Source organism: Clostridium frigidicarnis (assembly GCF_900111985.1).
GTDB classification, from domain to species: domain Bacteria; phylum Bacillota; class Clostridia; order Clostridiales; family Clostridiaceae; genus Clostridium_Z; species Clostridium_Z frigidicarnis.
This window is the reverse complement of sequence record NZ_FOKI01000010.1, coordinates 1-57,671: the sequence shown is the minus strand read 5'-3', so window position 1 is coordinate 57,671 and position 57,671 is coordinate 1. Positions and strand designations below refer to the sequence as shown.

Below are 57,671 nucleotides of genomic sequence, written 5' to 3'. Positions count from 1 at the left end.
TATGTTGGTACTTTAACTGAGGGCGACTTGCTATGGAAACTTAAATCTACTCCAGATCTTAACTTTAAAAATACCAATAAGGTAAAGGTAGAGGATATTCCAAGAAAAAGAAAGCATAAACCAGTAACCATAAATTCCGACATAGAAAACTTAATATCTTTAGCTGTAAGTCAAAATTTTGTGCCAGTTGTAGATGATAATGGGATATTTATAGGAATAATAAAAAGAAGTGACATTATAAATTATTGTTATAATGCCATACCTAAAGAAGAAAAAAGAAAGATAATATAAAATTTGAGTAGTAGAAATCTTTAAATAGAAAAGCATTGAAGTTAGATAGTTTTAATAAAATATTAAAACTTATGACTATATCAATGCTTTTCTAGTGAATTTAATTATATTTAAATGTAAGTAAAAGATTGACTTTTAAACTAATTCAAATGTATAACTAAAGAAGGATTAAAAGAATAATTGTAGTATTATAATAATATATAAAGAGAATATTAAGACATAGAATTATAAATTTTCAAATGTCAAATAGAGGTGTAAAAATGAAAATAAGAAAAGCTATAATACCAGCAGCTGGACTTGGTACTAGATTTCTTCCAGCAACAAAAGCTCAACCAAAGGAAATGCTACCAATAGTAGATAAGCCAACGATACAATATATAATAGAGGAAGCTATACAATCAGGAATAGAGGAAATATTAATAATTACGGGAAGAAATAAAAAATGTATAGAGGATCACTTTGATAGATCAATAGAGCTTGAAATGCAATTAGAAAAAAGCGGTAAAGATGAACTTTTAGAACTTGTGAGAGATATATCAGATATGGTAGATATACACTATATAAGACAAAAGGAACCTAAAGGACTAGGTCATGCTATAAATTGTGCAAAAACTTTTGTAGGAGATGAACCATTTGCAGTGCTTTTAGGTGATGATATAGTTTATAACGAAAATAAACCATGCTTAAAACAACTTATGGATTGTTATGAAGAATATCAAACATCTATACTAGGAGTTCAAACAGTTCCAGAAAAAGATGTTTCAAAGTATGGCATTGTTAATGGTCTACATATAGAAGATAGAGTGTATAAAGTAAAGGGACTTGTAGAGAAACCATCTGTGGAAGAAGCACCAACTAATGTTGCAATATTAGGAAGATATATAATAACTCCTAAGATATTCGAAATATTAGGAAACACAAGACCAGGTAAAAATGGTGAAATTCAACTTACAGATGCTTTGTTAACATTAATACAACATGAGGCTATGTATGCGTATGATTTTGAAGGAAGAAGATATGATGTTGGAGATAAGTTAGGATTTTTAGAGGCAACTGTAGAGTATGCACTTAGAAGACCAGAACTTAAAGAGGAATTTGAAGAATACTTAAAATCTATTTTAAAATAGATTTTATTTGAGTTGTAAGTTAAGAAAAACTTGCAATTCAAATAAAAATATATATAAAAAGTGAGTGGGTATAAGCAACACGAACTAGCTGGATACACATATCATTCTAAGTAATAAAAAGCATTAATGGCTAAATTCCGACAACTTGCTTCGCTTCGAACAGATTGGAATTATTAACGCCATCAATGTTTTTTATAACAAGAATGATTGATGTTCGCCAGATAGTTTGCTAATGCTTATACCCACTCATTTTTATGAATTTTTTAGTTAGCTATTTCTTTTTAGTATATTGTTCAAAAGATATTATATCCTGCTTATCAATAGAAGGTAACTTGATTTTGGAATTATTATATCCTGTTAAATGAGTTGAACTTCTAAATTTCACAGTAGTTTTATTATCTATAGTCATGTCAAAAGATATGTCCATAGCATGAATTACATCTTCTTTGTTAATATATACGTTTGTTTTTACGTCAGATAATTTAATTCCCTTTATGGCAGATTGTAAATCTTTTTCAGTTTTGTACTGATAACCTAAAAAGGATTTAGCAACATTAATTAAATTATCATGGACATCTTTGCTAGGTATAGTTTCTTCTAAAGTTTTAACATTTATATCCCTTCCATCTGCATTTATGGTGGAATCCTTAAAGTCCAATGATCTTTCGCTTAATTTAGATAACAATTTGTCAGCTAATAAGTTGTAAGGCTGATCACTAAGGGTATATATGTCACCAATCATTTCGGTAAATTTTGGAGTAGTGCTCATATCTACAAATTTATCGTTTTTTATTGGTTTTAGTAATAATGAGTTATCATTCACATATAATTCAGATGTTAATGATTTATTTTCAACAGTTTTTTTATAAAAATTGCTTCCATTATCTTTTGATACAATATCAAATTCAAGTCTTATATTTTTATCAGTAGATGAGCCTTGAGTTAATCCTGAGAATTCCATATTAATTACTCCACTTTGAGTAAAATTATCAAGTAACTTAGTTGTTTCAATAGCCTTTGAAAGTTGAGGATCAAGTTTTTTATCTTCAACAGTAGTTGTTTTTAAATCGCTGAAAGTTATATTAGAACAACCAGAAAACAACATACTAGTAGCTATTATTGGTAATATTAATTTAAAAGCTTTTTTCATTGCGTAAACCTCCTTGCCTATATAGAAATGATATTACAAAATACACATATTTTCAACATAAAGTACAAATAACATTATGTACAAATAAAGAATAGAATATGCTATTATTATAAATAATAATAGTTATTATTTGTTTGAGGGATTTTAAAAAATGATTATAGCGAATTCGCAAGCTAATAACTTAGATTACAATAATAAATTTAACATAAATTTAGACGGGCTTATAGAGGAAGATATAGGATAAAGTATATAAATGTTTAAAAAATTTTAAAAAAGTATTGTAATTTTAAATTAAGAGAACTATAATTAAATCAAATAGCACCCCTGGGGGGTGGGGAGGTAATTTTGTGAATGATGAAAGAAAAAAGGCTTTACAAGCTCTTAAGACAGCAAGGGGACAAATAGATGGAATTATAAATATGATTGATGAAGAAAGATATTGTATTGATATATCAAATCAGATTATAGCGGCATCAGCTCAATTAAAAAGAGCAAATATGATAATATTAGAAAATCACATGAATCATTGTGTAAAAGAAGCATTTTTGCATGATGGAGGAGAAGAAAAAATAAAAGAGGTTATGAGTGTTTTAAATAAACTAATAAGTAAATAATTTATGCATTAATAGAAATAGGTGGTGAGAAAGTGGTTACTAAAACTTTAAAAATAGAAGGAATGACATGCGCGGCTTGTGTTAAAGCTGTAGAAAGAATTTGTAAAAAATTGAATGGTGTTGAAAAAGCAAGTGTAAACATAGCAACAGAAAAACTTACAATAACATTTGATGAAAGTAACATATCTTTAGAAGTAATAAAAAGTGCAATAGATAAAGGCGGATATAAAGCTAATGATGAAAATATAAAGAAAGAATTTAAGATAGAGGGAATGACATGTGCAGCTTGTGCTAAAGCTGTAGAACGTATTTGTAGAAAACTAGATGGTGTTGAAGAGGCAAGTGTAAATATAGCAACAGAGAAGCTTACAATAACATTTAATCCAAGTGTCACAAGAGTATCGGATATAAAAAATGCTATAAATAAAGGTGGGTACAAAGCACTAAATATTGATGATGCTAATAGTTCGAATAATAGTGACAAAAAGTTTGATGAAATGAAAGGGCTTTGGAGAAGATTTATAATATCTCTTATATTTACAATACCTTTATTGTATGTGTCTATGGGGCATATGATTGGATTACCAATACCAACTTTTTTAAATCCATCTTACAATGCTTTAAATTTTGCATTAGCTCAGTTAATATTAACAATTCCAGTAGTATATGAAGGTAGGAATTTCTTTAAAATCGGATTTAAGGCATTAATTACTAAGAATCCTAATATGGATTCCTTAATTTCAATAGGAGCATTGGCAGCTGTATTTTATGGTATATTCGCATTAATACAAATTTCAAAAGGAAACAATCATTATACACATGAACTATATTTTGAGTCAGCAGCAACTATTCTTACATTAATAACATTAGGAAAATATTTAGAAAGTATAACAAAAGGCAAAACATCAGAAGCAATAAAAAAACTTATGAATCTTGCACCGAAAATGGCTACAGTTATTAAGGATGATAAAGAAATACTTATACAACTGGATGAGGTAATGACAAATGATATTTTAGTAGTTAAGCCAGGAGAAAAGCTTCCAGTAGATGGTGTAATTATAGAAGGAGAAACTTCTATCGATGAATCAATGCTTACAGGGGAGAGTATGCCAGTAGATAAAAGTATTGGGAGTAATGTTATCGGAGCATCAATAAATAAAAATGGATATATAAAATATAAAGCTACAAAGGTCGGTAATGATACAGCATTAGCGCAAATCATAAAATTAGTAGAGGATGCTCAGGGCTCTAAAGCTCCAATTGCAAAACTTGCAGATATTATATCAGGTTATTTTGTACCAATAGTAATTTCTTTAGCTATAATATCATCTTTAGCATGGTATATAAGCGGTAAGGATGTTGTATTTAGTTTAACAATATTTATATCTGTGTTGGTAATAGCTTGTCCCTGTGCATTAGGATTAGCTACACCAACAGCTATAATGGTTGGTACAGGAAAGGGTGCTGAAAATGGAGTTTTAATTAAAAGTGGAGAAGCTCTTGAAACTACACATAAGATAAATACAATTATTTTTGATAAAACAGGTACTATAACTGAAGGTAAGCCAAAGGTTACAGATATTATAACTATAAGTGGTGACAAGGAAACAATTTTATCTATGGCTGCTAGTTGTGAAAAGGCATCAGAACACCCTTTAGGGGAGGCCATAGTTAATTATGCAAAAGATAATAATATAGATTTTAAACCTGTAGAATACTTTAAATCTATTTCAGGTAAAGGAATAGAAGCTTTCATAGAAAATAAAAAAATATTTATAGGTAATTCTAGGCTTATGATAGAAAATAATATTCATATGAAGGATGGGGATGTTATTGGAGAAAATTTATCTAAAGAGGGTAAAACTCCAATGTTTATGTCAGTAGATGGGCAACTTAGTTGCATAATTGCAGTTGCAGATACAGTTAAATTAAGTAGTAGTAAAGCTATAGATGTGCTTCATTCAATGGGTATAAGTGTTATCATGATTACAGGTGATAATTATAATACAGCTAAGGCTATAGCAAATCAAGTTAACATTGACAATGTAATAGCAGAGGTTCTTCCAGAAAATAAGGCTGAAGAGGTAAAAAAACTTCAACAAAAAGGAAAAGTCGTTGCAATGGTTGGAGACGGAATAAATGATGCACCAGCATTAGCAGCATCAGATATAGGTATAGCAATTGGATCTGGAACAGATATAGCTATTGAATCAGCAGATATAGTTCTTATGAGAAGTGATTTAATGGATGTACCAACAGCTATAAATTTAAGTAAGAAAACAATATTAAACATAAAAGAAAATTTATTTTGGGCATTTGGTTATAATAGCTTAGGAATACCAGTAGCTATGGGAATATGGTACGCTTTTGGAGGAAAACTACTTAATCCCATGATAGCGGCATTAGCAATGAGTTTTAGTTCAGTTTCAGTTTTATTAAATGCTTTAAGACTTAAAGGATTTAAGGCTTTTAAGTATTAAGATATATTATCAAGCGATTCTTAGCTTCATATGTTAAATGACACAAGTATCTAACTTAGGCACATTCAAAAAATAACAAGTCAGTATAAAAATAGCCATGACAAGGGGAGTTGTACCTTGTACATCACATATAAAGAGGAGAGAATATTATGAAAAAGGTAATTATTAATGGTATGAGTTGTATGCACTGTGTTAAGCATGTTACAGATGGGTTAATGGAAGTAGATGGAGTAACAAGTGTAAATGTGGATTTAGCATCAAAGACAGCTAAAATAGAAGGTGTTATTTCAGAAGAACAAATAAAAGAAGTAATTGTTGATGATTTAGAATTTGAAGTTGTTTCAATAGAAGAAATATAAAAAACAAGGATCGTGATATTGAGTCATGATCCTTGTTTTTTATTAGTAATTTGAACTTTCGTATAATGATGCTATAGCGTCAAATTCTTCTCCATCTGTTATTTCACCAAAATCATCTCCAGAGATATTGGAATAGTAATGGAGTATAAATTTATCCTGAGAATTCATTATATTTTCTATGGCAATATATTTTTTATCATTCACGCAATCTTCCATAGTTGCAAGAACTTTATATCTATTAGTATTGCCACTATTATTATTAGTTAATTCTAAAGTAAAGTTTTCATGAAATGTTATATTATACTGTTCATGATCACATTTTTTTATATATGATTTAGACTTGCAACCAGCACATGATGCAAAGTTGCATTGTGCAGTGCAATTTAAACAGGCACATTTTGAACAATTTTCTAGCTGAACTAAAGATTCATTATTATCTCTCTTATATGAATCTAAAAGAGAAGTTGAGTTATCAGTTTTAAATAAAGATTTAAATCCAGTATTTTTTTTTGCTTCTAATTCTGCAGAATCAAGTAGAGAGAGATACTTTTTTATTACTGGAAATTTAACTGCATATTTTCTCTTATTTAATATAGATGAATCTAAAAATGGATATATATTGTCTATAGCATAACTTATATCTACAAATATTTTTCCATAATGATCCTTATCAGTCTTTATATAATCTTGAGATTTTGACATATAATCACCTATTAACTATTATTTATTTTATTTATACTTTTCAAGTTCATTATCTAGTGCTGATGGTGAAGATACTGAATTAGGGTTTTTATATTTTTCAAGTTCAGATTCTAAATCAAGGTCATTTAAGGCTTCAAATTCCTTTTCTAAAGAATTATCTGATTTAAGATCAGCTAAACCTTCAGCCATAGATTCTTTTCTTTGAATTTTTCTTTCTATATCATCTATATTAATTTTATTAGATGAAGTTTGAACATTTGCAAGTATCTCATTAACTTGTTTAGATGCTTCGGCATTGTTATATCTAGCAGCAGCTTCATCTCTATAAGTTCTAGTTTTTTCAATTTCTTCTTCTAAAGATCTTAAATTATTTTTTATTACTTCAGCTTTTTGTTTAGCATCAACATAGCTTTTCTCTAAATTAGAATAATTTTTATCAGCATCTAATTTTTTAGCTAAAGCTTTTTTAGCTAATTCTTCATTTCCTTTAGACAAGGCAAATTTAACTTTAGAATCAAAATCGGATGATTCTTTTTTTGCAGAGTCTATTTTTTTCTCTATTTCATGAACATTTCCTAGAATTTGAGCAGAAGATAGTTTAGCTTTACTTAAGCTATCCTCCATATCTCTAATTTTTTGATCCAAAAGTTCTACTGGATTTTCCATATTATCTAATTGGTTATTAACCTTTGCTCTAAACATATTTGACATTCTATTAAATACTCCCATGATATATCCTCCTAAAAATTAAATATATTTTATATTGTATTGTATATTGTACCTTATTTAAGTGTAAGTTTTGTGACAATTATTTATATTTTCTATCAATTATTTTTTTTATTATCTTAATTACTATAAATATAACCAAAATTAGTATTATTAAACTTAACATGCTTCCAAACATACTACCACCATTTGAAGTTCCATAATAGCTTCTACTAAATGGATTACCTCCGAAAAATGGTATTGGAATAAAGCTTCTTTTTGTTTTACTCCCATCATTAGAAGATGATTGAGAGTTTTGGGATCCATTGTTGCTTTGTCCAGTACTTGGAGAAGAAAAATCTCCTGATTTAAAATCACCTGAAGACGATTTACCTCCACTGGATGTTGATCCATTTTTATCTGATGAATTACTGAATGATCCTGATTTAAAGTCACCTGAAGATGATTTACTAGAACTAGATTTTGTACTGCTTTTTGAATTACTACCATTTGATGACTTAAAAGATCCAGACTTAAAGCTTCCAGATGATGATTTACTAGAAGTTGAAGCTTTACTGCTAGAACTAGAGGATTTACTACTAGAACTAGATTTTGCCATAGCTATTTGAGTGCTATTATTAGTTTTTAATGAAAAAAAATCAAAATCTAAATAACTAGTAAAAGTAAAAATTACTATTAAAAACAATGAAATAAAAAAGCGCTTTTTATTTTTAATTTTTCTCACCTCCTGATGATTTAAATAGTATGAAATTATTATATGGTAAAACATAACTTATAACAATGCCTATTTTAACGCTTTTTGGGTTAAAATAAACTATGAGTAGAAGTGGGATTGTAAAAGGTTTTTAAATCTTAAGTTTTCTCGTTTTATCTATCGTTTTATATAGTAATAGATACTATGTAATTAAATTAGAAGATAATATAATTATATAGTCCTCATTATAGTTTATATTAATATATGGAATAAATGAATATAAATAAGCTTAAATTATTTATTTTTTTACATGATTAAATTATTAAGTTGAAATAAGCATAGATTTTTTTGTAAAATAAGAATATTAGAACATAAGAACCTAAGGAGGTATTAACATGAATAATGAAGTTACAATGGATGAATTTTTAAAAGACTATGATCTTAAAAAGCTTTCAACTGGAGATATAATTAAGGGAATCATATTAAGTGTTAGTTCTAATGAGGTAATAGTTAATATAAATTATATGAAGGATGGGCTTCTTCCTAAAAATGAATTTGTTAACAATATGGAAGATGACTTAAATGATGTTGCAAAAGTTGGAGATGAAGTTAAGGTTATGATTGTAACTCTAAATGATGGGGAGGGTAATTTAATTCTTTCTAAAAAAAGAGTTGATATAAAAGAAGCATGGAATAATTTAAAAACTGACTATAAAAACAATAATAATATAAATATTACGATAAAAGAAGAGGTAAAAGGTGGAGTTATTGGTGTGGATGAAAATGAAATAAGAGTTTTTATGCCAGCATCTCAAAGCTCACTTAATAGAGAAAAAAGTTTGCAAAGTTTAATTGGAAAAACTTTTGGAGTGAAAATTATAGAGCTTGATAAAGAAAAAAATAAAGTTGTTGTATCAAAAAGAGTATTAGAAGAAGAAATTTTAAAAAACAAAAAAGAGAAACTTTGGAATGAGCTTACTGTTGGAGAAAAAAGAAAAGGCAAGGTTGTAAAATTAACTAATTTTGGAGCTTTTGTAGATATTGGAGGGATACAAGGGTTAGTTCACTTAAATGATTTAAGCTGGAAAAGAGTAATTAAACCAGAAGAAGTTGTTAATATAGATGATGAAGTCATGGTATATATAATTGGATTAGATAAAGAAAAAAACAGGCTATCTTTAGCTATAAAAGATGTAGATAAAAATCCTTGGAATACAGTTTCTAATGATATAAAAGTTAATAGCATAGTCAATGGAAAAGTTATAAAAATTATACAGGTAGGAGCTATAATTGAATTAAAGGATGGAATAGAGGGATTAGTTCACATATCTGAAATTTCAGAAGAAAGAATAGCAAAACCATCAGATATATTGACTGTAGGCCAAGATGTTAGAGTTAAAATTCTGGATATAAGCGAAAAAAACAAGAGAATTTCTCTAAGTATAAAAGATGCTATAGAAAGACCACAGGAAGATTTTTCAAAGTATATGGATGATGAAGAATCAACACTTGGAGATGTTTTAGGCGATAAATTGAAAGGTTTATTTAAATAAAGAAAAAATATGTCATGGATATATGTTTTTACGATCCATGGCATATTTTTTATTGTATACGATGAAGTTATAGATTTTTTTAATCTTAAACTTGCTACTTTGTTATTTAGTAAGAATCGATTGACCGTATTACTAATTCCAAGAAAGGTTTAAATTAAGTTTATATCAATTAATAAAAGTATTACAAAGCATTATACGTTATATCGATAGAATAAATATCAAAATATTTGAATAACTTAATTGAATTTTATTACATATACTTGAAAATAATGCTATAATTATGTAAAAGTATTGTATTTGAAATTATATAAAAACAATCCTAAAGAAATAGAGTATGTTATTTATGTAATACTATATACTAATAGGGGCGTTTTTGTTATAATAGTAAAGAATAAATAATAAATACTAAGCAAATATAGGGATTTATGAGGAGTGAGTAGACATGAATAATAGAATATTGGGAAAAGTAAGCAAGTATGAAGTTTTTAAGTATTTTGAAGATATATCAAAGATTCCAAGGGGATCTGGTAATGAAAAAGCTATAAGTGATTATTTAGTGTCATTTTCTAAGTCTCTTGGGTTAGAAGTTATTCAGGATGAATTTCTAAACGTTATCATAAGGAAGAATGGAACAGTAGGTTATGAGAATTCTCCAATGATTACGATACAAGGTCATATAGATATGGTTTGTGAAAAGAACGGGGAAATAGAGCATGATTTTGAGAAAGACCCTATAAAATTAAGGGTTGATGGAGATTATATATATGCAACTAACACAACGTTAGGAGCTGATAATGGTATAGCCGTTGCATATGCTATGGCATTACTTGCATCTAAGGATTTAAGTCATGCGCCTTTAGAAGTATTTTTAACTGCAGAGGAAGAAACAGGAATGGGTGGGGCGTTAGGAATAGATCCTAAAAATATTAAAGGTAAAACTTTAATAAACATAGATTCAGAAGAGGAAGGAAAACTTTTAGTTAGCTGTGCTGGAGGAGTTAGGACAGAGGTAAGTATACCAATAGAGCGTATAGATTCGCCAATAAGTGAAGCAGCAGATTGTGTAATTAAAATAAGAGGATTACAGGGTGGACACTCTGGAATGGATATAGATAAGGAAAGAGGAAATGCTAATAAAATTATGGGAAGGTTTTTAAATAAACTGAGCAGGAGATTAGATATTTATCTTATAGATATAAATGGGGGAGCTAAGGACAATGCAATTCCAAGAGAATGTGATGCAACTATAAAAATATATAGTAGTTCTTTAGAACTGTTAAAAGATAGAGTTAATATGTTTAATGATATAGTAAAGAACGAGCTAGCTTCATCTGATAAGGATATAAATATTGATCTTGAAATGTTGGACAAGAAAAAGAGCAAGTGTTTATCTAAGTCTTGTACAGAAAAAGTTATAAAATTTCTTTATTTAATGCCCAATGGTATATATTCTATGAGTAAAAATATAGAAGGGTTAGTTCAAAGTTCAAGTAACATTGGAACAATATCAACAAAAGAAGATCACATTGTTATAAGAAGTGCAGTAAGAAGTTCTGTAGAATCATTAAAGTCAGACATTGTAGACATGACTAAGGCTTTAGCAATTCTTGTTGGGGCAAATATTTCTGTTGAGTCTGATTATCCAGCATGGCAGTATGAAAAAGAATCTAGAGCAAGAGATGTTTTTTCAAATGTATATGAAAAAATGTATGGAAAGAAACCAGAGGTTACAGCTATTCACGCAGGACTTGAATGTGGATTATTTAAAAAGAAATTTGAAAATGTGGACATGATATCTTTTGGACCAGATTTACATGATGTTCATACTCCAAATGAACATATGAATATAAAATCGGTAGAGAGATGTTGGGATTACTTGGTTGAAGTGTTAAAAGAATTAAAATAATTATTTTAGTAAGCTGAATTGAAAGTGTTGCTTTTAATTCAGCTTAATTTTGTTTTACAATTGAAAGTGTATTCATTATAATAATTTTATAAGCTAAATGCTTTAGAAAGGAGCATGTAATTATGAAATGGTTAGATAAGTTAGATAGTAAGTTTGGAAAGTTTGCTATTAAGAATTTAATGCTTTATATAATAATTGCTAATGCTATTATATATTTTGTAATATTTTTCATGGGAAGAACAGATATAGTACAATTTCTTTACTTAGATACTGGAAAGGTTATGAGTGGAGAAATATGGAGGTTATTTACATTTGTATTATTGCCACCTATGACAAGTCCGTTCTTTTTAGTGTTTGCATTATACTTTTATTATTTAGCAGGAAATGGTCTAGAACATCAATGGGGATCATTTAAATTTAATTTCTATTATTTTTCAGGAATGATAGGAATAATCATTGCATCATTTATAACAGGCGGGATAAGTAATGCTACATTTCTTAATTTATCATTGTTTTTAGCATTTGCTAGATTATATCCAGATTATGAAATATTATTATTTTTCATATTACCGATACCAGTTAGATATATGGCTATATTTAATTGGTTATATATGGGATATAACTTCATATTCTCAGATAACCAATATAGAATTTTAATAGTATTTTGTTTATTAAACTATTTTGTGTTCTTTGGTAAGGAAATAGTAGTAAGTACAAAGAATAAAAAAAGGTCACATAGATATAAAGCAGCCACAGAAACTTATGTTAATAGCAAAAATTACATTCATAAATGTGAGGTTTGTGGAATAACAGATGTAGATAATCCAAACATGGAATTTAGATATTGTTCAAAATGTAATGGACACTATGAATATTGTATTGATCACTTGAAAAATCATGAACATAAGAAATAAAAATTGAAAACTTTATTTAGTTGCAAGTAATAAGAGTTGAGGTTAATTTAAAATTTTTAATTAAAAAGTAGCTTATCCATTTTAAAATCTGTAGATAACTTTATTGAGTGATGAAACATATGGAATTTTAAGTTGAAAACTTTAATGAGTGACAAGTTATGAGTTACAAGTGACAAGAGTTGAGGATAAATCTTCACAGGAAGATTTCAACATCAATTTGTCACTTTTAACTTGTCACTAAAAAAGTGCATAGCCATTTTTAGTCTAAATTAATGGTAAAAAAATTGAAAATTCAGTTCCTTCATTTAATTCACATTCAAGAGAAACAGATCCATTATGTTTCTCAATAATATCTTTTGTTATACTAAGACCAATACCACTTCCACTGTTTTTAGAATTTCTAGAAACATCAACTTTTACAAAAGGATTAAATATATTTTCTTTTAATTCTTTTGGAATTCCGATACCATTATCCTGTATTTTTATTATAAATTTTTTATCTAATGAAAATCCCTTAATTATTAATACCGTTCCTTCATGGTTGTACCTGAGGCAATTACTTATTAAATTTCCAATTGCTCGCATTAAATGATTTTCATCTATATTAACATAAAATGGATCATCTGGGATATCGAAAATATAATTAAAGTTTTTTTCTTCAATTTCTGATACGTAAGATGCAATAACCTCTCTTAAAAATTCACATATATCAGTTTCTTTAAAATTTAATTTAAATCCCTCACTTTGAAGTTTAGAAAAATTAAATAAATCTTGAATAAGAGAATTTGCCCGTACAGTGTTATTATTTATTATAACTAAATATTTATCTTTCTCTTCTTGAGAAATATTAGGATTATTTAGGATGTAATCAGAATATCCTAATATATTAGCAAGTGGATTCTTTAAGTCGTGAGATATATCTAATATAAGTTTTTTTCTTATATTTTCAGAGTTTTCTTTGAGTTTTTGTTCTTCCTGTATTTTTTTTGCCATATTGTTAAATGAATCACTTAATTGACCAAATTCATTATTAGATTTTAAATAAATCCTCGTAGAATAATCCCCGGCTGAAATTTTTTTAACACCTTCCATTAGAGCACGTAGTGGCTTTATAAATGCTTTTGAAGAACTCTTAGAATATATTATAAATGATATTAAAAATATAAAGAATGAAAGTATTGTAGATAGAATTATGAAATAACTTGGTTTCAATTTATAAGAATTCATTAAACCAGTATAATGACTTTTAGGTATTGCTATAACCAATAATAGATTATCAGTTTCATTATAAAAAGTTTTATAGCTAAATTGTGAATTTGGGTCATCATAATAATTTCCACTTAATACATCATTAAAGTCTACTAGAGAATAAGAAGTTCTGTTATTAGGTGTTTTTCCTTTAGAATATACAACATCCCCAGAATTATTTACTATTTCTACATACCCACCAGCCTCTTCTATTGGTATTGTATGTAGATTAGAATAATCGTTTTTAAGAAAAGCAGGAATATTCTCAGACAGATAGTTATCAATTATATAATAATCATCAAGATACATTGATGCACCGAAAATTACCAATACAATCAAAGTAATTGTCAATATAAATGTAGTTAAAAGATATGACAATATATAATTTCGAAAAAGTAGATTAGATACCTTGCTTTTTTTCTTTGGAAGTCTAAATTTAAAAAATTTCATATTTAAACCCTCTCTAGTTTATATCCTATTCCACGTATAGTCTTTAGATATTTTGGATTTTTTTGATCATCCTCTATCTTATCCCTTAAGTGGCTTATATGAACCATTATTGTATTATCATCCCCATAATAGGTGTCTTGCCAAACAGTTTCGTATAGCTGTTTTTTAGTATAAACTTTACCAGGAGAAGACATTAGTAGTTCTAAAATTTTATATTCCTTTGCATTTAACTCTAAATTAATATTGTTCTTACATACTGTACAACTATCTTTATCTAAGACTAAATTACCAACTATTATATTATCTTGCCTTTTTTCGTTATTACTGTATTTTAAATATCGTCTTAATTGTGCATTTACTCTAGCTATAAGTTCAACTGGAGAAAATGGTTTTACAACATAATCATCTGCACCTAATCCGAGTCCTAGTATCTTATCAGTATCTTCTCCACGAGCAGTTAAAAAGATAACTGGTATTTCAGATGTTTCTCGTATTGATTTTATAAGAGAAAATCCATCCATAACAGGCATCATGACGTCTAATATAGCTAGATTTATTTCTGTTTTATTTAAAATGTTAAGAGCATCCAAACCATTTTCAGCTTCATATACCTTAAAACCTTCTTTTAATAAATGAAGTTTTACAAGTTCTCTCAAATCCTGTTCATCTTCTGCTATTAAAATATTCATTGAAACATCACCAACCTTAAAATATTATAATATATATTCTTTATAAGTAAGTCATAAATTATTAATAATATTATAATCTAAAAAAACATTTAAATGAAGGAATAGATGTACAATAATATCAAACTATAATAATAATTCTAAGGAATAGCTTATAAAAGCATTAATATGCTTAGACATTCTTATTTTAAGTAATACTTTTAATTATTAGAAATAAATTAATTAAATTGCTAAAATTAGAATGACTAAAATCTTAGATTATGTAATATAATAGCCTATGGTTAATGAATGGGTAATACTATATCATAGTATATAAACAAGGTATATTTAGAGGAGTGATAAAATGATTAAAACAGAGAATTTTAAATTTATAGATAGAGATGGAACTAAAATAAATTGTTATAAATGGTATAGAGATCAGGGTGAGCATAAGGCAATAATACAAATATCACATGGGATGTCAGAAAATATATTTAGATATGATGAATTTGCTAGATTTCTTGCAGGCAATGGGTATATTGTTTATGGACATGATCATAGAGGTCATGGAGAAACAGCAAATACATTAGAAGATATAGGATATATGAGTGATGATAATAATTTTACAGCAATGGTAGATAATTTAAGGGATTTAAATCAGAATATATTAAAAGAAAATAAGAGTTTGCCAATAATATTATTTGGTCATAGTATGGGATCATTCATATCTCAAAGATACATACAAATGTATGGAAATGAATTATCTGGAGTTATACTTTCTGGAACTAATGGAAAGCATAACTTTACAGTAAATTTAGGAATCATTCTTTCTGCTATTGAAACCAAATTAAAGGGAAGAAAACATAAAAGTAAAATGATGGATAAACTATCTTTTGGAGGATTCAATAGAAATATAGATAAGCCTAGGACTAATTTTGATTGGTTATCTAGAGATGAAAAAGAAGTAGATAAATATATAGAAAATCAATATTGTGGGATAGTTTTTTCAACATCATATTTTCATGATTTTACTAAGGCATTAAAGTATATTCAAAACAAAGGTAACTTAAATAAGATACCTAAAAATCTACCGATATATATTTTTGCTGGTGATAATGACCCGGTTGGATATAAAGGTAAGGGAATAATAAATTTATATAATACTTATAAAAAATTAGGAATTAAAAATGTAAGTTATAAACTTTATAAGGATGGAAGACATGAAATGTTAAATGAAATAAATAAAAAAGAAGTAATGGAAGATACCATTAAATGGATTAATTCTATTATTTAATAAGAATATAAGTGTCATGGACATAATAAGTATATATAAATTATGTTTAGGAGAGATAATATGAAAAATATATTTAAAGTAAATGGAAAAATAGATATTGGTTCATTAATAATCAGCATTCTTATATCAGGAGGGTTAGGATTTATATCAGCAATTTTTACTGTAGGAAGTTCTAATCAATATATTCAATTAGAAAGACCTTGGTTTGCACCTCCACCAATAGTTTTTAGCATAGTATGGCCTATATTATATCTTCTTATGGCAATAGCAGCATATAGAATATATATGATTGGGAAAGAAGGAACAAATGTAAAAGGTGCATTAACACTTTATGGTATTCAATTAATTTTAAATGTTCTTTGGAGTTTTATATTTTTTAAGTTTAGACTATATGGATTAGCATTTGTTGAACTGGTAATTTTATTTATATTTATAGTATTAACGACAATATCATTTTTTAAGAAAGATAAAATTGCTGGAATTCTTATGGTTCCTTATGTATTATGGGTTGCTTTTGCTGGAATCCTAAATTTTTTTATATGGATGCTTAATGAAATGTAGCATTGTTACGATACAGAAAAAAATATAAAATCAAGGATTTTTTCACTGTTAGTAGAATAATTTAACTAAAGATATAGAGTGAATCAATGGGGGGATTTTAATTATGTTTATAAAAAATGCAAAGATATATACCATGGCTGGAAAAGTTTTGGAAAATGGATGTATATTAATTGAAAATGGGAAAATAAAAAATGTAGGTGAAAACATAGAGTGTAATGATAGCAATGTAATAGATGCCAATGGAGGTACTGTTATACCAGGTATGATAGATGCACACTGTCACATAGGTATAATTGAGGGAAGTAAAGGATTTGAGGGTAGTGATGTAAATGAGATGACTGATCCAATAACACCACATTTAAGAGCTATAGATGGGGTATATCCATTTGATGAGTATTTTCCTAAGGCTGTTAAGGCAGGTGTTACAACAGTCATGACTGGGCCAGGAAGTGCAAATGTTATAGGTGGTCAATTTATAGCAATGAAGACATATGGAACAAACGTGGATAGAATGGTGGTGTTAGAACCAGCTGCTATGAAAATTGCTTTTGGAGAAAATCCTAAAAGAGTTTATAATGGTAAAAATAAAATGCCTATGACAAGAATGGCAACAGCTGCTTTGTTAAGGCAAACTTTAATTGAAGCTAAAAATTATAAGTTAAAAAAGGAAAAGGCTTTGGAAAAGGGAGAACATTTTGATATCAATATAAAAATGGAATCTTTGATTCCTGTAATAGATAAAAAAATGGTATTAAAGGCTCATTGTCATAGAGCTGATGATATATTAACAGCAATAAGAGTCGCTAAAGAATTTGATGTGAATTTAACCCTTGATCATTGTACAGAAGGGCATTTAATCACTGAATATATAAAAGAGGCTAAAGTACCAGCGATAGTTGGTCCAACTATGAGTTTTAATTCTAAGATAGAGCTTATTAATAAATCTTTTACTACACCATCAACTTTGATTAAAGCTGGAATTAAAGTTGCAATAATGACAGATCATCCAGTTATAGAAATTCAATATCTTCCTATATGTGCTGGACTTGCAGCTAAGGAAGGGGATATTACATTTGAGGAAGCACTATCAACAATAACTATTAATGCAGCAGAGATATTAGGGGTTGATGATAGAATAGGATCCATAGAAATAGGAAAAGATGCTGATATTGTTATATTAGATGGAAGTCCATTTGACTTAACTTCCAATACGCTTTATACAATAATAAATGGAGAAATAGTATATAGACAAACTAAATAAAATATTTTATAGCGGCTTAGTTCATAAAATAAAAGAACTAAGCTGTATTTTTTAAATACATTACTTGAATTAATACACTAACCATGGATATAATTATCTTTGAGACTATTTAGAAATAGGTGAAGAAAATATGAAGACATTAATTTTAGCTGAAAAGCCATCTGTTGGTAGAAATATAGCAGATGCTTTAAAATGTAAGACAAGACATGATGGATATTTAGAAGGAGAAAATCATATTATAACTTGGGCATTTGGACATTTACTAACTTTATATGATTGTAAAGATTATGATAAGTCTATGGAAAAATGGGATATTAATAAATTTCCATACATACCACAACATTTTAAATACAAGGTAAAAACTCAGGGAGGATATAATTCAAAAATAGATACTGGAGCTAAAAAACAGTTAAACATTATAAAATCGTTAATTGATAGAAATGATGTTGATAGAATAATAACAGCTACAGACTTTGATAGAGAAGGAGAACTTATTTCAACGCTGATATATCAGTACATAAATGTTGAAAAACCAGTTTATAGAATACTTATAAATGAGTGGACTGAAGACGAAATAAGAAGAGGACTTAATAAACTCAAAACAAATGATGAAATGCTTAATTTACAATCTGCTGGTATTTCTAGACAATGGCTAGATTGGGTTATAGGAATAAATTTTACAACTGTTTCAACACTGAAATATGCTAGAGGAAAAGGAAATGTGCTTAACGTAGGTAGAGTCTTAATGCCTACTTTAAAGATGGTTTATGATAGAGAAATGGAAATAGAAAAATTTAATTCTCAAAAATATTATGAGCTTTATGTAAATTTCAAAGCTAAAAATGGAAAGTATAAAGGAAAGTTTTTTCATGATAAATTAGAAAAATTCCCTAAAAGAGAAAGTGTAGAAAAGTTGAAAAATGAGATTGATGGGAAAGATGGAACTGTTATTTCTATAGATGAAGAAAATAAGAAGGAAATTCCACCAGTATTATTTAATATGACTAATCTTCAAGGCTATATGACATCAAAGCATAAAGGATGGACAGCAGACAAGGCTTTAAAGGTAGCACAAAGCCTTTATGAAAAAAAGCTTATAACATATCCTAGAACTTCAAGTACGGCATTAGAAGAAAGCTTAAAGGATAAAGCAAAGAAAGTTTTAGATGTCCATAAAAAGGGGCTAAGTTGTGAAAAAGAAATTATTTTTTCAGAAAGCAAAAGAATATTTAATAATGACAAAGTAGAGAGCCATAGTGCAATAATTCCAACTTATATAATTCCAAGGGTTTTAACTCCTGACGAGCAAAAATTATATGATGCAATAAAGGAAAGATTCCTAGTGCAATTTATGGAGGCTGCGGAATTTAAGGTAACTGAGGTTATAACTATGATTAAAGGCGAAAAATTTGATAGACTTTTTAAGACAAAAGGAAAAGTTATGGTCAAAGAGGGATATTTAAAGCTTTCTTCAGATAAGAAAAAAAAGGATGAAATACTAATTTCATTAGATAAGGATGAAACTGTTAAGAATATATCTTCAAAGATAGAAGAAAAATCTACTAAACCTCCAGCACACCACACGGAAAAAACTTTGCTAAAGGCTATGGAGACATGTGGTAAAAACAGGAGCTCTAGAGATGAGGATGATAAAGAGGAAGAAGCATCAATGGAGGTTCTTAAAGGATATTCCATAGGGACGGCAGCAACAAGGGCTGAGATAATAAAAAAATTAAAGGATACAAAATATATAAAAACACAAGGTAAATCACTTTTGATAACAGAAAAGGGTAAAAAATTAGTTGAAATATTCCCTATAAAAGAGTTATTAGATACAGACTACACAGGTAGGATGGAAAAGGCTTTATATGACATAGAAAAGGGAAAATTAGATCAGAAAACTTTTTTAGATTATATATTTAAATTCACATTCAATGGGGTGCAAAAAATAAAAAGAGATAGATTTATAACTATTGGAGTTTCTGAAAATATAAAAAATGAGACAAAGCAGAGTTAACGTGCTTTGTCTCTTTTTTTATTGTATAGAAAGTTATACAAATTTTTAATCCTAAAATGCTGATTAAACCTAAAGTTAAAGGGCTTTTGAATTGAAAATTGAGAATTTACAATTGACAATGTTGGATGAAATCTTCTTAATAAGATTTCTAAAATAAAAAAATCTTATTAAAGAAAATCTGTGATTTTCAACAACACTTTGTAACTTGTCACTAAGAGTGGTTTAGCCACTCTTTAATAAAAGTGTAGTATACTGTTTAAAATCTTTACAATTAGAGGGGCTAAGAATACAGTGAATAAACCAGCTATACCAATAGATAAGCTACTCATAGCACCCTCTACTTCACCAAGTTCTAGAGCTTTAGTTGTACCAACAGCATGAGATGCTGTTCCAAGAGAAACTCCAATAGATAACTTGTCTTTAATTTTAACTGTTTTACAAATAGTTGGACCCATTATAGCACCAAGTATTCCAGTAATAATTATAGATACAACTGTTATAGGTGAAATACCGCCTAATTGTTTACTTACTTCTACACCTATAGGTACTGTAACTGATTTAGGTGATAAAGATTTTATAATATTAGCATCAAGTCCTATAAAGTAAGAAATTAATACTATGCTTATGATACCAACAATTGAACCAACTAATATTCCAACAATTATAGGCAAAGCATTAGCTTTTAATAAATCTAATTGCTTATAAAGAGGAACAGCTAATATAACTGTAGCAGGTCCGAGAAAAAATGCAATAAGTTGACCACCTTGGTCATAACTTTGAAAGTCTATATGAAATATTAATAATAGACCTACTATAAAAGTTATGCTAATCAATAAAGGATTAAATATGGGGTTTTTAAACTTTTTGTATAAAAACATACCTAATTCAAAAGCTAGTAAGGATATTAAGATACCAAACAAAGGGGAAGAAATTACTTCATTCATTATTTTATCTCCTTTCTATTTTGAATTTTTTTTAGTAAATCAATAGTTTTTCCGGTACATACCATTACTATTATTGTACTTAAGAAGCAAACTATTAAAATTTTATACCATGTATATCTAAGAACATCTAGAGAAGTAATAAGTCCTACTCCTGCTGGTATAAAAAAGAATGCTAAATGATCTAATAAAAATGTACTTATACTTTCAATATGTTCAAGTTTTACAAATTCAAAGCATAATAATAGTAATAATAGTAACATTCCAATTATGTTACCTGGAACTGGGAGATGAAAGCCTTTTGACAATAACTCTCCTACAAAAAAAATTGATAAAATAATTAATGATTCTCTTAAAAGTTTCATTAGAACTCACCTCTATAATAACTTTATCACGAATTTTATAGAAAAGGACCCTTTTAAGAAAATTCTAAAAATAACTATGAATTATTTAAACAATATTCGTTAGACACTAATTTTAAGCAATGGTATAATATTAAAAAGATTCAAAAAGTTTTGAGAAAAAAGGAGAGGGTTTCATCATGAAGAACTATGGCTTTGTTGACAAAAATTTAAATGAAAGCCCAATGAATTTATTAAGTACTGACGTAAGTGGTAATATTTGTGGAGAATTTGTTGAGTTTACTATACATCAAGTTTATGAAAATATAGGAGAAAACTCTATAGAAGGTGTTTATACATTCCCAATACCAGATACAGGAGTTATAACAGGATTTAAGGCTAATTTAGGAGGTAGAACTTTAAGTGCAATAATTGAGGAAAAGCATGAGGCAAGTAAAATATTAAAGAACTTTAATGAAAGAGAATTAAATAAATTAAGTATAGAGGAAGAAGATAATATATATAAGATTACAATAGGAAATATACTTACAAATGAAAAAATACAAATAGATATATCATATATGGATCAACTTCTATTTGAAGACAATGAATATAATCTTACAATACCATTTATAGAAAGTCCTAGGGCAATGAATTTTGACGATATAAATGAAGAAGTAGATCTAATAAATTGTGAGACAACTTTAAACTTGTTAATAGAAACATTTAATGCTGTAAATATATATTCTCCAAGTCATAATATACAGGTTGATTATGATACGCCTACATTATGTAAGGTGTCCTTAGTTAAAAATGAAACGTTGGATAGGGATTTAGAGATATGTATAAAAGAAGATAAAAATAAAGGGTTTTACGGAATGTATTATTCATTCCCTAAACACGAATGTGATGAGACCATTATTTATTTAAAATTATATCCTAAGTTAGATAAAAATTTTAAGGCGGAAAACAAAAACTATGTATTTTTATTAGATACATCAAAATCAATGAGAGGAGAAAAACTAGAAGAGGCTAAGAGTTCATTGGAACTTTGTCTTAGAAACTTAAGGCAAGGAGATACATTTAATATAGTGGCATTCAATAATAAACTCAAAATGTTTTCTAGGGATGGTAATGTAGATTTTAATAATGATAATTTAAAAGAAGCTTCTCAATGGATAAAGTCACTTACATTTGGTAGAGGATCAGACATATATGAAGCTCTAAGATGGACTATAGAAAAAAGTAGCAAGGAAGCACCTTACACAATATTATTATTTACGGATGATTTAGTTGAAGAGGAAAATGAAATAATAGATTATGTTAAGGAAAATATAGGAGAAAATAGAATTTTCCCATTTGGAATAGATACTTCAGTAAATAGCTATTTTATAAACAAATTAGCAACTGTTGGGTATGGAAAAGCTGATTTTATATATCCAGGGGAAGTATTTGAAGATATGGTATTGAGGCAATTCAATAGAATAAATAGGCCACAGGTAGATGTGAGGGAAATTAAGTGGGGAAGTGATATGGAGGTTATAAGAACGTATCCGAGAACCATAGAGTATATTTACGATAGGGAATTATTTAGTGTATTCTGTAGGGTAAAAGGAGACATAAATGGGCCAGTAACCATAAAAGGATATGTTGGAGAGGAAAGTTTTGAGCAATCAATATTTTTAGAAAACTTTGAGCTTAATGATAATGCATATCTTATAGAAAAGATATGGAGCAGAAAAAGAATCGAATCAATCCAAGAAAGAATGCTTGGAGAAAGAGGAAACATTAAGGAAGCTATGAGAAATAAGGTTATAGAGCTTTCTAAAGAGTTTGAAATATTAAGCAATGAAACAACTTTTGTAATGCTAGAACAAATAGAGGATCCTATACTTGGTATAGCTATGAGAAGACTAATACCTATAGAAATTACTGATGAAATAATGTTTAATTTAAGTTATGCATATTTCTTAGATTCACCATCATTCCTTTATAAGGTTAAAAACAATAAACATATAAAGAATAAAAATAAAATAAATAATTTATACAAATACAGCAGAGAACAGTTAATGAGGCTTATAGCAAAGCATCAAGGAGCCGATGGAGCATTTGGAGATTCCATGGAAATTACATTGAAAAGTACAATTGCATTACTGATAGGAAGAGAAGATGCAACTTTATATATTAATCAAATAAATAAAGCTATAGATTACATGGTTAATTATATAAATGTTGAAAAAAATTTAAATGAAAAAGAAACTTTATTATATTTATTGTGTCTTCAACTTATTGATATTAAAGATGTTGCAAATGATGAAAATGAAATATATTTAGAAAAGTCTTTAGATTATATAAAGGATATCATAGAGAATAATGAATATATATCTAATGCATATTTGCATGAAGAACAAGATTTAAGCGATATAAAGAAATCTATTAGTTTTATGTTAGCGCTTCATGATTATCAATCTAAGGCTATTGAAGAAATAGAAAAATCATTAGATGATGAGGACTTAAATGAAATTTGTAATATAGCAATCCTAGAAGCTAGATAAAAAATATCCTCTTGAATTTATATTCAAGAGGATATTTTTGTGAATAAATTTAAAACTAAGGCACAGTTAATTGATCATCACAATTTAACTCATTTTTTTCTAATTGAAGATTTGTTAGCTCATCTTTGATTGTTTCTTTAGACAATCCAGTTAAAAGTGAATCAGGGCATTTTAATGCTCTTTTAAACAATCTTTCAGCACTTTCCAAGTCACCTTCTTCTTTATGAATTAAACCATAATAATAATAAGGTTCACTAAAAGATAAAGGACTTTGAGTTAGCTCATAATAAATTTTTTTAGCTTTTTCAAGATCTCCTAAGAAGTAATAACTTTCAGCAACATTATCATTAATTATTGAACTAGATGAATCATACTCTAGTGCTTCAAGGTTAAATTTAAGAGCTTTTTCATAATCGCCAGAAAGAATTAACAAGTAACCAAGGCCTTCATATAAAGTAATACTTTTATTCTCTTTATAAAGTTCTTCTAATATATTTATAGATTCATCTAAATTATTTTTTTTCCAATTAAGTAAAGCTAGAGTTATTCTAGCATTTAGATTATCTTTAGAAGCTAATGTGAATTTTGAAGCCATATTTAACATTTTCTCGCAATCATCTAGCTTACCTTCAATAAGTAAAAGATAGGCATAACTTACATAAACTCTAGGCTTACAGAATTTTGAGTTTGATGCTTTTTCAAAATATTGTAATGCATCTTCTTTATTTCCATTATCATAAAGCTTTCTTCCTTTTAAAGTGTAAAAAAGATATCGTCTAGTTATTAATTTATAAAGAAAATATCCCAATAAAGCAAATTTAGCTAAAAAAGGATTTATAATTGATAAACCCACAAATCCTATTAAGATAGCTAAAATTTCTATCACTATAGATTTCATAACAATATACCCCCAATAATTTAAGTTGAAAATACAAATGACATTTTACTAATTTATAATACATTATACAATGAAGTTCACTTTTGTTAAAGTGAAAAGTTGAAATATTTAGAAAATTAAGCAATAATTTAACTATTGATATAATCTATAGAAAATGAATTGTTTATAGACTATAATAATAGATATGTGATTCTCAGGATTATAGTAATTTTTTATAAGCTTTATAGGGGTTTATTAGCTTTTAGAGAAGTTTTAATGAGGTAATAGGTTATATAGATAATTATTGGGAGGATGTTAATGAAAATATTACATATTATATCACAAAAACCTAGTGATACAGGAAGTGGGCTTTACATAAGAAATTTGATTAAGGAATTTAAAAAAAGAGGACATAAACAAAGTATTTTATGTGGTGTAGAAAATTTAAATGAATCAGAACTAGGAATTGATGAAGTAAAATCATATCCTGTTATATTTAATACAAAAAAATTGCCATTTAATATTGTTGGTATGAGTGATGTTATGCCATACAATAGCACTAGATATAGAGATTTAGATAAGGATATGCTGTATAAGTTTAAATGCGAATTTGAAAATACTATAGTACAGGCTATAAATGAATTCAAACCAGATGTAATATTGTGTAATCATTTATACTTAGTTACTGCATTGACAGTGGATATTGCTAAAAAAATTAAAGTATACGGTATATGTCATGGCACTGATTTAAGGCAATTAAAAAGTCATAATTTAGAGAAGAAATTTATAATGAATAATCTAAAAAAATTAAGCGGAGTATTCGTATTACATAATGATCAAAAAGAGGATTTAATTAAAAACTTTAATATTGATAAGGAAAAGATAATAGTTTCAGGCATTGGATATGATGATAGTATATTTTACAATAAAAACTTAAAAAAGAGTAAAAAAATAAATATAGTTTATACAGGAAAGTTATGTTACTCAAAAGGTGTTAGATGTTTAATTAATGCTTATAGTTCATTAGAACTTAATAAAAATGAAGTCTGTCTTAATATAATTGGCGATGGATGTAATGAGGAGAAAAAGCATATTATTAAATTAGCAGAAAAGAGTCAGTTAACTATTAATTTTTTAGGTAGATTAACACAACATCAATTAAGTCATGTATATAATAAAAGTCATATCTTTGTTTTACCATCATTTTATGAAGGGTTGCCACTAGTTTTAGTTGAAGCGTTATCATCTGGAATGTACGTAATATCATCTGAACTTAATGGAGTTAAAAATTGGTTTGGAGATAATATAAATAACTCAGGAAGGATAGAGTATGTAGAGCTTCCTAAAATGAAAAGTTTAGATGAACCATGTGAGAGTGGTATTGAGGAATATGAAGATAGGCTAAAGAAGAGTATAATAAAAACAATTAGTAAGGTGAAAAATAGTAAGGATTATAATGAAATTGATACACAGGAACTAACATGGTCAGGGTTAAGTAAGGTAATAGAAAAAAACATAGATTTATAAGAGCTAGACTAATAGAATGTATTAAAAAAACAACCTCAACTTGTGACTTAAAGAATGGCATAGCCACTTTATTATAGGAGGAGAAATTATGATTTTTGAAGCATGTGTTGGAAATTATAAAGAGGGGAAAAAGGCTGAAGAATTAGGGGCTAATAGGATAGAATTATGCGATAATTTAGACCAAGGTGGAACAACACCTGGATATGGAACAATATTTATGTCTAAGCAAAAAATTAATATCCCTATAATGGTTATAATTAGACCTAGAGGTGGAAATTTTATTTATAGCAAAGATGAAATAGAAATAATGAAAAAAGATATAAAAATATGCAAAGATTTAGGCGTTTATGGAGTTGTATTAGGAGTTTTAAATGAAGATAACACATTAAATAAAGAAATACTAAAAGAACTTGTTGAGGAATCTAAACCATTAAAGCTTACTTTTCATATGGCATTTGATGAAATAGAAGATAAATTTACCGCATTAGAGGACATTATAGATTTAGGGTTTAATAGAATATTAACCAAAGGTTGTAGTACTAATGCTTTAGATGGAAAAGAAAAAATCAAAGAGCTTATTGCAAAAGCTAATAATAGGATACTAATACTTCCAGGGGGCGGATTAAATAAAGATAATTATAAAGAATTTTCTTTATTTACAGGCGCTGTTGAAGTACATGGAACAAAAATAAGAGGGAACTTAAAGAATTAATAAATATATATTAGGCACATTAAAGAAAATAACAAGTCCAAGATGCCATGTATATTTTGTGAATGTGCCTTAAGTTATAAAAGAGATATTTTTTTACCTAAAGATTAAAGGTATAAAAATATCTCTTTTATTATTTTACCAGGAAATTATAAAATTTAAAATCTGTGGTTTTCAACCTGAACTTATCCTTGTAAACTTGTCACTTGAAAATGACGTAGCCACTTTTTTTACATGAATACATAATGAAGTAATATTAGGAGATAATAAAAATGGTATATAAAGAAGGGAGTAATTTAAATGGAAAATAAAACATTAAATATAGTAACAAAAATTTTAGTTTGTATATGTATAAGCTTTTTTACAATAAGTTGTTTTTATGAGCAATATGCATATGGAGAAGAGGGGAATAAAGAAAGTGGAAAGATTGCTATAGTTATAGATGATTTTGGATATGAAGGTGAAGGAACAAATGATATGCTAGATCTTAAAATACCTATTACAGCAGCTATTATTCCATTTACAGAACATTCATCGTATGAGGCGAAATTAGCTGCAGCTAAAGGTAAGGAAGTGATAATTCATATGCCTATGGAGCCAGACAAAGGAAAAGCTAGTTGGTTAGGTAAAAAGCCACTAATGACGGGATTAAGCAATGAAGAAGTGGATAAAAGAGTAAGAGAGGCTATAGAAGAAATACCAGAGGCTAAAGGAATGAATAATCATATGGGGTCTAAAGTAATGAGAGATGATAAAATACTAATGCCAGTTTTTAAAGTATTAAAAGAAAAAGAAATGTTTTTCTTAGATTCTAAGACTACTATGAATTCAAAGGGAGAAGCGCTGTGTAAAGAGTTAGGAGTTCCGTACTATGGAAGAGATGTATTTTTAGATCACGTTCACAGTCAACAAAATGTTGAAAATGAGCTAGAAAAAGCAGCTGATATAGCAAAAGAAAAAGGATATGCTATTGTTATAGGACATGTGGGTGGTCAAGGGGGTAAAATAACAGTAAATGGAATAAAAAACAAAATGCATAAATTGGAAAATAAAGGAATAGAGTTCGTATTTTTATCACAATTAAAATCAGAATAATATAGAGGTCTAAAATAAATTCTAAATAAAGTAAATTATTATCTTATTAAAAAATATAATGAGAACAATTAAAAGACATTAAATTAGGCATCTAAAAAAATAATAGGCCATAGATTCAAAGAATGTTGGTCCATTATTTTTTGAAGATGCCTTAAGGTGTTTTTAACTCAATTTCATGTATTTTAAGCTTTAAAATGGAATTTTAAATTATAGTTTAGACAGAAAATCTTAGTTAAACAACTAAGGATAAAAATAAGTGTGCTTAGGAATTAAGGATATTATGATATAATATAGATAAAATATAAAAAGATTAATTTGTTTATATAGGGAAGGGGAACACTCATGATAAAGGCAGTTTTATTTGATTTGGATGGGACACTAATAGATACAAATAGGTTAATAGCAGAAAGTTTTAAATATGCATTTAAAAAAGAGCTAAATGAAGACAAAACAGATGAAGAAGTTAGTAAGTTTTTTGGACAACCATTAAGAGATTCATTTATAAATTTAGGCGAAGAGTTATGTGAAAAAATGATAGTAACTTATAGAGATTATAATGAAGAAATACATGATACCATGTGTAATGAGTTTAATGGAGTTACAGAAACTTTAGAAAAATTAAAAAGCAATGGATTCAAATTAGCTATTGTTACATCAAAAAGAAGAGCTCTAGCGGAAAGAGGAATGAAGATAAATAATATCTTAGAATATTTTGATGCAATAATAACACCAGAGGATACAAGTGATCATAAGCCTAAGCCTGGTCCAGTATTAAAGGCATGTGAAGTCCTTGAAGTTGAACCTAAAGAAGCTTTAATGGTTGGAGATAGTAATTTTGATTTAATGTCTGGAAAAAGTGCAGGTGCAAAAACTTGTGGGGTAAATTACACAGCTATTCCAATTGAACTCTTAAAAGAGTGTAAGGCAGATTATTATATAGATAATATAGAGGATTTATTACATATAGTTTAAGAAATAAGTTTTTAGTGAGAATTGTGTTTTCAATTGAAGGTTGAAAGTGAGAGCTTGATTGAGTGACAAGAGACAAGTGACAAGTGACAAGTTAAGGATGAAATTTTTTGAAAACCTGTGGTTTTTAGCAATAACTTTCAACTTTACACTCTCAATTTTCAACCATAATTGTCAATCGTCAATCTTCAATTGTCAATTAAAACATGAGAGGAGTATAAGGATGAGTAAAAGAAATTTTAAAGGTAGCGTTGTTTTGAATCCAGTTCCAGTAGTGCTTATAACAAGCAAAAATAAAGATGAGAAAGTAAATGTATTTACAGTTGCTTGGGCAGGGACAATTTGTACTAAGCCGCCTATGTTGAGTATATCTGTAAGACCAGAAAGATTATCATATGAATACATAAAAGAAAGTGGAGAGTTTGTTGTAAATCTTCCTACAGCATCTATGACAAAGGCCGTAGATTATTGTGGAGTTAGAAGTGGTAGAACTGTTGATAAGATATCAGAGATGAATTTTAATTTAGAGTATAATGATATTATAGGGGTTCCCTCTATAAAGGAGTGTCCTGTAAATATACAATGTAAGGTTAGAGATATTATTCCATTAGGAACTCATGATTTAATATTGGCAGATGTGGTAGGATCAACAATAGATGAGGCTATAATAGATGAAAAAGGTAAAATACACTTTGAAAAAGGAAATTTAATATCATATTCTCATGGAGAATATTATCCATTAGTAAAGAAGGCTATAGGGTCTTTTGGATATTCTGTTAGAAAAAAAACTAGCACCAAAGAGGATGAAAAAAATAAAATTAACAAAAAGAATAAAAAGACTAAAGTAAAATATAAAAATAAAAAAGCAAATAAGTCTGTGTAACATTAACACAGACTTATTATTTTAATAATATCTTTTTCTTCTTCTTAGATTCTTTTTAATAAGCAATACAATAGTAGCTACTATTAATATAGCAACAACAGCACCTAATATAATGGAAATATATCCTATTATATTTGCTTTTGTTAATTCTGAGAAAGATTGATTGCAATAAGCATCATAAGTCTTTTCAGAATTTCTTTCTTTTACAGTTAAAGTAGCTATATTAGAGCCAAATTTAAGTTTCCAAGGGTTTAATGTTCCCTCTTTAACATCTATTTTAGTATCATTTTTATTTATATCATTTTCATATTGAGTTATGTCTTCCTTAACTAATACAGGAACCTCTAAAGTCTTTTCTTCTCCAAAAAATCTAAAAGATTTATACTTAACAGGTATTTTAGCAACTACAGTGTCTTTTGAGTAAGTTACTACCTTGTCAGCAGAGTAAGCATAATCTATTATAGCTTTCATATCTTTAAATACTTGGGTATCTTGTTGATCATATTCAGACTTTAAAACAACACCAGCCAAATGCCTTCCATTTCTTTCATAAATACCAACGAGAGATCTTCCGGCTTTTTCAGTGTATCCTGTTTTTCCACCAATACAACCATCAATGCCTAAATTTTTATTTCTATTATCAATTAAAGCTATTATATTGTTCTTAGTTTGAACTCTATCCTTTGCTAGAGACATAGTTTCTCTAACCCATGGATTATCATAAGCAGCTTTACTAAGAAGGGATAGGTCATAAGCTGTTGTATAATGATTGTCGTCATGTAATCCATTAGGAGTTACAAAATTAGAATTAGTCATTCCTATTTTTTTTGCTTCATCATTCATCATTTTAGCAAAGTTTTGAGAATTACCACCTATTGTATCTGCTATAGCATAAGCCCAATCATTAGCAGAATATAATAGAAGTGTTTTCATAGCATCAGATGCGGTCATAGAATCTCCAACTTGAATCTTTCCTTTAGCTATGTTTATATCTAAAGAATATTCAGGTTGCTTTTTAGCATCAGATGTAAACTTTATTTCATCTGATTTTTGTGCATTGTCAGCAAGGACAACACCTGTTAAAAGTTTTGTAATACTTGCTGGATACATCTTGTCGTCTGCATTTTTAGAATAAATAATTTCTCCTGTGTCAATATCCATTACAAGGGCAGATTTTCCAACTATATTTGGCGCCTTAGTCTCAGCCTTAACAGGTTGGATAAAAGGCGATGCTATAGTAATAGATAAAGATAGTGCGATTGCTGATAAAATTTTCTTCATACTCAAGATTCTTCTCTCCGTTCATTTTAAATTACAATAAAGTATATAATATAATAAATATACCATTATTATATTATTATAACAAGAAGTTAAAGCAACTAAATGTATAATCTTAAGAGTAGAGGTGATAAAAATGAAAGTTAAAAGTATAAATGAAGTTTTCAAAAAAAGAAAAGGAAAAATTTTGGGTGATTATAAAGAATTTGCAGTTATGATTTTAATTTGTAGAGAAAATAAAGAAGAATATATAATACTTGAAAAGAGAGCATTGACGCTTAGAAAGCAACCAGGAGACATATGTTTACCAGGTGGTAAGATAGAAAATAACGAGACACCCCTAGAGGGGGCCATTAGAGAAAGTTGTGAAGAACTAAATATAGAGAGAAAAGATATTGAATATGTTGGAGAAATGGATTATTTAGTAACGCCATATGGAAGCATAATGCATGTATTTGTTTCATATGTGAATTCCTATCCAAATAATTTTAATAAAGATGAAGTACATTCATTAATGAAAATACCTTTAAAATATTTTCTTAATAATGAACCACAAGTTTATACCATGAATATAGGACCTCTAAATTATGATGAGTTTCCATTTCATCTCATAGAGGGTGGAAAGGATTATAAATTCTCAGCTGGAACATTAAATCAATATTTTTATAGTTATAAAGAAAGTAATATTTGGGGATTTACAGCAAGAATAATAAAAAGTTTTATTGATTATATTAAAGAAAATGATATTGAATAAAAATTCTGAAAATTATATACTTATAGTAAGGCACATTCAAAAAAATAACAAGTCAGTATGCTAGTCTATTTTGTGTCATACTTCGTCAGAGATATTAGCCCATAGTTATGCTATGAACTAATATCACTTCCTTGTCTGACACAAAATATACATGGCATCTTTGAATTGGTATTTTCTTTCATGTGCCTAAATACTAATTATTTAGGAGGCCTTTATGAAGTTTAGCCAATTTAAATATGAAAGACCAGATATTTACATCTTAAAGGGGGATCTTAAAAAACTTATACAAGGGATTAAGGAAAGCAATTCTAAGGAAGAACAAATATCTTTAATAAAGCATATAAATTCAATTAGGAATGATATTGATACAATGATGAATGTATGTGATATAAGGCATACAATAAATACTCAAGACAAGTTTTATGAAGAGGAAAAAGAACATTTTGATAAAGTTCTACCAATTTATCAAGGGGTAATTTCAGAATTTTATAAAACTTTAATTAATTCAAAGTTTAAAAAAGAACTAGAAGATGAATTTGGAAGTCAACTTTTTAATATAGCTAATGCATCAGTAAAGGTTTTTTCAGAAGAAGTTATAGAAGATTTACAATTAGAAAATAAAATATCATCAGAATATACTAAGCTACTTGCTAGTGCTAATATACCTTTTATGGGAGAGGAAAGAAATTTAGCTGGAATGGTTCCCTTTCAAACAGATAAAAATAGAGAAACAAGAAAGTCTGCTAACGAAGCTAGATATAAATTTTTTAGTGATAATGAAGAAAAGCTAGACCAAATATATGGTGATTTAGTAAAAGTAAGAACTAAAATAGCTAAAAAATTAGGATACAAAAACTTTGTTGACCTTGCATATGACAGATTGTGCAGAAGTGATTACAATAAAGATATGGTTAAAGTTTTTAGAAATCAAGTTTTAGAAAACATAGTTCCAGTGAGTACAGAGCTATATAAGCGTCAAAAAGAAAGACTGAACTTAAATAGTTTAAAATATTATGATGAAAATTTTAAATTTTTAAGTGGCAATGCACTACCAAAAGGAGATGCCAATTGGATATTAAATAATGGCAAAAAGATGTATTCACAGCTTTCTAAAGAAACAGAAGAATTTTTTGATTTTATGCTAGAAAATGAATTATTAGACGTATTAAATAAAAAGGGAAAAGCTAGTGGGGGATATTGCACAGATATACCTAATCTTAAAGCACCATTTATCTTTGCAAATTTTAATGGAACATCTGGAGATGTAGATGTGTTAACTCATGAAGCTGGACATGCCTTCCAAGGATATTGTAGTAGGAATTTTGATATACCAGAATATTTATTTCCAACTTTAGAGGCATGTGAAATACATTCTATGAGTATGGAATTTTTCACTTGGCCATGGATGAAACTTTTCTTTGAGGAAGACGAAGAAAAGTACAAATTTGGACATATCTCATCAGCATTAACATTTATACCTTATGGAGTTAGTGTAGATGAATTCCAGCATTTTGTTTATGAAAATCCAGAAATAACACCAGACGAAAGAAAAAAAGCATGGAGAGATATAGAAAAAAAATATCTTCCACATAGAGATTACGAAGATAATGAGTTCTTAAATAAGGGAACATACTGGTATCAACAAGGGCATATTTTTGAATCACCATTTTATTATATAGATTATACATTAGCACAAATTTGTGCCCTTCAATTCTTTGAAAAGATGACTAAGAACAGAGAATGTGCATGGAATGACTATTTGAAATTGTGTTCTTTAGGTGGATCTAAAAGCTTTTTAAGTTTACTAAAAGATGCAAATTTAAAATCTCCATTTGAAAAAGGTACGTTAAAACCTGTAATGGATTGTGTTAAAAATTATTTGTCTAATGTAGATGATAAAAAATTATAGTAGTGAGTTTTATTAAAAGTCTAAAATGTAAAGCTATGAAAATAAATATTTTCATAGCTTTAATTTTTAGTTAGAGTTAGATTCTTCACTTAAGGAATTTTTATTCTTTTTTAGAAAATTAAGTTTAGTTTCACTTATTATAACAGAACAAAATATAGTTATTGATCCTATACCCATTAAAAGTGTAAAATTTTCTTTAAGAAAGATAAAGGATAGTATGCTTCCAAAAACACATTCTGTGGATAATATTATTGCAGCATGTGTTGAAGAAGTATATTTTTGAGCTATGTTTTGAAGTAAAAAGGCAATGAACGTACTAAATAAACCTAAATACAACAAAGCAAAAACACCTCTTGTTGTAAAATCAGTTGGAATAGGTTCAAAAAATATTGCAGTTATAGATGATAATAAGGCTGCAAATCCTAGCTGAAAGATTGTTAATATAATAGGATCAGTTTTTTCTGTATAGTATCCAACACTAACAATATGAGCAGCAAAAAATACGGCACATATAAGGGTTAATAAATCACCAGTATTTATTCCGCTTAAGCCATTTTCAAGGGTAAGTAAGGAAATCCCAAATAGGCATAATATAGCAGAACCAATAGAATAAATATCAGGCTTTTTCTTAGAAATACCCCAATATAAAAATGGAACTATAACCACATTTGTAGCTGTTAGAAAACCTTGTTTAGAAGCCTCTGTATATTGAAGTCCTACAGTTTGAGAACCAAAAGCAAGGAATAAAAATAAACCAACAACAAATCCATTTTTAAAATCCATTTTTGAAAATTCTTTTAACTTTTTATAAAAAACTATAGACATAAGAATAAACGCTAAAGAAAATCTTATTGTCATGATATAGAAAGGTTTTGCTACATTTAAAGACTCTTTTGATGCTACAAAACCAGCACCCCAAACTAGTGCAACTAATATTAATGAAAGGTCTGCATATAAACTTTTGTGTTTCAAAAAATATCCCCCTTTTTAAAAAAAATTCAAATATAATAACATTGTAAAAGCTTTTTTAATAATATTCAAATGATTTTAATTTTAACATACTATATGCTAGTAATTACCACAGTTAAAATCAGTTTTTCTGCACAAAATAAAGTAATAATAACTAAGGAGGAATTGCCATGAAAAGGAGTATTAAAAGTAAAATAATTCCAATTGTAATTGTATTTTTGTTTTTAATTGTATTTAGGAAATTTTCGGTAAATGCTTTAGAATATCCTGGCCAGTATCCCATGGCATTATGGACAGAAGGATATAAAGAAGAAATCGTAAAAAATGATGAAAATCAAAAGGTGATTTTTTTGACATTTGATGATGGTCCTTCAAAAAACAATACACCTAAAATACTAGATATACTTAATGAAAAAAATGTTAGAGCTACATTCTTTGTTATAGGTTATAAAGCTGAAGTAAATAAAGACATAGTTAGAAGCCTAAAAGAAAGTGGAATGAGCATATTACCGCATTCCTATACTCATGATTATAAAAGTATATATGCAAGTCCAGATAATTTTTTAAATGATTTAAATAAGTGTACAAAAGCAATAGAAGATGCAACGGGAGATGAACTCATATCTTTTTTAAGGTTTCCAGGAGGTTCAGATAATTTAGTGTGTAATGCTAATACATTAAACGAAATAAAAGAAAAAGTTAAAAATCAAGGTGTTTCATATATTGATTGGAATATTTGTTCTGAAGATGCAACGGCAAATATAGTTTCAAAATCAAAAATATTAGACAGTGTAAGGAATGAAGCTAAGGGAATAAAATACGGAGTTTTACTCATGCATGATGCAGAAGCAAAAGTTACAACAGTTGAAGCACTTCCAGAAATAATTGATGAATTCAAGAGTAGAGGATATATATTTAAAACATTTGATGAGATTACTGAATATGATATGGAAAAATTAAAAATGAATGGAGTTATAAATAGATAGACTTGGTAAGTTATAAGTGACAGGTTGGAGTGAATGGGTTAAGTCGCAAGATTATATGAAATGACTTTAACTTATGAAATCTAATGATTACAAGTTTATAAAGCGACAAGTTAAGAATAAATAATTGAAGATTACAGAATAAGTGAAAAGTATATAAAATTGAAAGTGGAATTATAATAAGAATTATATAAGTTAGTACTAAGAATAAGGTAAATACTGAAGGTGCAACAATATAAAAGCTATAAATGTATTAAAAAAATACATTTATAGCTTTTATTAAGTCACATTCAAATAAATAACTGTCAGTATGCTAGTTTACAAAATATCCGTCGCATCTTTGACTTGTTATTTATTTTTCATTGTTTTTATTTGAATTAATTATGTGTTGTTTTGCATTTGATTCAATAGAGTCATCTAAGGGTTCTAGAACAACATCATTGTATCTTTTGTTTAAAGATAAATTTAATAATCTATCTGCTAATTCAGGATTTTTAGATAGTAAAGATCCGTGGAAGTATGTACAAAAAGTATTTTTGTATATACAACCCTCTTTTTTATCTTCACCATTATTACCATAGCCTAAGATACAATTTCCTAATGGTTTTAGAGAATCACCTAGATAAGTTCTACCGGAATGATTTTCAAATCCTACATAAGTTTCATTAAACTCTTCATTAAATATAATTGTATTTCCTATAAATCTTTTATCACCAGCTTCTGAATATAAATCAAGTATATTTAGTCCATCAAGTTTTTCACCAGCTGGTGTTGAATAATGTTTGCCTAAAAGTTGGTATCCTCCACATATAGCTAAGAACACACCAGAATTCTCTATGTAATCTTTAATAGAATCCCTTTTAGTATCTATTAAATCTTTAGAAACAATAGATTGCTCATAGTCTTGACCACCACCAAAGAAGACTATGTCATATTTACTGCCATCAAATTCATCACCCATAGATATATTGTGAATATTTACAGTAATTCCTCTTTTTTCAGCTCTATATTTTAATATTAATATATTTCCTAAATCACCATAAACATTAAGTAAGTCAGGATATAAATGGCATATATTTAATTCCATTACATACACTCCTTTTTATTACCAAAGGTTTTTAATATATCCTTTAGTATGAAGATATTTTCTATAATTGATCATAGCAGTATAAGTTGCAAGAACATATACTTTTTTATTCTTACTTGACTTGATAGCATCTGTCATCTTATCATAATTATCACATAGTTTAAATTCATCATAATTTAAACCAGAAATCTTTAATCTAATAGCCATATCATAAAGTCTTATACCACCTATTGAAATATCATCGACATTTAAATTATTTAAATGTTCAAAGTTAACATCCCAAAGCCATGAGATATCTCTTCCATCGGCATAATTATCATTTAAGAAGAATGCAAGAGAAAGATTTTCTTTAGAAAAACATATAGTATCTAAAGCTTGATTATATCCAGCAGGGTTTTTAACTAAGAATATTTTAATTTCTTTATCATCAATATTTATAACTTCTTGTCTTCCAAAACTAGCACTTTGATTTTCAAGAGAGCTAACAATAGATTTTGTTCCAACTCCAAGTTCATGGGTTATGGAATAAGCACAAAGAGCATTATAAACATTATATATACCAGATTGGCTTAAATTAATTTCAGAGTTGTTTATAAGAACTTTAGAGCTATCCGGAGTGACTTCTAAAATTGAATTAACCATATACTTTAAAGTTTCTCTACGGTATCCACAATTATCGCAATAGAAATCACCTAAATGGTTATATGTAATAAAGTTATATTTATATGGAGCTTTACAGACTTTACAGAACTTTGCATCTGCATTTAAGTCAGCAGTTTTTGATGTATTAAGTGATTCATTAAATCCATAGTATATAATTTCATTTGGAACGTTTAGTTTTCCAAGTAAGGATTCATCACCATTAAGAATTAATTTGCTTTCAGGTACATTAACAACACCTTCCATGATTTTTTCAAGAGTTGTATATACCTCCCCATACCTATCTAGCTGATCTCTAAATAAATTAGTTATTGTTATGATATTTGGAGTTATATGCTTTGTAATAAATTTAACATTTGCTTCGTCAACTTCTATTACAGCAAATCTTTCTTTTTCATAAAAGAATTTATAATTGTCAGCAAAACAGGCAACTATACCAGGAAGCATGTTTGCACCAGTATTGTTTGTTATAACATCTAAGCCTTGTGACTTAAGGATATTATAAATCATGCTAGTAGTAGTAGTTTTACCGTTAGTTCCAGTAACTAATACTACCTTATATCCATTGCTTAAAGGCTTAAGTACATCTTTATCGATTTTTAAAGCAACTCTTCCAGGGAAATTACTTCCGCCCTTAAAAAGGTGTTTAGCTAAAAATAGTGTAATTTTTGCACTTATAATACTTATAAAAGATTTAATATTAATTTTGAACACCACCTTAATTTATAACTAGTCTACTTAAATTATATACAACAAAAAACAATAATAATCAATAGAATCCCAATACTACTATGGTGTTTATTTGGAGTTTTTGATAAAATTATTCTTATAATAGATAAATATATTATAGAAAAATACTTGGAAACGTTAAAATTAATGTTATTTAGTATTTTTGAATAGTAGAAGACATAATATATATTTTAATTAATAGTATCTTTATAATCAATGCATTTAGTGTTAAATAATTTATAATTATTCAAAAATAAAATGTACTAGGAGGAATTGCAATGTATCCAATTAAATTTGAAAATATTTATTATGATAAAATATGGGGTGGAAGAGACTTTGAATTGTTCAGAAATAACCTTCCAGAAGGTAAAATAGGTGAAAGTTGGGATATAGCTTGTCATCCTAATGGAACTGGCATAGTTAGTAATGGAGAATTTAAAGGAATGTCTTTTGATAAATTAATAGAAGTTAAAAGAGAAGAACTTTTAGGAACTGAAATAAAAAAAGATAGATTTCCATTATTATTAAAACTTATAAATGCACAAGATAAGCTTTCAGTACAAGTTCATCCAGATGATGAGTATGGATTAAAAGTTGAGAACGACCTTGGAAAAACAGAAGCTTGGTATGTTGTTGAAGCTTTTGAAGGAGCAAACCTAGTGGTAGGAACTAAAAATTGTACAAGAGAGCAATTTGTAAAAGCAATAGAAACAGGGAGTTTTGATGATTACTTAAACAAAATACCAGTAAAAAAAGGAGAAGTGTATTTTGTTAAAAGCGGGCTGGTTCATGCTATAGGAGAAGGCGTAATTATAGCAGAAATACAACAAAACTCAGATACAACATATAGGGTATATGATTATAATAGAGGAAGAGAGATACATGTTGAAAAGGCTCTTGATGTTATAGATTTTTCTTTAAATGGAGAAAGAAGTACAGGAATTAAAATAGAAAAAAGTAACTATGATAAAACAATACATGCAGTATGCAAACATTTTTCATTAGAAGAGTATGATATACATGGAATATTAAATGAAGAAAGCGATGAAGAGAGATTTTATATATTTACATGTGTAGAAGGAAGTGGAGAAGTTACTTATAAAAATGGAAAAGAAAGCATAAATAAAGGAGATAGTATATTAATACCAGCTACACTGGGAAAGTATAGTATAAGCGGAAACTTAAAAGTATTGAAAAGTTATGTTCCCAATATAGAAAAAGTACAAAGTACAATTATGAGTGAAGTTTTAAAATAAAAGTGAAATGTATAAATATTAGTAAACTATAAAAAGAGAACTTATTTAAGTTACAAGTTGCAAGTTAATGATATTTTTCTTAATGTTGTTAGGAAAAACTTGAAATTAACCACAATTCTTAATCTTTCATTAAAACGTGGCAAATTATATAAGGAAAAGTGAGGTTTAATCATTAGCAAAATATCTGACGAACACTACTGTGTGCTGTTGGGTATTTTGCGTTGATTAGACCTCTTTTTGTATTGAGGCATTTTCAAAAAAGAATAGATCAGCATTCTTGTATATTTGGACTATTATTTTTTAGATACCTCAGATGAATTTCTACACAAAAAAAGTACTTATATTCTGCAAATATACTTTTGGATTAATTCATAAATTTGTAGAAAAATATAAATTATTAAGTATATAATGTATAGATTTTATAAGTTTATACAAAAAAACTCTTAATTTTAATTAGTGCCATATTATGCAGTCTAAAAACTTTACAATAAAAAGAAAAAGTATATAATATATATTATAAGGGTAAATAGAGTATGCTAAATAAAAATATATAATAAGTAATGACAGACAACAATTAACAATATACATATACTATATAAAAATAACGTTTAAAATTCAATTGTCTAACATTTTAAAATAATAAAGAAGATAATATTTCTTAGGGGGATTAATTATGTATTCAGATTTAGGTTATTTAAAAATAAATTGTAAATGTATCCATACTAATTTATCTGAAAATAAATTGGTTACAAAGGCATTAGAAAATGGAGAAGGTATGCTTGCAAACAATGGAGCGTTAGTAATTAATACAGGCAAATATACAGGCAGATCTCCAAAAGATAGATTTATAGTTGAGGATGATATAACTAGAGAAAAAGTTAATTGGGGAAGTGTAAATTTAAAAACAGATAATAAAACATTTGATATTTTATATAATAAAGTTACAGAATACTTAAGAGATAAGGAATTATATGTATTTAATGGACATGTAGGTGCTGATGAAAATTATTCTTTACCAATAAAAGTAGTGTGTGAGTATGCATCACAAGCATTATTTTCAAGTAGAATGTTCATAAGAACAGAAAATTTACCAAAAGAATTTCAACCAGAATTTACTGTTATTTCAGCACCAGGATTTAAGGCTAAGGGTATAGAAGACGGAATAAATTCAGAGGCTTTTATATTAGTTGATTTCACAAAAAAAATTGTTTTAATAGGTGGAACGCAATATTCAGGGGAAATAAAGAAGTCAATGTTCTCTGTTATGAACTTTTTGCTACCAATAAAAGGAGTATTTCCTATGCACTGTTCTGCTAATGTAGGGGAAAAAGATGATGTAGCAATATTCTTCGGATTATCTGGAACAGGAAAAACAACTCTTTCAACAGATCCAAATAGAAGACTTATAGGTGATGATGAACATGGTTGGCATGACAATGGAGTTTTTAATTTTGAAGGAGGTTGTTATGCAAAGACTATAAATTTAGATCCAAGCAAGGAAAAAGATATTTATAATGCAATAAAATTTGGATCATTACTTGAAAATGTTATTATAAATGAAAATGGAGATCCAGATTATGATGATGGCTCTCTTACAGAAAATACAAGATCTGCATATCCAATATACCACATAGATAATATAAAAGAGGATGAAAAGGCAGGTAACCCTGATACTGTAATATTTTTAACAGCAGATGCTTTCGGTGTATTACCACCAGTATCTAAGTTAACTAAGGAAGGTGCAATGTATCACTTTATGTCAGGGTATACAAGTAAGCTTGCAGGAACAGAAAGAGGAATAAAAGAACCTCAAGCTACATTTTCAGCATGTTTTGGAGAACCATTTATGCTTATGAATCCAACAGTGTATGCCAAGCTATTAGGAGAAAGAATTGAGAAAAATAATGTAGATGTATATTTAATTAATACTGGATGGATAGGTGGATCTTACGGAGTTGGATCTAGGATTAAACTATCGTATACAAGATCTATGGTAACAGCTGCCATAGAAGGTAGATTTAAAAACACACAATGGATTACTCACCCAATATTTAATGTTCTAATGCCAGAACAATGTAGTGGAGTGCCAAGTGAAATATTAAATCCTGAAAATTTATGGGAAGATAAAAATAAATATAAGGAAAGTGCTTTAGAACTTGCTAAGAAGTTTAATGAAAACTTTAAAAAGTTTTCAGATGTACCAAGCGAAATAGTTAATGCAGCACCGAAATTTTAGTACTATATTTATTTAAGGCACATTCAAGAAATAACAAGTCAGTGTGCTAGTATATTTGACTTATTACTTTCTTTCATGTGCATAATATTGAAATTTATATAAAAAGTATTTGCTATATATGTTTATATGGTAAATGCTTTTTGTTATATAAGAAGAATATGTAAATTGTAAGTTTTCATATTGATTATTTTTTAACAAAACAATATACTTAAATAGTAATTATCTTTAACCTAATAAGTTAGAGTATTAGCAATGATTGCGATCTGATAAAAGTTAATAATGTAAGATAGAGGTATGAAAGTGTTTCTTTCATTTAAAAGGGAATCAAGTTAAAATCTTGAACGGTCCCGCCGCTGTAATGGGGAGTAATCTAGGTTTATATCCACTGGTATATTACTGGGAAGGAAATAGATAACGATGAACCAGAGTCAGAAGACCTGCCTTTATTAATGCACCATTAACTCTACGAGTGATAGGGGGTGTTAACGAATATATGTTGTAAAGTAGTATTTACATGTTTTTTGTGTGCTCATATACAATATTTTATTTAGTTAACTTGGCCCCTCTTAATTTTAAAGAGGGGCTTTATTATTTTTAAGGAGGGGTTTTATGATTAAAAGATTTGATAATATCAATTTCAAAAAAAGTATAAAAGAAATTATTTTTATCAATGTGGGAATGGCGCTTGTTGTCTGTGGGATGTATTTTTTCTTAATGCCTAATAATTTAGCCACAGGTGGTGCTAATGGACTAGCAATTGTGATAAATAGATTTATTCCTAGTTTTCCAGTAGGCGTGATAATGCTGATGATAAATGGAATCTTATTTATAATAGCATTTTTAGCCATAGGCAAGGCTTTTGGAGCAAAAACAATATATGCAAGTCTCGGAGTTTCATTTATGATTTTTATTCTTGAAAAAGTAATTCCTATAACTAAACCTCTTACTGGGGAAATTTTTTTGGAATTGATTTTTGGAATTTTAATATCAGGTGTTGGAATGGCAATAGTATTTAATCAAAATGCATCTACGGGTGGAACAGATATATTAGCTAAAATATTAAATAAATTTTTTCATATAGATTTAGGTAAAGGTGTATTGATATGTGATTTATGCATTACAATAATGGCTATAGTTGCTTTTGGGCTTAAATTGTCTATGTATGCTATGTTAGGAGTTATTATTAATGGATTTCTTATAGATGCACTTCTTGAAAAAATCAATATGTATAAAGAAGTTACAATAATAAGCCAAGAATATGAAAAGATACGAAAATATATAATAACTGAACTAGAGAGAGGGTCTACGATTTATAGTGCAAAGGGTGGATTTTCTAATAATACTAAAAATGTAATAGTAGTGGTTATCAAGAAGAGAGATTTTCCTAGATTGAACAAATATGTATATTCAATAGATAATGATGCTTTTATAACTGTTAGTAATGTGCACGAAATTTTTGGAGAAGGTTTCAGAAAAATTTCATGCTAGTATCTGAAGAAAAGTCAGAATAATAAAAAAATGCGAGGGATAACAAGTATGAATGAGAGTGAACTTTACAATGAGCATTATAATAATTTTGGAAAAATGAATATTTTAGATAATAAGGTTATGAAAGATAAGCTTTATGATATAAGTAATATGGTTGTTGAGGATAGAGAGATGCTTAATATATTAAAAATGGCAACTAAGGTTTCTAAGGTTGATACTACAGTTTTAATATTAGGGGAAACCGGTGTTGGAAAAGAAGGAATTGCTAAATATATTCATTGCAATAGTAATAGAAAAAATAATCCTTTTATAACTATAAATTGTGGTGCTATACCAGAAAATTTAATAGAATCAGAACTATTTGGGTATGAAAGTGGAGCATTTACGGGAGCTAATAAAGGCGGGAAAATGGGATTATTTCAATTAGCCCATGGAGGTACTATATTTTTAGATGAAGTTGGGGAATTACCACTAGAGGTTCAAGTAAAACTTTTAAGAGTCTTACAAGAACATCAAATAGAAAGGGTTGGATCAATAAATAGTATAAAGGTAGACTTACGGGTTGTAGCTGCTACTAATAAAAATCTAATAGAACTTATTGAAAAAAATAAGTTTAGAGAGGATCTTTACTATAGATTAAGTGTATTTCCAATAGAAATACCTCCATTAAGGGAAAGAAAGGATGATATAGTCCCTTTAATTAATTATTTTTTAAAAGACATAAATGATCAATATGGCTTTGTTTCTTCTTTTAGTGAAGAAGCAATTAAATGTTTATGTGAATATAGTTGGCCAGGGAATGTTAGGGAATTAAGAAATATTATAGAAAGATCTATAGTTATGAATGGTAATACTATAATCCAAAGAAAAGATTTACCAGAGTGTATTAATGGATTTGAAGTGGAACAAGAATTTATTTTTGGAATAAATAATTTTTCAATAAAGGGGTGTAGTCTTAAAGAATTTACTCAAAAAATAGAATTTGAGATAATAGAGGATGCTGTAGAGAGATACGGAAATATAAGAATGGCTGCAAAAGCTTTAGGAATAGATCCATCTACATTAATTAGAAAAAGAAATAAAAATATCAAAAGGCATGATGAATAAATTAAAAGTTGCAAAAAATCAATGTATGCATTTTTGCAATATGGTATGCAAAGGCAACATATAGCGACAATTAGCGATTATTTTAATAAGTAAAGGCATTTTAACAATGACTAGCTTATAAAATAATCGCTATTTTATTTCAAGGAAATCAAGGCATTTCAAGAGTTGATGTAATAAAAGGAGACTTGGCATGATAGTTGCTTTATAAGTAAGTAAAATGAAAATTAATAAAGGGGGATATTTAAAATGGCTTTAAAGACTAGGGAAGAATATATAGAGAGTTTAAGGGCTTTAAATCAAAAAATATATCTTTTTGGAGAATTAATAGAAAATCCTGTAGAACATCCAATGATAAGACCATCCTTAAACTCTGTAGCAATGACTTATGAGTTAGCACAAGATCCACAGTATGAAGGAATAATGACAACTACATCTCATTTAACAGGAAAGAAAGTGAATAGATTCTGTAATATTCATCAAAGTAAAGAGGATTTAATAAATAAGGTTAAAATGCAACGTTTATGTGGCCAAAAAACAGGGTCTTGTTTTCAAAGATGTGTTGGAATGGATGCATTTAATGCAGTTTATAGTACTACTTTTGAAGTAGATGAAGCTTATAAAACTGATTATCATGAAAGATTTAAGAAATATATGATATATGTCCAAGAAAATGATTTAGTAGTTGATGGAGCAATGACTGATCCTAAGGGAGATAGAGGTTTACCTCCAAATAAACAAGCAGATAAAGATTTGTTTCTTAGAGTAGTAGAAAGAAGAGAAGACGGGGTAGTTGTAAGAGGAGCAAAGGCACATCAAACTGGTATGGTAAATTCCCATGAAGTTCTTGTTATGCCTACAATAACAATGGGACCAGATGATAAGGATTGGGCAATATCATTTGCAGTTCCAGTAGATACAGAAGGAATAATAAGCATATATGGAAGACAATCTTGTGATACAAGAAAACTAGAGAAAGATGTAGATATAGATTTAGGAAATCATAATTTTGGTGGACATGAAACACTTACTATCTTTGATGATGTTTTTGTTCCTAATGAGAGAATTTTCTTAGATGGTGAAACAGATTTTTCAGGAATGTTGGTAGAGAGATTTGCAGGTTATCATAGGCAAAGTTATGGTGGATGTAAGGTTGGTGTTGGTGATGTTTTAATAGGAGCATCTGCACTAGCAGCAGATTACAATGGGGTGGCTAAAGCATCACATATAAAAGATAAGCTTATAGAAATGATTCATTTAAATGAAACACTATATAGTTGTGGTATAGCCTGTTCATGCGAAGGTTGTAGCACTAAATCAGGAAACTACCAAATAGATCTTTTACTTGCAAATGTATGTAAGCAAAATATAACTAGATATCCATATGAAATATCAAGATTAGCTGAGGACATAGCTGGAGGATTAATGGTAACAATGCCTTCCGAAAAAGATTTTAAAGATCCAAAGGTTGGACCATATATAGAAAAATACTTAAAGGGAGCAGCATCTGTACCTACTGAAAATAGAATAAGAATCCTAAGACTTATAGAAAATATGACATTAGGAAGTGCAGCAGTAGGATATAGAACAGAATCTATGCATGGAGCAGGTTCACCACAGGCACAAAGAATAATGATATCAAGACAAGGAAAGTTAGAAAGTAAGAAAAAATTGGCAAAAAATATTGCTAAAATAAAAGATTAATTTTAAAAACAAGGGTAAGGAGTGAAATTATGAATTGGAGAAAAATATATAAAGAAAAATTAGTATCTGCAAAAGAAGCTGCATTTAAGATTAAGCCAAAATCTAGAGTAGTTATTGGACATGCTGCTGGAGAACCTAAAAAAGTTATTGATGCTATGGTAGAAGAAAAAGAAAAATTTAGCTTAATAGAAATAGTTCATATGATAGGTATGGGGGAAGGGAAATATGCGGAAGAGGGTATGGAATATTATTTTAAGCATAATTCCTTGTTTGCAGGTCCATCAACAAGAAAAGCATTAGAAAATGGTAGAGCTGATTTCACCCCTTGCTTTTTTTCAGAAATACCTAAACTTTTTAGAGAAGAGTATTTAAAAGTAGATGTAGCAATAATACAAGTAAGTGAGCCAGATGAGCATGGATATTGCAGTTTTGGCGTATCCAATGACTATACAAAACCGGCGGCTGAATGTGCAACTATAGTTATAGCCGAAGTTAATAAAAACATGCCTAGAACTTTAGGTGATTGTTTTATACATGTGAGTGAAATTGATTATATTGTTGAGGTTGATTATCCAGTTATCGAATTACCAGAGGCTAATATTGGAGATGTGGAAAAAGCTATTGGAGAAAATTGTTCTAAGTTAATAGAAGATGAATCTACATTACAGTTAGGAATTGGTGCTATACCAGATGCAGTTCTTTTATATTTAAAAGATAAAAAAGATTTGGCAATACATTCAGAGATGATTTCAGATGGAGTAGTAAAGTTAGTTGAATCTGGTGTTATAACAGGTAATAAGAAAACATTTCATAAGAAAAAAATAGTAGCTACATTTTTAATGGGAACAAGAAAGTTATATGACTTTGCAAACAATAATCCTATGTTAGAAATGTATCCAGTAGATTATGTAAACGATCCTAATATAATAAGTCAAAATAAAAAAATGGTATCCATAAATTCATGTATTGAGATAGATTTAATGGGACAAGTTGCAGCTGAATCTATAGGAACAAAACAATTTAGTGGCACAGGTGGTCAGGTGGATTTTATAAGAGGATCTAATATGTCTCAAGAGGGAAAATCAATAATAGCAATTCCATCTACAGCTTCTAATGGAAAATTATCAAGAATAGTACCATTTCTAAAACAAGGAACTACAGTAACAACACTTAGAAATGAAATTCATTATGTAGTTACAGAGTATGGTATAGCTGAGTTAAAAGGAAAGACTTTAAAAGAAAGAGCTAGAGCCTTAATAAATATAGCTCATCCTAAATTTAGAGGAGAGCTAATAGAGGAATGGGAAAAGAGATTTAAACATAAATTTGATTATTTTATTTATTATAAAATTCATAAATAATATTGATTTAATGGGGTTAAGGGGGAATAAAAAATGCTATATATAAATGAAAAATTTTGTAAAGGATGCGGAATTTGTATAGATCTATGCCCTAAAAAAGTTTTGGAAAAAAATTTAGGAAAAGCAATAATAGTTAGGGAAAATCAATGCATTAAATGTGGGATTTGTGAAAATTCATGTCCAGACTTTGCAATTAATCTAAGAGGTGATAATGATGAGTAATTTAGTGTTAATGCAAGGAAATGAGGCCTGTGTTAAAGGGGCTATAAAGGCAGGAATGAAATTTTATGCAGGTTATCCTATAAGTCCAGCCAGTGAAATTGCTGAAATTTCATCGGTTATGCTTCCAAAGGCAGGAGGTAAGTTTATACAAATGGAGGATGAAATAGCTGGAGCAGCAGCTGTAGTTGGGGCATCCTTAGCAGGACTCAAAACAATGACTGCAACCAGTGGACCAGGGTTTTCATTAAAACAAGAAGTTATTGGCTATGCTTCAATGGCTGAGATACCTTGTGTAATTGTAGATGTAATGAGGGGCGGGCCAAGTACAGGGCTTCCAACATCGGTATCACAAGGGGATATTATGCAGAGTAAATGGGGAACTCATGGAGATCATCCTGTTATAGCTTTGGCACCTACTAGTGTAAAAAATATATATGACTTAACAATAAAGGCATTTAATTATGCTGAAAAATATAGAATTCCAGTAATACTTTTAATGGATGAAGTTATAGCTCATATGAGGGAAAGTGTTGAAATAAAAGACGACATAGAGATAATAAGTAGAAAAATTCCTGAAAACAATGAAGATTTTAAGGCATATAAAGTTACAGATGATTTAGTGCCCAAAATGGCACCAATAGGCAAGGGATATAAGTTTCATACCACTGGTCTTGTTCATGATGAATTAGGTTATCCATCTAATTCAAATGAGGTAGCACAAGATCTTTTAGAAAGATTAATGGGGAAAATAGATAAAAATAGAGATGAAATAGTAATGTATGATGCAATAGAAACTGATAAATGTAAAAAGCTTATAGTGGCCTTTGGATCAGTATCTAGACTTTGTAATGAACTTGTTGAAAATGGAGATTTGAAGGAAACAGGACTATTTGTACCATATACTATATGGCCATTTCCAGAAAAAAAATTACTAGAAATAGTAGTAAAAAATAATATAGAAAAAATATTTGTTCCAGAGTTAAATGCAGGACAATTAATTTATGAGGTTCAAAGGATTGTTGGAACTAGGTGTGAGGTAGTAGGTATAAATAAGTATTGTGGTGAAATATTTGAGCCACAAGAAATTAAAGTAAAGATTGAGGGGGAAGTGTAATGAAGGAAACTTTAGTAAATCAATATTTAAGAAAAGAAAATCTTCCTCATATATGGTGTGCTGGATGTGGTAATGGAATAATTTTAAGTGCTTTAGTAGAAGCCATAGATTCATTAGATATAGATAAAGATAAAGTGTGTATTGTGTCAGGAATAGGATGTTCATCAAGAGCAGCTCAATATATGAAATTTGATACTGTACATACTCTTCATGGAAGAGCAATACCTTATGCAACAGGTATAAAATTAGCTAATCCAGAGTTAAAGGTAATTGTAATAACTGGAGATGGAGATTGTGCTGCAATAGGTGGAAACCATCTTATACATGGATGTAGGAGAAATATAGATCTTAATATAATAGTGTTTAACAATAATATATATGGAATGACAGGCGGTCAGTGTTCACCAACAACACCACTAAATGCTAGAACTACAACAACTGAAGAAGGAAATATATCAAGAGATTTTGATATATGCAAACTATCAGAGGCAGCTGGAGCAACTTATGTAGCAAGAAGTACAGTTGCACATTATAAACATTTAGTTTCAATGATAAAACAAAGTTTTGAAAATAAAGGGTTTTCCATTGTAGAGGCATTAACTACATGTCCTGTGCAATATGGTAGAAGAAATAAACTTGGAAAGCCATCAGATATGATTAAGCTTCTAAAGAATGATGCAGGAAAAAACTTTGAAATAGGGGTTATAAAAAATACAAGGGAGCCTGAGTACATTCAGGAATACTTAAACAAATTTTAAGGAGGTAAATTCTATGGATAAAAAGCAGATTATATTTACTGGATTAGGTGGACAGGGGATAGTTAAGTCAGGAGTAATATTAGCGGAAGCAGCTGTAATAGATGGAAAACATGTAATCCAAACACAAAATTATGGACCAGAGTCCAGAGGTGGATGCTGTAGAGCTGATGTAATAATATCTGAAAACGATATATGTTATCCAAGAGTGACAAATGCAGATATAATATTTGCATTAAGTCAAAAGGGACTTGATAAATTTATTAAGTGTTCTAAGAAAGAGGCCATGATTATTGTAGATGAAAATATAGATGTAAGAAATATAAAAAATTATAGAAGATTTAATATAGCAAAATATACTGAGGATGTATTAAAAAATCCACAGTCTATAAATATGCTTTGTCTTGGAATATTTGCAGAGATTACAAAAATAGTAAGTTGTGAAGCTTTAAAAGAAGCTATTTGTAGAAATGTTCCTAAATTTAGTATAGATAAAAATTTGTTAGCTTTTGAGGCTGGAATAAATATGGCTAGTGTATGTGCATAGCTTTAATAATAGGGGGAATTTAAAAATGGAATCTAATATATGTATTAAAGAACTTATGGCTAAAGGAAGAAATGCTCAAAAGGAATTTGAAGGATTTTCACAAAAGCAAGTAGATGAAGTAGTAAGGGCAATAGGTAAAGTAATTTATGACAATGCAGAAGAATTAGCAAAAATGGCAGTAGACGAAACTGGGATGGGTGTGTATGAGGATAAGGTGGCAAAAAACAGAGGTAAATCCAAACTTATATGGAATAATTTAAAGGATAAAAAGTCAGTAGGAATAATAGATGAAGATAAAAAAAAGGCACTTATAATGGTTGCAAAACCTAAAGGAGTTATAGCTGCTGTTACACCTTGTACAAATCCTATAGTAACACCTATGTGTAATGCTATGTTTGCATTAAAAGGAAGAAATGCAATAATAGTAGCTCCACATCCAAGAGGAAAAAAATGTGCTAAATATGTTGTTGATCTTTTTAATAAAGAAATTAAAAAATTTAATGCACCAGAAAATTTAATTCAAGTAATAGAAGAACCTTCAATTGAACTTACAGCAGAACTTATGAAATCTGCAGATGTAGTTGTAGCTACAGGTGGAATGGATATGGTTAGATCAGCATATAGCAGTGGAAAACCAGCTTATGGTGTAGGGGCAGGAAATGTTCAATGTATAATAGACAAAAATGTTGATATAAAGAAAGTTGTACCTAAAATAATAACAGGAAGAACTTTTGATAATGGAATAATATGTTCTGGAGAACAAAGTATAATAGCTCCTAAAGAAAACTATAATGAAATAATGAAGGAATTTCAAAATAATGGAGCATATTATGTTGAAGATAATGAAACAATTGAAAAGTTTGCAAATGTAATATTTAAAGATGGCAGTATAAATAGAAAAATTGTTGGACAAAGTGTTAAAACTATAGGTGAAATAGTAGGGGTAAGTGTTCCGGAAAATGCAAAAGTTATCATATTAAAGGCTAGAGGAGCAGGTGACAAGGATGTATTATGTAAGGAAAAAATGTGTCCAGTAATGATATCTTTTGAGTATGATAATTTTGAGGAAGCATTGGATATAGCACAAACCAACTTGAATTTAGAAGGTAAAGGACATTCATGTTCAATACATTCAAATAATATGGGCAATATAAAATTGGCAGGGGACATGTTAACAGTTAGTAGACTAGTTGTAAATCAACCATGTTCTACAGGGGCTGGTGGATCAATATATAACGGGTTTGCACCAACTACCACATTAGGATGTGGGTCATGGGGAAATAATAGTATCTCTGAGAATTTAGATTATAAACATTTAATAAATGTATCAAGAATAGGGCTATTTAATGAAGGTGTAAAGGCACCTAGTGATGAAGAAATCTGGAATTAATAAAAAATATAGGAGGTGAATAAAATGAAGTTGCTAGAATTAAAACAACAAATTCATAAGTTTGAGTGTTGTAAAGATTTTATAGATTCATTTAATGTAGGACAAGAAGATTGTATATTTACAAATAAATTTTTATATGAAACATTTTTAAAAAAATTAAATATAAATTGCGTGTATATCTTTCAAGAGGACTACAACTTAAGAGAACCTTCAGATGATATTATGGATAAAATAATTCGTTATGTACAAGAGAAAGATTGTAAAAGAATTATTGGAATAGGTGGAGGATCTATAATAGATATTTCAAAGGTATTAGCTCTTAAAGATGTTACTAGTACAAAAGAGTTGTTTGAGAAAACAATTCCGGCAGTAAAAGCAAGAGAACTTATAATAGTCCCAACTACTTGTGGAACTGGAAGTGAAGTTACAAACATTTCTATTGCAGAAATAAAATCTAAGGGAACTAAGCTTGGCTTAGCAGTAGATGAGCTTTATGCTGATTATGCAGTATTGATACCAGAACTTGTAAAAGGACTACCTTATGAATTTTTTGTATATAGTTCAATAGATGCATTAATACATGCGATAGAATCTTTTATATCTCCCAAAGCTAATGTATATACAGAAATGTTTAGTGTTGAAGCTATAAAAATGATAATAAATGGCTATAAAGAAGTTCAAAACAATGGAAAAGATTATAGAAAGAAAATAATAGAAGACTTTTTAATAGCAAGTAATTATGCTGGAATAGCTTTTGGTAATGCAGGAGTTGGTGCAGTACATGCATTGTCATATCCTTTAGGCGGGAAATATCATGTTCCACATGGTGAAGCTAATTACCAGTTTTTTATAGAAGTATTTAAATTTTATAAAGAAAAAAATCCTAATGGAAAAATTGATGAGTTAAACCAATTGTTATCAATTATATTGGATGTTAGTAAAGATAAAGTATATGAAGAACTAGAAAAACTTTTAGGTAATATGATAGAGAAAAAATCATTAAGGAAATATGGAATGAAAGAAGAGGAAATATATTCGTTTTCTCAAAGTGTCTTAGAAACTCAACAAAGGCTTTTAGGAAATAATTATGTTGAAATGAAAGAAGCTGATATGATAGAGATATATAAGAAATTGTTTTAAAAAATAAATTTTAGAGTAATTAGAGGGGTGATTTGTAATAGCATACAAATCACCCCTCTAATATGTTATGCATCTTCAACTTCAGAGTTATTCTTCCTAAAATGTTTTAGTTCTAGTCCTACTAGAGAAGAAACTGGAGGAATTATAAGAAAAACTATGCAAAGAAAAGAGTTAGTTATTCCCATAACTTCAACTAAAGGAAGTGCAAAACCATTAAAAACTAAAAAAGGAGTCCAGATGGGGTCTACGTTTAATGTGTTTATTCCAACTTTAAATATAAGTAGTGGAGTAAGAAAAAATATTAGAGAAAGTAATGGAACAATTAATAAAGTTAAGATTCTAGATATAAGATCTTCATCATAGCTTAAAAAGAGATAGCTTAATGTTATATATAAAATTATTGCTAAAACAAATTCAATAGCTGGAAGATTGTTGCTACTTATGTTAAACAAACTTACAAGAAGCATGTGTCCGTAGTAAATAAAATTTACTATAAATAAATGGTTTATTAAGTTTAAAAAAATATTTTTCATGATACCTCCTAAATTGATATATATGTATTGAATTATATGAAACTTATCATTTATAAATGTATCATTCTAAATAAAAAATAATTACAAAGTTATTATTTTAATAAAGTTAACACAATATACTCAATAATAAAAATTATAACGTGTAAGAGTTAATTTGACTAAGAAATTTTTGTGAACTAAGTTTATAAAGTATAAATTTTATAAGGCACATGAAAGAAAATAATAGACCAAAGATGCGTCGTATATTTTGTGTCAAACAAGGAATTGAATTCAGTTAATAGTAGGCTATTAGCTGAGTTTACTGACGCAGTATGACGCAAAATAGACAAGCATACTGGTCTATTGTTTTTTGAATGTGCCTAAACTAAAAGTAATTTATATAGTATCATATAATTTTATAATTGTATGTAAGATGTAGACAAAATACATAAATAATTTTATAATAACTCTGTATTTCAAAATTTAATTAATGAAAGAGAGGAAGAATTATGCTTCTAATATTTAAGGCTATAATAATTGCCATAGTAGAAGGAATTACGGAATTTATACCTGTTTCGTCAACAGGACACATGATAATAATTGATGATTTAATAGGATTTAAAACTACAGCTACACCAGCATTTGCTAGTATGTTTGAGGTAGTAATACAGCTGGGAGCTATACTTGCAATAGTTGTTTTATATTGGGATAAAATATGGGGGGCTACTAAAAGCTTCTTTAAATTAGAAAAAGAGGGTTTAAGATTTTGGTCTGTAATACTTGTTGGAGCAATACCAGCAGCTATTTTTGGCCTTTTATTAGACGATTGGATAGAAGCTAATTTATTTAACACTATTACAGTTTCAGCAGGGTTAATAGTTGGAGCAATACTTCTTATATTTGTAGAGAACAAATATAGAAAAAAAGCAACTGTTACTAGAATGGAAGATGTTACATATGGACAAGCACTTAAAATAGGTATATTTCAGTGTTTAGCTTTATGGCCAGGAATGTCAAGATCATCTTCAACTATAATGGGAGGATGGATTTCCGGATTAAACAATACTATAGCAGCAGAGTTTTCATTTTTCTTAGCATTACCAGTAATGGTAGGGGCATCAGGATTAAAGTTATTTAAATATGATCTACGTGGATTAACCGGAGATCAAACTATTGCATTAATAGTAGGGTTTTTAGTTGCGTTCTTAGTTGCATTAATTGTTGTAGATAGATTTATAGCATTCTTAAAGAAGAGACCTATGAGAGTATTTGCTGTATATAGAATAATAGTAGGTGTATTATTATTAGTTTTAGCTGCAGTAGGAGTAATATCTGTTGTAAGCTAAAAATTTTAAAAAGTGAAAAGTGGCAAGTTTCAAGATGTGTAAGTTTATGCTAGTTGGAAAGTGCAGAGCTTAGAGAAAGTATGTTTTTTCCACTTAGTTCAAAGAAACTAATAATTTAATTTTAGATTTTTCTTAGAAAAGTCAAACTCAACTCGTCACTTAAAGAATAAGTTGGTTAGGAAATTCAGTTTTTATAAGCTGGATTTCTTTTTTTATATAAAATAAATTAATTATACCTAAAGTATTGAAAAAATTCTAATATATAGAAAAATAGTTAATGACCAAATAATGTTAAAAAGAGAGGATCAAAGTTGAATTGTAGGTTATTTAATAAAAAAGGAATCAAGATACTGATTTTAAATTGGTGGATAACTTTAAAAGACATTAAATATGTAGAGTCTTTTTTAGGTTAAAATTGAAAAGTGAGAGTTGAAAGTAAAGGTGAAAAATAATATGCATATTAATAGAACATATTAGCATATATAAAATTGTAATTAAAGGGTAAAAGTGAGAATTACATGAAAAAAATGAAACATATTTGTAAAAAATACAGAAAATTTAAAATAGTGTTTCAAATATTGTCTAGTATAGATATAATATAAGTTAAGGTATATATGAGGGAAAAATTTAGGGTATGGGGGATTTATATGAAAGAGATAAAGAAGTATTTAGAATCTAGGCTAGGTGAATATGGATTTTATTTTGAAGATTTAGATTGTGGTTATGTATATGGGTTTAATGAAAATTTAGTTACTGATGCTGGAGCGTGTATACATATTCCCTTAGCTCTTGCGTTGTTAAAAGAAGTAGAACAAGGAAATTTAAAACTTAAGGACACAATTTTCATGTCAGAAGAATGTATAGAGAAAAATACTATATTAAGTTATTTAAAGCCTAAGGAATGTACAATAGAGGAATTGTTAATTTTTATGCTTATTCAAAATGATAATACTGCATATGAAATTCTTGTGGGGCTTTTAGGTGTAGATAAGTTTAATAAGTATATGAAAGATATAGGTCTTAAGAATACAAAAATTATAGATGGAAAATTAAAAGCAGAAACCTGTGCATATGATTTATCAAAATGTTGGAAGATAATAAATAAAACAGAATATATATGTAAAGACAATAAAGATTTTATTGTTAATACTTTGAAAGCTCAACCAGTTAAAGATAAAATAGCTTTTTATTATTCAAAAGGAGATAGAGAAAATATATCATGTAAAGGTGGAAGTATAAATAAAGGAGAAAATGATAGCTGTTATTTAAATCATCCAAAAGGGAAGTTCGCTTTTACAATACTATCTAAAGACATACCAAGTGATGTTTACGGTGCTGTAACTTTAGCTAAATCAGGTAAAATAGCTATAGATATAATAGAAAATAGCTGGAAATAAGTTGTTGACAAATATAACTAACTATAATATAATGTGTCTTAAATAAATAACCTTTAAATGTGATCCAGAGAGGTCATTAAGGAAGACTATAAAATTTTTTCGTACAGTTGTACGAGTTTTTAAGTGTAATCACGCCTTCCTTAATTTTAGGGAAGGCTTTTTTAATGCTTTAAAACCTTTAAGTTAACACAGAGATGTTAAGAAGGAGTGATAATTTATGTTAAAAGGAAAACACTTAATTGATCCAAGGGATTTTTCTAAAGAAGAATTAGATGAAATTCTAAATTTAGCACAGGAAATAAGTTTAAATCCAAAAAACTTTTCAAATTTATGCAATGGCAAAATACTTGCCACTCTTTTCTATGAACCAAGCACAAGAACTAGACTTTCATTTGAAGCTGCAATGATAAGACTTGGAGGAAATGTAATAGGATTTTCAGAACCAGGTTCAAGTTCAGTTACAAAAGGAGAGTCTATAGCAGACACAGTAAGAACAGTTTCATGTTATGCAGATGTAATTGCAATGAGACACCCATTAGAAGGGTCAGCTAAAATAGCATCTCTTTATTCAGAAATTCCAATAATCAATGCAGGTGATGGTGGTCACCAACATCCAACTCAAACATTAACAGATCTTCTAACAATAAAAACTTTAAAAGGTAACCTAAATAATCATGTCATAGGATTATGTGGGGATCTTAAATATGGAAGAACTGTACATTCCCTTATAAAAGCAATGTCAAGATATGAAAACATAAAATTTATCTTGATTTCGCCAAAAGAACTAAGTATCCCAGAGTATATAAAAAAAGAGGTATTAGATAAAAATAATATTCCTTATGATGAGGTAAAGTCATTAGAAGAAGCTATGGATAAAATAGACATACTTTATATGACTAGGATTCAAAGAGAAAGATTTGATAATCAAGAGGAATATGAAAGATTAAAAAATAGCTATATTTTAGATAGTGAAAAAATGAATATGGGAAAAAAGGATATGATAGTTATGCATCCATTACCAAGAGTAAATGAAATAGCATATGAGGTTGATAAGGATAATAGAGCATGTTATTTTAAGCAAGCTAAGTTTGGAATGTATGTAAGAATGGCATTAATTGCAAAACTTGTGGGGGTGAAGTAATTATGATTAATAATGTTAAAAACATAAGTGGTATTTTACCACAAATGATGGATAAGAAAGTATGTTGCACAAATAAGAAGTGTGCAACAAGGACAGAAGTTTATGTGGAGCAAAGATTACGTTTAGTTGATAAGGATAATATGGAATATAAATGTGAGTACTGTGACTTTATACAAAAAATAATTAAATAGTAACAAGTTTAAAAAATTGAGAATTGAAAATTAAAGATTGACAATCAAGTATGTTTTTTTACTGTGTAAAAAACTGATAATTAAATTTTAGATTTTTAATAGAAAGATTGCTGTAATCTTTAATTGTAAATTATAAAGAGTCATAAGTTATGAGTTGGAAGTTGAAGTCCTATAGGCCCCCTAATTAGAATGGACAATGTTTACTCAAACAAAGTAAAATAGTTTTAAGATGATTAGGAGGTCTAAGGGATGGAGAAAAAAATATTTACAAGAAAGTTTTCAGAAGATCAAAGAGTTTCATTTGTTAAGGAAGTTTTAGAATCAGGAAGCAATATTTTAATTGCTAAAAGGTACGACTTAAATCCCCAATTATTAAGTAGATGGGTTAATAATTATCGTCGTTATTCTCAAACATTAGAGCCAAAAGAGCCTAAGAATAATGAAATAATACCTAATTATAAGAAAGAATATAAAAAAGCTATTGAAAAG

The 57,671-nt window shown here is 28.4% G+C and carries 52 protein-coding genes and 1 riboswitch (1 of these 53 running past the window's edge); of the genes, 38 read left to right on the top strand and 14 right to left on the bottom strand.

The genetic code is table 11. The features are described from left to right. Together BM119_RS08150 and galU are read left to right on the top strand one after the other, a co-directional pair. On the top strand, positions 1–291 hold the 3' portion of the coding sequence (locus BM119_RS08150; RefSeq protein ID WP_090040455.1) for a CBS domain-containing protein. Its footprint begins 135 nt before the window's first position; 291 of the gene's 426 nt are visible here — the last part of the coding sequence; its start codon lies off the left edge, out of view; its stop codon occupies positions 289–291. Between the two features lie 260 nt (positions 292–551). Next, complete coding sequence (gene galU, locus BM119_RS08145; RefSeq protein ID WP_177199356.1) at positions 552–1,418, top strand: UTP--glucose-1-phosphate uridylyltransferase GalU; 867 nt, start codon at positions 552–554, stop codon at positions 1,416–1,418. Between the two features lie 271 nt (positions 1,419–1,689). Here galU and BM119_RS08140 read toward each other — a convergent pair whose 3' ends face one another. After that, complete coding sequence (locus tag BM119_RS08140; protein ID WP_090040451.1) at positions 1,690–2,568, bottom strand: hypothetical protein; 879 nt, start codon at positions 2,566–2,568, stop codon at positions 1,690–1,692. A 347-nt stretch (positions 2,569–2,915) separates the two neighbouring features. Between BM119_RS08140 and BM119_RS08135 the strand changes: the two genes are divergently transcribed. From BM119_RS08135 to BM119_RS08125, 3 genes are all read left to right on the top strand, one after another. Further along, positions 2,916–3,182, top strand: a complete 267-nt coding sequence (locus BM119_RS08135; RefSeq protein WP_090040449.1) for a metal-sensing transcriptional repressor — start codon at positions 2,916–2,918, stop codon at positions 3,180–3,182. Positions 3,183–3,214: 32 nt separating this feature from the next. Further along, positions 3,215–5,662, top strand: coding sequence for a heavy metal translocating P-type ATPase (locus tag BM119_RS08130; RefSeq protein WP_090040448.1), 2,448 nt, complete (start codon positions 3,215–3,217; stop codon positions 5,660–5,662). A 149-nt stretch (positions 5,663–5,811) separates the two neighbouring features. After that, positions 5,812–6,021 carry a heavy-metal-associated domain-containing protein gene (locus tag BM119_RS08125; protein ID WP_242948373.1) on the top strand — a complete coding sequence of 70 codons (210 nt, stop codon included), beginning with the start codon at positions 5,812–5,814 and terminating at the stop codon, positions 6,019–6,021. Between the two features lie 42 nt (positions 6,022–6,063). On the opposite strand, the gene BM119_RS08120 is transcribed toward BM119_RS08125, so the two are convergent. From BM119_RS08120 to BM119_RS08110, 3 genes are all read right to left on the bottom strand, one after another. After that, a complete protein-coding gene (locus BM119_RS08120) occupies positions 6,064–6,723 on the bottom strand; it encodes a DUF1292 domain-containing protein (protein ID WP_090040444.1) in 660 nt (219 codons plus the stop codon). 27 nt (positions 6,724–6,750) lie between these two features. Further along, positions 6,751–7,452 carry a PspA/IM30 family protein gene (locus tag BM119_RS08115; protein ID WP_090040443.1) on the bottom strand — a complete coding sequence of 234 codons (702 nt, stop codon included), beginning with the start codon at positions 7,450–7,452 and terminating at the stop codon, positions 6,751–6,753. Between the two features lie 79 nt (positions 7,453–7,531). Beyond that, on the bottom strand, positions 7,532–8,134 hold the full coding sequence (locus BM119_RS08110; protein ID WP_177199355.1) for a hypothetical protein: 603 nt from the start codon (positions 8,132–8,134) through the stop codon (positions 7,532–7,534). 404 nt (positions 8,135–8,538) lie between these two features. Here BM119_RS08110 and rpsA point away from each other — a divergent pair, with 404 nt between their 5' ends. From rpsA to BM119_RS08095, 3 genes are all read left to right on the top strand, one after another. Beyond that, entirely contained in the window at positions 8,539–9,696 is a 1,158-nt protein-coding gene (rpsA, locus tag BM119_RS08105; RefSeq protein ID WP_090040441.1) for a 30S ribosomal protein S1, read from the top strand. Between the two features lie 442 nt (positions 9,697–10,138). Beyond that, entirely contained in the window at positions 10,139–11,602 is a 1,464-nt protein-coding gene (locus BM119_RS08100; RefSeq protein WP_090040439.1) for an aminoacyl-histidine dipeptidase, read from the top strand. 122 nt (positions 11,603–11,724) lie between these two features. After that, positions 11,725–12,516: a rhomboid family intramembrane serine protease gene (locus BM119_RS08095; RefSeq protein ID WP_090040438.1), complete on the top strand. Its 792-nt coding sequence runs from the start codon at positions 11,725–11,727 to the stop codon at positions 12,514–12,516. Between the two features lie 264 nt (positions 12,517–12,780). Here BM119_RS08095 and BM119_RS08090 read toward each other — a convergent pair whose 3' ends face one another. Both BM119_RS08090 and BM119_RS08085 read right to left on the bottom strand, forming a co-directional pair. Next, positions 12,781–14,214 (bottom strand): HAMP domain-containing sensor histidine kinase, encoded by a 1,434-nt coding sequence (locus tag BM119_RS08090; protein WP_090040436.1) that lies wholly within the window; start codon positions 14,212–14,214, stop codon positions 12,781–12,783. A 2-nt stretch (positions 14,215–14,216) separates the two neighbouring features. Next, a complete protein-coding gene (locus BM119_RS08085) occupies positions 14,217–14,903 on the bottom strand; it encodes a response regulator transcription factor (protein WP_090040435.1) in 687 nt (228 codons plus the stop codon). A 343-nt stretch (positions 14,904–15,246) separates the two neighbouring features. On the opposite strand from BM119_RS08085, the gene BM119_RS08080 reads away from it, so the two are divergent. From BM119_RS08080 to BM119_RS08065, 4 genes are all read left to right on the top strand, one after another. Continuing rightward, positions 15,247–16,173 (top strand): alpha/beta hydrolase, encoded by a 927-nt coding sequence (locus tag BM119_RS08080; protein WP_090040562.1) that lies wholly within the window; start codon positions 15,247–15,249, stop codon positions 16,171–16,173. Between the two features lie 60 nt (positions 16,174–16,233). Beyond that, complete coding sequence (locus tag BM119_RS08075) at positions 16,234–16,734, top strand: TspO/MBR family protein (RefSeq protein ID WP_090040433.1); 501 nt, start codon at positions 16,234–16,236, stop codon at positions 16,732–16,734. Positions 16,735–16,837: 103 nt separating this feature from the next. After that, the gene (locus tag BM119_RS08070; protein ID WP_177199354.1) at positions 16,838–17,995 is read left to right on the top strand and encodes an amidohydrolase; all 1,158 of its coding nucleotides are present in this window, start codon (positions 16,838–16,840) and stop codon (positions 17,993–17,995) included. 130 nt (positions 17,996–18,125) lie between these two features. Beyond that, positions 18,126–20,012, top strand: coding sequence for a type IA DNA topoisomerase (locus tag BM119_RS08065; protein ID WP_090040430.1), 1,887 nt, complete (start codon positions 18,126–18,128; stop codon positions 20,010–20,012). A 233-nt stretch (positions 20,013–20,245) separates the two neighbouring features. Here BM119_RS08065 and BM119_RS08060 read toward each other — a convergent pair whose 3' ends face one another. Together BM119_RS08060 and BM119_RS08055 are read right to left on the bottom strand one after the other, a co-directional pair. Continuing rightward, positions 20,246–20,956 (bottom strand): LrgB family protein, encoded by a 711-nt coding sequence (locus BM119_RS08060; RefSeq protein WP_090040429.1) that lies wholly within the window; start codon positions 20,954–20,956, stop codon positions 20,246–20,248. Next, positions 20,956–21,318: a CidA/LrgA family protein gene (locus BM119_RS08055; RefSeq protein WP_090040427.1), complete on the bottom strand. Its 363-nt coding sequence runs from the start codon at positions 21,316–21,318 to the stop codon at positions 20,956–20,958. The genes BM119_RS08060 and BM119_RS08055 overlap by 1 nt, the downstream gene beginning before the upstream one ends. Before the next feature lie 176 nt (positions 21,319–21,494). On the opposite strand from BM119_RS08055, the gene BM119_RS08050 reads away from it, so the two are divergent. Next, entirely contained in the window at positions 21,495–23,849 is a 2,355-nt protein-coding gene (locus BM119_RS08050) for a VIT and vWA domain-containing protein (RefSeq protein WP_090040426.1), read from the top strand. 55 nt (positions 23,850–23,904) lie between these two features. On the opposite strand, the gene BM119_RS08045 is transcribed toward BM119_RS08050, so the two are convergent. After that, positions 23,905–24,747, bottom strand: coding sequence for a tetratricopeptide repeat protein (locus BM119_RS08045; protein WP_090040424.1), 843 nt, complete (start codon positions 24,745–24,747; stop codon positions 23,905–23,907). 297 nt (positions 24,748–25,044) lie between these two features. On the opposite strand from BM119_RS08045, the gene BM119_RS08040 reads away from it, so the two are divergent. The 5 genes from BM119_RS08040 (at position 25,045) to BM119_RS08020 (ending at position 29,909) form a co-directional block, all read left to right on the top strand. Then, positions 25,045–26,253 carry a glycosyltransferase gene (locus tag BM119_RS08040; protein WP_177199353.1) on the top strand — a complete coding sequence of 403 codons (1,209 nt, stop codon included), beginning with the start codon at positions 25,045–25,047 and terminating at the stop codon, positions 26,251–26,253. 88 nt (positions 26,254–26,341) lie between these two features. After that, on the top strand, positions 26,342–26,965 hold the full coding sequence (locus tag BM119_RS08035; RefSeq protein WP_090040420.1) for a copper homeostasis protein CutC: 624 nt from the start codon (positions 26,342–26,344) through the stop codon (positions 26,963–26,965). Between the two features lie 297 nt (positions 26,966–27,262). Further along, positions 27,263–28,057: a divergent polysaccharide deacetylase family protein gene (locus BM119_RS08030; RefSeq protein ID WP_090040418.1), complete on the top strand. Its 795-nt coding sequence runs from the start codon at positions 27,263–27,265 to the stop codon at positions 28,055–28,057. 342 nt (positions 28,058–28,399) lie between these two features. Continuing rightward, positions 28,400–29,029: a pyrophosphatase PpaX gene (ppaX, locus tag BM119_RS08025; protein WP_090040416.1), complete on the top strand. Its 630-nt coding sequence runs from the start codon at positions 28,400–28,402 to the stop codon at positions 29,027–29,029. Positions 29,030–29,249: 220 nt separating this feature from the next. Then, positions 29,250–29,909, top strand: a complete 660-nt coding sequence (locus BM119_RS08020) for a flavin reductase family protein (RefSeq protein WP_090040415.1) — start codon at positions 29,250–29,252, stop codon at positions 29,907–29,909. Between the two features lie 21 nt (positions 29,910–29,930). Here the strand turns inward: BM119_RS08020 and BM119_RS08015 are convergent, their stop codons facing one another. Next, complete coding sequence (locus BM119_RS08015) at positions 29,931–31,190, bottom strand: D-alanyl-D-alanine carboxypeptidase family protein (protein ID WP_090040560.1); 1,260 nt, start codon at positions 31,188–31,190, stop codon at positions 29,931–29,933. Positions 31,191–31,323: 133 nt separating this feature from the next. Between BM119_RS08015 and BM119_RS08010 the strand changes: the two genes are divergently transcribed. Together BM119_RS08010 and BM119_RS08005 are read left to right on the top strand one after the other, a co-directional pair. After that, the gene (locus BM119_RS08010) at positions 31,324–31,941 is read left to right on the top strand and encodes an NUDIX hydrolase (protein WP_090040413.1); all 618 of its coding nucleotides are present in this window, start codon (positions 31,324–31,326) and stop codon (positions 31,939–31,941) included. A gap of 214 nt (positions 31,942–32,155) precedes the next feature. Further along, positions 32,156–33,850, top strand: coding sequence for a M3 family oligoendopeptidase (locus tag BM119_RS08005; RefSeq protein ID WP_090040412.1), 1,695 nt, complete (start codon positions 32,156–32,158; stop codon positions 33,848–33,850). Between the two features lie 66 nt (positions 33,851–33,916). Here the strand turns inward: BM119_RS08005 and BM119_RS08000 are convergent, their stop codons facing one another. Further along, positions 33,917–34,822, bottom strand: coding sequence for a DMT family transporter (locus tag BM119_RS08000; RefSeq protein ID WP_090040411.1), 906 nt, complete (start codon positions 34,820–34,822; stop codon positions 33,917–33,919). Positions 34,823–34,989: 167 nt separating this feature from the next. Between BM119_RS08000 and BM119_RS07995 the strand changes: the two genes are divergently transcribed. Further along, entirely contained in the window at positions 34,990–35,805 is an 816-nt protein-coding gene (locus tag BM119_RS07995; protein WP_090040409.1) for a polysaccharide deacetylase family protein, read from the top strand. Between the two features lie 349 nt (positions 35,806–36,154). Here the strand turns inward: BM119_RS07995 and BM119_RS07990 are convergent, their stop codons facing one another. Both BM119_RS07990 and BM119_RS07985 read right to left on the bottom strand, forming a co-directional pair. Further along, on the bottom strand, positions 36,155–36,889 hold the full coding sequence (locus BM119_RS07990; protein ID WP_090040407.1) for a type 1 glutamine amidotransferase: 735 nt from the start codon (positions 36,887–36,889) through the stop codon (positions 36,155–36,157). 18 nt (positions 36,890–36,907) lie between these two features. Then, positions 36,908–38,263 carry a Mur ligase family protein gene (locus BM119_RS07985; protein WP_090040400.1) on the bottom strand — a complete coding sequence of 452 codons (1,356 nt, stop codon included), beginning with the start codon at positions 38,261–38,263 and terminating at the stop codon, positions 36,908–36,910. A 293-nt stretch (positions 38,264–38,556) separates the two neighbouring features. On the opposite strand from BM119_RS07985, the gene BM119_RS07980 reads away from it, so the two are divergent. The 12 genes from BM119_RS07980 to BM119_RS07925 all read left to right on the top strand — a co-directional run bounded on the left by BM119_RS07980 (position 38,557) and on the right by BM119_RS07925 (position 52,595). Next, on the top strand, positions 38,557–39,534 hold the full coding sequence (locus BM119_RS07980; protein WP_090040399.1) for a type I phosphomannose isomerase catalytic subunit: 978 nt from the start codon (positions 38,557–38,559) through the stop codon (positions 39,532–39,534). Between the two features lie 673 nt (positions 39,535–40,207). Then, the gene (pckA, locus tag BM119_RS07975) at positions 40,208–41,770 is read left to right on the top strand and encodes a phosphoenolpyruvate carboxykinase (ATP) (RefSeq protein WP_090040397.1); all 1,563 of its coding nucleotides are present in this window, start codon (positions 40,208–40,210) and stop codon (positions 41,768–41,770) included. 273 nt (positions 41,771–42,043) lie between these two features. Then, positions 42,044–42,229, top strand: a riboswitch (cobalamin riboswitch). 150 nt (positions 42,230–42,379) lie between these two features. Further along, complete coding sequence (locus BM119_RS07970; RefSeq protein ID WP_090040396.1) at positions 42,380–43,258, top strand: YitT family protein; 879 nt, start codon at positions 42,380–42,382, stop codon at positions 43,256–43,258. A gap of 48 nt (positions 43,259–43,306) precedes the next feature. Continuing rightward, positions 43,307–44,365: a sigma-54 interaction domain-containing protein gene (locus BM119_RS07965; RefSeq protein ID WP_242948371.1), complete on the top strand. Its 1,059-nt coding sequence runs from the start codon at positions 43,307–43,309 to the stop codon at positions 44,363–44,365. 246 nt (positions 44,366–44,611) lie between these two features. Further along, entirely contained in the window at positions 44,612–46,066 is a 1,455-nt protein-coding gene (locus tag BM119_RS07960) for a 4-hydroxyphenylacetate 3-hydroxylase family protein (protein WP_090040393.1), read from the top strand. 29 nt (positions 46,067–46,095) lie between these two features. Beyond that, on the top strand, positions 46,096–47,427 hold the full coding sequence (locus tag BM119_RS07955; RefSeq protein WP_090040391.1) for an acetyl-CoA hydrolase/transferase family protein: 1,332 nt from the start codon (positions 46,096–46,098) through the stop codon (positions 47,425–47,427). A 33-nt stretch (positions 47,428–47,460) separates the two neighbouring features. Then, positions 47,461–47,649, top strand: coding sequence for a 4Fe-4S dicluster domain-containing protein (locus tag BM119_RS07950; RefSeq protein WP_090040390.1), 189 nt, complete (start codon positions 47,461–47,463; stop codon positions 47,647–47,649). Beyond that, positions 47,642–48,763 (top strand): 2-oxoacid:acceptor oxidoreductase subunit alpha, encoded by a 1,122-nt coding sequence (locus tag BM119_RS07945; protein ID WP_090040388.1) that lies wholly within the window; start codon positions 47,642–47,644, stop codon positions 48,761–48,763. Before BM119_RS07950 ends, BM119_RS07945 begins: the two co-directional genes overlap by 8 nt. Further along, positions 48,763–49,521 (top strand): thiamine pyrophosphate-dependent enzyme, encoded by a 759-nt coding sequence (locus tag BM119_RS07940; RefSeq protein WP_090040387.1) that lies wholly within the window; start codon positions 48,763–48,765, stop codon positions 49,519–49,521. The genes BM119_RS07945 and BM119_RS07940 overlap by 1 nt, the downstream gene beginning before the upstream one ends. A 13-nt stretch (positions 49,522–49,534) precedes the next feature. Next, entirely contained in the window at positions 49,535–50,065 is a 531-nt protein-coding gene (locus BM119_RS07935) for a 2-oxoacid:acceptor oxidoreductase family protein (RefSeq protein WP_090040385.1), read from the top strand. Positions 50,066–50,090: 25 nt separating this feature from the next. Further along, positions 50,091–51,455: an aldehyde dehydrogenase family protein gene (locus BM119_RS07930; RefSeq protein ID WP_090040383.1), complete on the top strand. Its 1,365-nt coding sequence runs from the start codon at positions 50,091–50,093 to the stop codon at positions 51,453–51,455. Positions 51,456–51,479: 24 nt separating this feature from the next. Then, positions 51,480–52,595 (top strand): 4-hydroxybutyrate dehydrogenase, encoded by a 1,116-nt coding sequence (locus BM119_RS07925; protein ID WP_090040382.1) that lies wholly within the window; start codon positions 51,480–51,482, stop codon positions 52,593–52,595. A 65-nt stretch (positions 52,596–52,660) separates the two neighbouring features. Here the strand turns inward: BM119_RS07925 and BM119_RS07920 are convergent, their stop codons facing one another. Next, entirely contained in the window at positions 52,661–53,128 is a 468-nt protein-coding gene (locus BM119_RS07920) for a hypothetical protein (RefSeq protein WP_090040380.1), read from the bottom strand. A gap of 488 nt (positions 53,129–53,616) precedes the next feature. On the opposite strand from BM119_RS07920, the gene BM119_RS07915 reads away from it, so the two are divergent. The 5 genes from BM119_RS07915 to BM119_RS07895 form a co-directional block, all read left to right on the top strand. Beyond that, on the top strand, positions 53,617–54,453 hold the full coding sequence (locus BM119_RS07915) for an undecaprenyl-diphosphate phosphatase (RefSeq protein WP_090040379.1): 837 nt from the start codon (positions 53,617–53,619) through the stop codon (positions 54,451–54,453). Positions 54,454–55,100: 647 nt separating this feature from the next. Continuing rightward, positions 55,101–55,850 carry a serine hydrolase gene (locus tag BM119_RS07910; protein ID WP_177199352.1) on the top strand — a complete coding sequence of 250 codons (750 nt, stop codon included), beginning with the start codon at positions 55,101–55,103 and terminating at the stop codon, positions 55,848–55,850. A gap of 217 nt (positions 55,851–56,067) precedes the next feature. Continuing rightward, positions 56,068–56,991 (top strand): aspartate carbamoyltransferase, encoded by a 924-nt coding sequence (gene pyrB, locus BM119_RS07905; protein WP_090040377.1) that lies wholly within the window; start codon positions 56,068–56,070, stop codon positions 56,989–56,991. 2 nt (positions 56,992–56,993) lie between these two features. Further along, a complete protein-coding gene (locus tag BM119_RS07900) occupies positions 56,994–57,182 on the top strand; it encodes a hypothetical protein (RefSeq protein WP_090040376.1) in 189 nt (62 codons plus the stop codon). A gap of 249 nt (positions 57,183–57,431) precedes the next feature. Next, a partial coding sequence (locus BM119_RS07895) for a transposase (protein ID WP_143087308.1) occupies positions 57,432–57,671 on the top strand: 240 nt, incomplete at its 3' end.

Excerpts from the sequence above, each read along its gene's own strand:
- galU (WP_177199356.1), top strand. The coding sequence starts at position 552 with ATGAAAATAAGAAAAGCTATAATACCAGCAGCTGGACTTGGTACTAGA.
- BM119_RS08140 (WP_090040451.1), bottom strand. The coding sequence starts at position 2,568 with ATGAAAAAAGCTTTTAAATTAATATTACCAATAATAGCTACTAGTATG.
- BM119_RS08125 (WP_242948373.1), top strand. The coding sequence starts at position 5,812 with ATGAAAAAGGTAATTATTAATGGTATGAGTTGTATGCACTGTGTTAAG.
- BM119_RS08120 (WP_090040444.1), bottom strand. The coding sequence starts at position 6,723 with ATGTCAAAATCTCAAGATTATATAAAGACTGATAAGGATCATTATGGA.
- BM119_RS08115 (WP_090040443.1), bottom strand. The coding sequence starts at position 7,452 with ATGGGAGTATTTAATAGAATGTCAAATATGTTTAGAGCAAAGGTTAAT.
- rpsA (WP_090040441.1), top strand. The coding sequence starts at position 8,539 with ATGAATAATGAAGTTACAATGGATGAATTTTTAAAAGACTATGATCTT.
- BM119_RS08100 (WP_090040439.1), top strand. The coding sequence starts at position 10,139 with ATGAATAATAGAATATTGGGAAAAGTAAGCAAGTATGAAGTTTTTAAG.
- BM119_RS08095 (WP_090040438.1), top strand. The coding sequence starts at position 11,725 with ATGAAATGGTTAGATAAGTTAGATAGTAAGTTTGGAAAGTTTGCTATT.
- BM119_RS08090 (WP_090040436.1), bottom strand. The coding sequence starts at position 14,214 with ATGAAATTTTTTAAATTTAGACTTCCAAAGAAAAAAAGCAAGGTATCT.
- BM119_RS08085 (WP_090040435.1), bottom strand. The coding sequence starts at position 14,903 with ATGAATATTTTAATAGCAGAAGATGAACAGGATTTGAGAGAACTTGTA.
- BM119_RS08075 (WP_090040433.1), top strand. The coding sequence starts at position 16,234 with ATGAAAAATATATTTAAAGTAAATGGAAAAATAGATATTGGTTCATTA.
- BM119_RS08070 (WP_177199354.1), top strand. The coding sequence starts at position 16,838 with ATGTTTATAAAAAATGCAAAGATATATACCATGGCTGGAAAAGTTTTG.
- BM119_RS08065 (WP_090040430.1), top strand. The coding sequence starts at position 18,126 with ATGAAGACATTAATTTTAGCTGAAAAGCCATCTGTTGGTAGAAATATA.
- BM119_RS08060 (WP_090040429.1), bottom strand. The coding sequence starts at position 20,956 with ATGAATGAAGTAATTTCTTCCCCTTTGTTTGGTATCTTAATATCCTTA.
- BM119_RS08055 (WP_090040427.1), bottom strand. The coding sequence starts at position 21,318 with ATGAAACTTTTAAGAGAATCATTAATTATTTTATCAATTTTTTTTGTA.
- BM119_RS08050 (WP_090040426.1), top strand. The coding sequence starts at position 21,495 with ATGAAGAACTATGGCTTTGTTGACAAAAATTTAAATGAAAGCCCAATG.
- BM119_RS08045 (WP_090040424.1), bottom strand. The coding sequence starts at position 24,747 with ATGAAATCTATAGTGATAGAAATTTTAGCTATCTTAATAGGATTTGTG.
- BM119_RS08040 (WP_177199353.1), top strand. The coding sequence starts at position 25,045 with ATGAAAATATTACATATTATATCACAAAAACCTAGTGATACAGGAAGT.
- BM119_RS08035 (WP_090040420.1), top strand. The coding sequence starts at position 26,342 with ATGATTTTTGAAGCATGTGTTGGAAATTATAAAGAGGGGAAAAAGGCT.
- BM119_RS08030 (WP_090040418.1), top strand. The coding sequence starts at position 27,263 with ATGGAAAATAAAACATTAAATATAGTAACAAAAATTTTAGTTTGTATA.
- ppaX (WP_090040416.1), top strand. The coding sequence starts at position 28,400 with ATGATAAAGGCAGTTTTATTTGATTTGGATGGGACACTAATAGATACA.
- BM119_RS08020 (WP_090040415.1), top strand. The coding sequence starts at position 29,250 with ATGAGTAAAAGAAATTTTAAAGGTAGCGTTGTTTTGAATCCAGTTCCA.
- BM119_RS08015 (WP_090040560.1), bottom strand. The coding sequence starts at position 31,190 with ATGAAGAAAATTTTATCAGCAATCGCACTATCTTTATCTATTACTATA.
- BM119_RS08010 (WP_090040413.1), top strand. The coding sequence starts at position 31,324 with ATGAAAGTTAAAAGTATAAATGAAGTTTTCAAAAAAAGAAAAGGAAAA.
- BM119_RS08005 (WP_090040412.1), top strand. The coding sequence starts at position 32,156 with ATGAAGTTTAGCCAATTTAAATATGAAAGACCAGATATTTACATCTTA.
- BM119_RS07995 (WP_090040409.1), top strand. The coding sequence starts at position 34,990 with ATGAAAAGGAGTATTAAAAGTAAAATAATTCCAATTGTAATTGTATTT.
- BM119_RS07990 (WP_090040407.1), bottom strand. The coding sequence starts at position 36,889 with ATGGAATTAAATATATGCCATTTATATCCTGACTTACTTAATGTTTAT.
- BM119_RS07980 (WP_090040399.1), top strand. The coding sequence starts at position 38,557 with ATGTATCCAATTAAATTTGAAAATATTTATTATGATAAAATATGGGGT.
- pckA (WP_090040397.1), top strand. The coding sequence starts at position 40,208 with ATGTATTCAGATTTAGGTTATTTAAAAATAAATTGTAAATGTATCCAT.
- BM119_RS07970 (WP_090040396.1), top strand. The coding sequence starts at position 42,380 with ATGATTAAAAGATTTGATAATATCAATTTCAAAAAAAGTATAAAAGAA.
- BM119_RS07965 (WP_242948371.1), top strand. The coding sequence starts at position 43,307 with ATGAATGAGAGTGAACTTTACAATGAGCATTATAATAATTTTGGAAAA.
- BM119_RS07960 (WP_090040393.1), top strand. The coding sequence starts at position 44,612 with ATGGCTTTAAAGACTAGGGAAGAATATATAGAGAGTTTAAGGGCTTTA.
- BM119_RS07955 (WP_090040391.1), top strand. The coding sequence starts at position 46,096 with ATGAATTGGAGAAAAATATATAAAGAAAAATTAGTATCTGCAAAAGAA.
- BM119_RS07950 (WP_090040390.1), top strand. The coding sequence starts at position 47,461 with ATGCTATATATAAATGAAAAATTTTGTAAAGGATGCGGAATTTGTATA.
- BM119_RS07945 (WP_090040388.1), top strand. The coding sequence starts at position 47,642 with ATGAGTAATTTAGTGTTAATGCAAGGAAATGAGGCCTGTGTTAAAGGG.
- BM119_RS07940 (WP_090040387.1), top strand. The coding sequence starts at position 48,763 with ATGAAGGAAACTTTAGTAAATCAATATTTAAGAAAAGAAAATCTTCCT.
- BM119_RS07935 (WP_090040385.1), top strand. The coding sequence starts at position 49,535 with ATGGATAAAAAGCAGATTATATTTACTGGATTAGGTGGACAGGGGATA.
- BM119_RS07930 (WP_090040383.1), top strand. The coding sequence starts at position 50,091 with ATGGAATCTAATATATGTATTAAAGAACTTATGGCTAAAGGAAGAAAT.
- BM119_RS07925 (WP_090040382.1), top strand. The coding sequence starts at position 51,480 with ATGAAGTTGCTAGAATTAAAACAACAAATTCATAAGTTTGAGTGTTGT.
- BM119_RS07920 (WP_090040380.1), bottom strand. The coding sequence starts at position 53,128 with ATGAAAAATATTTTTTTAAACTTAATAAACCATTTATTTATAGTAAAT.
- BM119_RS07915 (WP_090040379.1), top strand. The coding sequence starts at position 53,617 with ATGCTTCTAATATTTAAGGCTATAATAATTGCCATAGTAGAAGGAATT.
- BM119_RS07910 (WP_177199352.1), top strand. The coding sequence starts at position 55,101 with ATGAAAGAGATAAAGAAGTATTTAGAATCTAGGCTAGGTGAATATGGA.
- pyrB (WP_090040377.1), top strand. The coding sequence starts at position 56,068 with ATGTTAAAAGGAAAACACTTAATTGATCCAAGGGATTTTTCTAAAGAA.
- BM119_RS07900 (WP_090040376.1), top strand. The coding sequence starts at position 56,994 with ATGATTAATAATGTTAAAAACATAAGTGGTATTTTACCACAAATGATG.